We start from the raw sequence: 55,458 nt of genomic DNA on the forward strand, positions 1-55,458 counted from the left end.
AGATAACGCGGGTTGCTCATGGCACCTCCTAATGGGTCGTATTATGAGGCCTGGAGGTGTCTACGAAACCAGGGGCGATTCAGTTACCCTGCTCAGGGCGAGCCAATACGATGTGCCAGGTCGTCCAGAAGTGATGTACAGCCACTAGGCTTATCGGCGGCTGGCAATCAGATTTTTCCGACCTGAGAAATTATTGAGCCACCAGTCAGGAATATCAACGAAATGGCGGATATTTTATCCGCCAATAAACCGTTAACGACTATTTGACGCAATGAAACGGAATCATTAAAAAACTTTATGCAGCGCTCTAGAACGCACATCAGGAGTTTCAAGGAAAAAGTGCCATGCCCTAGCGGGACTGCTTAATAGTTGCTTTTTGACATCCTAGGCTTATAAGAAGCCCTAGACTTGAAGATTAAAAATGCTTATAACCCTATAAATATCGAGAATAACTCTCAACAAACACCTAAACTCTCCGCCCAGCGCGTTACGGCTGGCAGAGCGCCAATTGATCTTTTTAAACGCGCTAGCAGATAGCTTTGCAGCAGTCAGCCTGGACAGCAAAAGCCCTGCAACTTCTGCTAACTGGCGGGCAATATGCCAACCGCGAATGGAGTCGACTTAATAGGCCAAGCAGCCGCGCGCCGCCTGTGATGGGCTCCGGCCTTGCTCTTTAAACAATAGTTGCCGTGACCACGAACGGGGACTGAAAGGCAAAAAAACCCTGCGCCTGCGCTTCACCACGGAGCTCATTTGAGCGTCGACGGCGGCCTAAACCAAAGCGTACAGTCTCAAAGCAGCTAGACTTACTTTAGTACTAACTACAATGAAGCCTTAGGCATCAGGGTTCACAAGGGGTACTGCTCGCGAGGTTGATTGACAAGGCTGCGCATGGGACGTGGGCTTCAGAAATTGCCGACGACCTGCTAAAAGGCCCAGAGCAGTAGGCGTAGCACTGAGTTAGGGCTAATAAATTCAGCCTGCGCGGAATTGAGCTAGTAGGACAATAAAACTAAAATGGTGAGCAAGGCAGCAGTAGTATTTGGCTAAATAATCTCTAATTGATCCTGCCAATACGCTGTAGGCACTGCCGATGCGCTTGCCTCTCTCATTCAACAACTATATTTAGGGCACGCATATTCGATGGAGCTACTCAGCCGCTTCTTCATCGACACCTCCTCTACCAGCACTTATATCCAGGGCGAACACGAGTTCGGCTTGGTCTTGCTGTCACTGCTCGTGTCGACATTTTCCACCACCATGGCCCTGCTCACGGCGCAAATCGCCCGGCGCACCGAAAGCATCAGTTATCGTCATTTGGCCATTATTGCCGGGGCAGTAGCCCTGGGGGGTGGGGTATGGAGCATGCATTTCATCGGCATGCTCGCCTATAAAATTCCGGCCCATGTGCACTACGACACGCAACTGACGCTGCTATCGATTCTGCCGGCCTGCATCACCTCATGGCTGGCTCTGCGGATCTTGGCTAAACCTCAGGTCAGTAAGTTGCAACTGATCTCCAGCGGCACCTTAGTCGGGCTGGGCATCGGCACCATGCACTACACCGGCATGGCGGCCATGCAAACCTCGCTGGAGATGCACTACGAGCCCAGCATCTTTGTCTTATCCGTGTTGCTCGCCGTGGTCTTGGCGATTATTTCCCTGTCGATCCGTTATGGCCTGCGCCAGCGCTTGCGTAACCCCACCGTGCGCTTTATCACCAGCGGTTTGGTCATGGGCCTGGCCATTGCCGGCATGCACTACATGGGCATGGCCGCGGTACGCTTTAACGGCACCTTGGGCGAAGCCGACGATGACATGCTGGTGCTCAACACCACCTATGCATCACTCGCGCTGTCGTCCTTTGCCTTCACTATCACCTTGATGGTCGCCGCGCTGAATAGCCTGATTCACTCCCGCGAACTGCGACGCAAAATCGAGGGCAGTAAATCGCGCCTGCGCGCCACGCTGGATACGGCGGTCGACGGCATTATCACCATCGACAGCAAAGGCCTGATTCAGGGCGTCAACAAATCGGCTGAACGCCTGTTTGGCTGGAGCGCCGAAGAGCTGGTGGGGCGCAACATTAAGATGCTGATGCCCGAGCCTGACCAAACGCGTCACGACGGTTATCTGCACAACTACCACAGCTCCGGCACGCCGAAAATTATCGGCATCGGCCGAGAAGTAATGGGCCTGCGCAAAGACGGCAGCCTGATGCCGATGCGCCTCGCGGTGGGCCGCATGGACTTGCCCGGCGAGTTGCTGTTTGTGGGCTTCGTTACCGACATCAGCGAGCGCCACGCCCTCGAAGCCTCGTTGCGCGAAACCGCCGACCGCGCTGAGCAAGCGGCCGCAGCCAAGAGCACTTTCTTGGCCAACATGAGCCACGAGATTCGCACGCCGATGAACAGCATCATCGGCTTTACCGAACTGCTCCTGCAGGGTGAAGCCAGCTCTGAGCAGCGCAAATACCTGAACAATATCCGCCAGTCTTCGCGCACCTTGCTCGGCCTGATCAACGATATTTTGGACACCACCAAAATGGAGAAAGGCCGCCTAGAGCTGGAGCACACCGACTTCTCCCTCAAAGGCCTGGCCATGCAGGTGGAGTCGTCGCTGTGGCCGACGGCACAACCACGCAAGCTGTCCCTGACCACCCATTATCCCGACGACATGCCGCACTACTTTAAGGGCGATGCCCTGCGCATCCTGCAAGTGCTGTCCAATATCGTCGGTAACGCGATCAAGTTCACCGAGCATGGCGGCGTCGATGTGCGCTTCAGCTATGAAACGGGCCGCGTACATATTCAAGTCAGCGACACCGGCATCGGCATGAGTGCGGCGCAGATCGAGTCGATCTTCGCCCCGTTTACCCAAGCAGACGCCTCCATCAGCCGCCGTTTTGGCGGCACCGGCTTAGGCACCACCATTGCCCGTCAACTGACCGAGCTCATGGACGGGCGCATCGAAGTGCAAAGCCAACTCGGCCAGGGCAGCACCTTCCATATCTGGCTGCCTCTGGCCCTGGGTGAAGCACCCGCGGACGCCAGCCAGACCCAGCAACGCATCAGCCTGCCGCCACTGCGTTTCTTGATCGCCGACGACGTACCGCAAAACCTTGAGCTGCTGGCCTTAACCCTCGAGGGCAATGGCCATCAAGTGAGCATGGCCCATGATGGTGAAGAAGCCTTCAAACGCTTTATCAGCCACAAGTTCGACGTGATCCTGATGGACATGCACATGCCCGGCACCGACGGCTTGCAGGCAACCCGTCTGATCCGTGCGCACGAGCGGGAAAATGGGCTCAGCCCCATCCCGGTCATCGCCCTCACCGCCAGCGTCATGCGTGAAGACCAACGCGCCGCGCAGCAAGCCGGCATGGATGGCTTTGCCGTCAAACCGCTGGATGTGCCACGGCTGTTTAGTGAGATCGCCCGCGTCTTGCAACTCGCTTACGAACAGCCGTCAGCCCCGCCCCAGACCGAGCCTGAGTACGAGCCTAGCCAGCATGCAATTGATTGGGCCGGCGGTGTTTCACGCTGGGGCAACGAGACGCGTCTGGAATCGGCCATCAGCCAATTCCTCACAAGCGTCAACGCTAAGTATCCGCTTAACCCGCATGCGCAAAGCGAAACCGACTGGAAGGACCTGCTGTTTAGTCTGCATGGCATTCACGGTGCTGCAGGCACCTTATCGATGCCGGCCATAGCCAGCCTATCGGGCAAACTGGAGCGCTTGCTGCATCAGCAGCGACGCGACGAAGTGCTGCCGCGCGTACCGTTACTGATTGCCCAACTCGACCACGCCCGTGAAGAAATCCGCCGGCGCGAGCACTGCAGCCCGTCAACTCCAATCTGTGAATACGACAGCAACGCCTGTTTGGCTGATTTAGTGCCGGACATCCAGGCGCTGATGGCGTTTCTCACCCACAACGAATTGGATGACGAGGCCTTGGAGCGCGTGTGTAACGGCCTCGAACAACTGCAACAAAGCAACCTATCTCAAAGCCTGCGCAACGCCATTGACAGCTTTGAGTTCCAGCAGGCTCACGCACTGTTGCAAGAGTTAGTTAAAGAGTGCTCCAACCCGGCGACGCCACCTGCATGAATACCTTAAAAAAGACCCAACGCACCCTCCTGCTCGTCGATGACGAACCAACTAACCTGCAGGTTTTGCGCCATACCTTGCAGCAGGACTACCGCCTGCTGTTCGCCAAAGATGGCGCCGGTGCGTTGGAGGTACTGCAGAAGGAACGTCCCGATCTAATCCTGCTCGACATCATGATGCCCGGTCTGTCGGGCTATGAAGTGTGCAAAACCCTCAAGAGTGATCCGGCCACCGCGAGCATTCCGGTGATCTTTGTCACCGCCTTGAACGAAGCCGCTAACGAGCAGCTAGGCCTTGAACTCGGCGCCGTGGACTACATCAGCAAGCCGTTCAACCCGCATATCGTCCGCGCCCGCGTACGCACCCATCTGTCACTGGTGCAGGCCGACGAGGTGCGCAACACCCGTCTGCAAATCATTCGCTGCCTCGGCGCCGCCGCCGAATACAAAGATAACGAAACCGGCTTGCATGTAATCCGCATGAGCCACTTCAGCAAAATCCTCGCCCTAGCCGCCGGCTACAGTCCTGAGGCGGCCGAGGAGCTGCTACACGCCGCGCCCATGCACGACGTCGGTAAAATCGGCATTCCCGACGCCATTTTGCAAAAGCCCGGCAAACTCAATGATGAGGAATGGGCAGTGATGTCGCAGCACCCCGTGATCGGGGCTCGCATCATCGGCCAACACCCCTCCGGCCTACTTAAGCTGGCCGCCAGCATTGCGCTGAATCATCACGAAAAGTGGGACGGCAGTGGCTATCCCAACGGCCTCAGCGGCGAGCAGATCCCCCATGCGGCGCGGATTGTCGCCATCGCCGACGTCTACGACGCCCTCACCAGCACCCGCCCCTATAAGCGCGCCTGGTCGGTGGATGAAGCCTTAGCGCTGATCCGCCGAGAAAGCGGCAAACACTTCGACCCGCAGCTGGTAGAGCTGTTTATCACCTGCATGCCGACCATTATCGAAGTGCAAAACCAATGGGCCGATGTCGACCAAACAGAACTGGGGAGCAGCTCAGCGCTACTGGACACAAGCAGCAACCAAGCGATATTAGCCACCCCGTCTTAACCCTTCGCCCGGCAGAGCACGCCATCCTGCCCCAAGCCTCAGCCCCAAAGCACTCGCCAAACACGAGCTACGCCAGCCACAGGCAGAGCTGCTCCCAAGAGCGAAAGCGCTGCGAACCTGCGATCTACCCCATGCCAAACGCAGTTTTGCGCCCTGCGCCACACTAAATGCCCTACGCGGCCCTAAGCAATTGATTAAGTAGAAAAAAATTAAAAAGATTGTTGACAGCCACATCGATACAAGTAGAATGCGCACCACTTGGCTACGTAGCTCAGTTGGTTAGAGCATAGCATTCATAATGCTGGGGTCCGGGGTTCAAGTCCCTGCGTAGCCACCATATAAAACAAGGGCTTACCGAAAGGTAGGCCCTTTTTTATTGCCCTAGTGTCCGCAAAGTGTCCGCATCTTGACCAGTCAACAGAGCAAACGGCGACAAGCTAAGAGCTGTTGAAAAGTGGTCAGGCGCCAAATGCGAATAGCGCATTGTCATCTTGATATCGCCATGCCCAAGGATTTTCTGCAAAGCCAGAATGCTACCGCCTTGCATCATGTAATGGCTGGCGAACGTATGCCGCAAAATATGAGTTAGCTGCCCAGGCGTGTGCAGCCCCGTACGCTCATAAGCTTTTCGAAAAGCCGAACGACAAGAACTAAACAGCCGACCGTTACCCGGATAACCACGCTCAGTTATCAGTTGCTGAATAACAGGCGGTATCGGAACAGAACGCCCCTTACCGTTTTTAGTCCTGACAAATCGAACCATGCCATTAGCTATCTGCGAACGCGTAATGCTTTCAGCCTCATCCCAACGCGCCCCCGTGGCCAAACAAATCTGCGCCACTGGCAACGCATGGCTATTTGAAGATGCCGCGCACTCATCCATGACAAGCCGGCACTCAGGGATAGTCAAAAAACTCAGTTCGACCTCATCGACCTTAAGCTGACGCAGGTTCGCCACTGGGTTGGCTTCATGCCATACGCCCAAGCGAATCAGCTCATTGAAGACAGACTTAATGTAACGATGTTCATGATTGACCGTCGAAGCCGAGCAAGTTTTTAGCCGATCCATTCGAAACCGGCTGAAATCCAAGGCAGTGAGTTCTGACGCAATGGGATTGCCCAAAAGATCGACAACAGCCTTAGTTCTGGAAAGGCGGTATTTATCTTTCAGAGTGCAGCCGTGCAGCTCATACCAAACGTCCACCAAATCAGACAAGCGCTCACCCGGATCACGCCCGCGATGTGAGTATTCGCGCTTAAGATCATTGACCCAGCGTTCAGCCTCAGACTTGGTACGAAACCCTCTTTTGCGCTTGCGAATGCCTTTTGAGTAATCGAGCCAGAAATCAGCATCCCAACCATTGGCGCTTTTTGAAATCATACGGCACGCCCCCAACGGACATGCCTTTCCTCAAGCAGATCCTTGATATGTCGATAGAGGTCACGCTCAGACATACCCTTGCTTGAGTAATGCTCACGAATCACGTTCCAGCAATGCCACTTTTGCAGGAACTTAAACGCCTTTTTTGCCCCCACCCTCTCCCGCGCCAACAGGCTCACCCAGTTACCAAGAAACAACTCCACGTTTTTCCCGGAGAAACCCCGCGAAGTCTTGTAATAGCGCTTGTATTCCGTGTCATCTAGAAGCGAATCAACAGGCAGATCGACCCGCACATCATCACGAAGAAGCGTCCAAATAGGTTCATAGATGCCAGGGCGTAAAAGTAGCTTGAACTGGCGCAAACCATAACGCCAAAGCCCATCTAAATGACCGGCAAAGGAGCCAAAAGAGCGAGTATCAAGCGCAGCACCGCTACGAACATCGACGGAGCCACTAGCGAACTGCTGAATAATCGAATGGTGATAACGCAGCTCAATACGCCACACAGGCTGAGCTGGGTCATAGTTCTGTGGGTCGTCATCATCGAAGCTATCGCGACGACGCCAAACGCTTTCCCAAAAATCGAGCTTGTCCGTGGCTTTGGCCTGCTCGGTTTTGTTGTAGATACACAGCTGGACCCCACCGGCAGAACCAAACATTGAGGTTTCACCACGGCCATACACGCTGGACTTAGTCGCCCAGCTAATTTCATTAATCCCGCTAATGTCGCGATGAGACCTAGCCCGGCAATGCATGCGGGCGACCAAATCGGCAGGCGGCGCCCAACCCTGTAAATCCAAAGCCAGATGCACGGCGCACTGGTTTATTTCCAGATGGCTGAGTACTTCACTGGCGTAGTAATCCATGCGGGCTTGCAGGCGCTCAGGTGACAGGTTGTCGATGGTATGAGGTGACACTTCGATTTTCAGATGGGGGCCGATGGTCTCCAGCTTGGCGTTGAAGTTTTTGATTAGCAGGATGATGCCCAGATCAGCGTTTTGCAGTTTGTATTGATAACCGGAGTCGCGCCCCACCCGCCCCGAGTGCCAGCGCTGACCAGCGAAATCGACCAAGGTGCCGGGCTTTTCAAACAGGGCCATGACCTCAGGACGAATCAACCCCTTGTAAAGCTGACGCACAGTATCCACGCCACAGCGAAGCAAACGAACACCCGATAAATCTACAAACCCAGAATGGCCAAGGTCTAAAAAAAGCAACCCGCTTGCAGACTCAAGACCGGTCTGCTGATCGACCCTAATGCAATCTTTAACAAGCATTCTTTATTTTCCTTTTATTGAACGTTTGCCACACTTTCTAAAGCCATTTATCTGACGTGTTACAGGGACGTCACGGGGCGCTCTGCGCGTGCCCGGCGAGGCCTCCCGCTGCGCGTAAAGCCTCACCGGGCCGCCAGAGCGACAAATCCACCCAAGGCTTAGTCGAGTCAGGCACAACAACGGAATCGCTCAGGCGATGAATACGGGCCGTTAGCAGCACCACAAGATTCGTGGTACGGATACGCTCTGACTCAGAACGAAAAATCCGGCCCAAGTACGGAATATCCGAGAGGAACGGGACAGCCGACACCGACTTGTCGATTTGCTGGGAACGCAAGCCGCCCAACAGCACACCCTGCCCATCCTTGAGCTGCACCCGAGTCAACACCCGGCGCGTGTTTGTGATGATGTCGGCGGCGGTTTTGTCATCCGATACGCTGGAGGCGGACTGACTCACCTGCAGCTCGATAGCGTTGGCCGGCGTAATAAAGGGCGTGACTTCAAGGCTGACGCCCACATCCTGGCGCACGATGGTCTGGAACGGATCGGAGGCAGGTGTAGAGCCGCTGGTGGTTTGCCCGGTGATAAACGGGACGTTCTGGCCGACGACGATAGAGGCCGACTCACGATTAAGGGTTAGCAGTTGTGGCGTAGATAACAGCCGACTATTGCCGCTGGTTTTGATCGCCTGCAGGAAGGCGGAAATGGTCGGGCCGGTAAAGGTCAGGCTAAAGCCCAAATCCGAGCGATCGCTGCTACGCAATGAAGCCCCGGCAATATCCAAATGATCAGTCTGAGCACCCACGTTTAGCCCAAGTGCCGAGAAGTCATCATCAGACAGCTCAGCAATAACAGCAGTAATTTCCACTTGGCGGCGTGGCTGATCTATTTCTGCCAAGACTTTTGCGATGGCATCCAACTGCTGACGAGTACCGGTAACGATAACGGCGTTGCTGGTCGGTGACGGTGTGACCATCAGCTGGCTAGGCGTGGCATCTTGGCCTTGAGTACGTGAGTTGAGAACGTCGCGCACAGACTGCTCAGCGAAATCCGATTGCAAATGCTGGAGCTGAAACACCTGAGTAATCAGCTCAGGGGATACCGGGATAGCTTGAGCGCTGATCCTGATACCACTGGGCGTAGAAGAGAAGTGAAAACCTGAGGACTGCACAGCGTTCTCTAGGAGTTGTTCCAGCTCGTTAGGGCCGTTGTAACTGGCGAAGATTGACACCGGCGCCGAGCGTATATCGGAACCGACTACAACCGATTTGTTGAGCTGCACAGCGGCCCACTCAACAAAGTCTTGCAGGGTGGCATCATAGAGTTCCACTCGCTCGGTAGCCTGCACCGAAGCGACCAGCAGGCTAAGCAGCAAAGAAGCAGCCCGAAGGCCGGTAGGGACGCGAACAGACATAGGGTCACCTGTAGATCGAGTGATAGTCAGAACCCCGCACAAGCAGGGCTTCACGGGGACCGCGATCTTTCACTTCAATATCGCGTACAAGCAGGTCATCAGCACTCAAGCGCGAGCCGTCGGACTTCTGGAAGACATACAGCGTTTTGCCGCTCAACTTGCCGTAGCTGGCAATGCGCACGCCCTCAAATTCAGTGGCCAAGGTTGAATCTTTGACGGTTTCGGTTTCAGGCGCGGCGATGGCCTCGTTAGGAGCTGGCTGATTTACCCACGCAATCCCGGCAAAGATCGGCGCGCTGATAAACAGTGCCAGCACCACACCAACGAAGAAGGCGTTAATCACGCCAAAGCGTTTAAAGAAGATTTTGGTAGTACGCATATAAAACCCCGCATTGCGCTGGGCAGCCGGAATTACCCGCCGCCAGTAACCCGGTGGCAGCATCGAGTAAGAGCCTTTGTCATAGCCCTTGTCGTATTCCTGAGTGGTGTCGTAGTAGCCGTAGAACTCTTCGCCGCGGTAGAACCAATCATCCACCTTGGGCGAATTGAATTTGGCCCCGTACTTAACGATGGCCTGATGCATCTTGGGCAAGCGACCTTTGAAAAAACCGAGGCTCAGCACACGCAGCAACGGCCCAACCGGAAACGGCAGTTTCACCCGGTCCCAACGGTTGATGTAAACGACGTGCTCAGCAATAGACTCACGAATCTGTTTATCAATAACGTTGACGTTCTGGACGCATAGCCACAAATCCCAACGACGCTTACGCAGAAACAAGAAGAACTTGAGCAGGTCGGTACGGCCACCGCTGTTCCAGTCGCGGGAGTTAAGCCATACACCGGCTTCGTCGAGGAAGATGCCACCGAACATCTCTTCGTCGTATTTATCGCAGCCCATACCGAGACCAATCAGGTCATCAGCAGAGGGCAAGTCAGGAAGACGGACAAGGCGTGAGTAGCGGTTATTGGACTTGCAGAGTTTGTCCATTTTGACATCGATATTAACCGCAACCCGACGGCGCTTTTTCAGGTAGTCGAGAATGCGCATAACGACTAGCAAAGTCTTACCGGCACCTAGCTTGCCGGTGACTATATAAACAGCCATGGCAGTTACTCAGGTGTGAAGAAACTTTTCAGAAAGCCGCGTCACCCACATAAAAACCAGTGACTTGAGACGAGCCACAATCAGCAAGCCTAGGCAGTAACTAAGGTTGGAAGGCAGCAGCATACGGCCTACATCCAGCCAGCGTGGTGCTGTCAGGTTCACCAGATTCACCACAAGCCCTTCAATCACAGTGGCAAAGGCAACCACTGCCAACGTGATAGCAGCGAAGATCAGAAAGAACAGACCGACCTTACGAAGGAAAGAGGTCAACATCAGGATAAAGGGGCCAATCAATGGTGCTAAAAAGCCCACGATAAATTTGGAAAGCCCCTTAAACAGGTTAGGGAAAAACTTCTCAAGAAAGCCAAGAATCCATTTCATCAGAAGCCACCCTTAGCCGCTTTTGCGTTTTCCATGCGCAGAGTCGAGTAGGCAATATTCCAAAGCCCAATCGCCGTGATGATGTAGATGATGTACTCAAGAAGTGGGCGAAGAGTCGCAATACGGCAGACCGGCAAAGTGATGGTGCTTTTGTAGCGGCCTAACTCCAGAGGAACACTGTAATCAACACAGCCGGTATGACTAGGCAGCAAGTCATCCGCAAATTCGAGTAGCTGAGCAAAACGAGAATCTTCGCCAAGAAAACTAGGGTGATCTACATCACTAGCAATCTGATCCAAATAAGACTCATCCTGAGCCAACTCCTGTTCTTCAGCATCGGTTAACTGCTGACTAAACATTTGCGCAAGCTCACTACCTGCCCCTTCACCAATACCAGCCAGTTCGCCTGAGTCACCGTCACCAGAACCATCGTAATCATCACCCAACAACCCCTCGGTAAGCTCAGTAAGGCCCTCCGCAATGCCATCAAGAATGTCGGTAATGCCACCCAAAAGACTGTTTGTCTTATCGATCTTTGCGCCTAAGTCATCGCCTAACTGGTCGATAGCCTCATTAGTCGCGCCTTCGTCACCCCCTTGTGGGCTGCTGCCACTACCCCCGGGGGCTTTAGGGTCGTTCTTATCATTACCGTCGGCATTACCGCCATTCTTAGGATGATCAGGAGAACTAGTAGGAATCTGAACAGTAGGGTTTTTAGGATCGAAACAAACTTGCTCACCAGCCGCATAACCACAGTTACGCTGTTCTTTATCTATTGGATAGCAACCCCAAACACCATTAAAAGTACCGCAACCACTTTCAGTCTCAAAACAGCCCTCTTTGCCATTAAAAGTTCCACAACCAGAATCTTTATCCTGATAACAATAAGTAGAATTTCCATTTGTCACACAACCATCAGGCGCAGGGCCGGGATCAGAAGGAAGGGGAACTGGCGAACAGCTCCCAGGCGAGCAATCACTAGAGCCTGCGCTCGCCTCAGATCCAGTAGGACTAAACCTATTTACACAAATAGAAGTAGAAATATCGCAATTGCTACTCCCACTCGGAGAGCTTACATACTCACAACCATTAAAATTAACCGAGTCGGGACACACAAAATTTTTTATAGCAGGAACATACACACAAACTTGGGCGCTATAAATTTGAGATTTACTAGAGCAATCCTTAGGCTCAGGCGGAATAACGCACTGACCATCAACCATTTGATTAGGCGCGTTACATGAGTTATTACACGCAAGGTCCGTATGACCGTAAGGGCAAGTCTCAATAACTTGCCTTACGAAAGTAATGAAGGGCCCCGCATCACCAAGCTGATTAGCACCGTGACAACTAACAATAGGGATAGAACCTTGAAGATAAGAAGCGGCAAAGCCATGGCTAGCCTTACAAGCTTCTAAGGCAGCAGAGTATCTACTACCGGGCTTAACATCTGACGTCCAGTAAGCCAACGTCGAAGCAACCCCAAACTGCCCCCACCCCAGAAGGGTGAGGACAAGAATTAAGCGAAGGCCAATAGCCGCGCGCATCTATCAGCCCTCCCGCCGTTACGCGCCAGCAGCGCTGAACAGACGGCCTGCCAACTTGAACAGGGCCACACCGCCACGGATAGTGGCGAACAACGCAACCGCAGCAACCATCAGCACACCGAAGGCAGTCGCCAAATCGGTGAATACTTCAGTGACTTCAGGCGGCACAGTGATAGCCGCGTTAGCAGCACCGGCAGTCATACCGGCAGCACCCACAGTCATCACAGCAGCGGTTTTGCCGCCCAGTGCTTTACCGACACTGGCAACGTTCTGAACAGCACGTGCGCCACGAATGGCGACTTCTTTTGCAGATTGGTACATGAGCAATTACCTCAGCTAGTTGAAGCGTCTATCAATTCTTTCCAGCCAAGCCGGAAACCACCCCAGGCGACGCCTATACCCAGAGCACCGAGCAACAGCCCAGCCATAACGAGGTATTGCCCCCAAGTGAAAGCCATATCCGTTACCTCTGATGCCCGTGAATCAAACCAAGGGCCATGACCGTCACGACGCCTTGAATGAATTGCAGCGCCCAAAGGTCGCCAAGGGTGACGTTTGCTAAATAGGCCTCGATCCCCATGACTACCCCTCGGTTGAATCCCTGCCCTGCTGTTCAACGGCATCAACAGACACCGGCGAACAATCAGGGCAAAGGCAATAATCGGGAGCCGTGCGGAAATCGCTGATACGTTCCTGCTCTTCTGGAGAGAGGCTATGAAGCTGCCCCATCAGGCAAAGGCAGCTATCACAGAACACACGATCAACGATCAGCATGGCGCTACCCTCAGGGCTTAACCGGATCAGGCGAGGACTTGGCAGCCGGGGCCACGGAGGTCACAGGCTTGGAGTTCGCAGCTTCGATGTGCAGAGCGAGGTTTTTGCCCTTGTTCTGACCACCACGGGCAACTTCGAAAGTAATGCGCACAGTCTGCAATGGCTCAAACTGCGAACCAGCAAAGAAGACTTCATCAGCTACTTCATCAGCGATGGGCATACCGATAACGGACAGACCATGTTCAGTTTTACCGTCGGCCTCATCACCGTAAAAAATCTTGGCGTACTTAGTGCCATCGACTTGGGTCATCTGAGTGCCGATAAAAGCAACTTCCATAGTGGAACGAGCCATTTTTGTTACCTCACTTAATTGCGCTTTATTGCGCGGTTTTTAATAACTGCAAGCCGAGCGATCCCAAAGAGCCAAACTGTTAAGTTCAGCAATTGCTATTTCGACTTGAGCGGTTAAATCCGGTTAATGCGTTGAGTTTGAGTTATAAAACCAAGGGCCCTGCCCTTGTTATCCCGTTTCGCCACCGATGCCCGCGACTGGCACCGACTTACCACATTCACACTTACAAACGTGTTGGCCAGTCACGGACACCGGAGGCGATGCACCAGACTTTCTCTTAGCGTAGGCATCACTGATGATTGCTAGCACCAAGACAACTGGCGAGAATAAAAGCGCAATCGCCAGACAATAAAGAACAATCTTAATAAAGTTCAAAACATAAGGAGCAACTAACATAAAAAAAGACGGAATACCCCATTCAATAAAATCAATCATATATTGCATGGCAGACCACCTATAAACTCGAAATAAAATTCAACACAGATGCAGGAATCCCCATCAGATCACCCCACCAGATCGAACGGTTCGTAAATCGGCACAAAAGGCACCGGCTTGCCAATGTTCTGAATGCAATACCAGTAGCGAGGGGGCCGAGAGCTGGGCAGATGCTTGGAGCATTTGAAGGCGGGAGCTACCTGCCAAAGGCCATTGACCTTGAGCGCCGATGAAGGCCGGCATTGATCGCACGGGATTGGAGGCACAGGAGTAGCCTTTGCCGCTTCGATCTTCACCCAGCACACCGAACAGGTGCAGCCCGGCAAATGGGGTTGGCGCAGGTAATGATCTAGGCTTTTCATTGCTGTGCACCCGCGCCAGAGTCTTTATCGAGGCAACGTCCTCAAGCTCAGCCAAAAGACGGCAACGCTCTATAAAAGAGATAACTCCCGCTTCAAAGGCATCCTCAATAAGCAATTCGATACCAGAGAAAATCTCAGAGAAAAGCGGACTATCCGGCCACCGTTTTGCGACATGGCGAAAGTTCAGATACTCAAAGTTGTAGGCACGATAGAAATGACGCTCAGCCCTAGTCATCACCGTAATCCCCTTGAGCAAAGATGGTTTTGCCTTTAGCAAGGTCAGCACGAAGCTGGGCGAGATTAACAAGGCGAGGCCGACCCATTTTCACGCTGGGGACGGTGCCGCTTTGCATCCATGAAATGACCGTATCAACGGTGACACCGTTCATAGCGGCAAAGGTCTCTTTACTGCACAGCAAGGCATTACGGCAGTCAAGGTACACGACACGCTTACCGTCCAGATCAAAGCTGACGTCAAACGGCGGTTGTTCTACGTGCTGTGTACTCATTCCCTATCCCTGCCCCTGAAATACTCATAAACTGTCAATTAAGGGTGTTTCAAAATTAGTGGAACTATTCCACCAATAGAGAAACTATAGCACCACATACAGGATAGTGGAATTATTCCACAGGCGGTTTTTTAGACCTTATGGAACTAACTCAAGACCGGGTTAGAGCTTTAGTGCATATGCTTGGCCATAAGGCCGTGTCCCAAGCTACGGGCATAAAAGAAGAGCGCTTAAAGACAATCCGGTACAAAGCGGATGCAAACGTAAGAACCAACGAACTGGATGCAATTGCCTTTGCATATCAGCAATACAGCCTATGGCTTAGGACAGGTGAAATTGACATCCCCAAAGGGCAAATCAGCCCCGCGTACGCTGAAGCGGATCAAAAATTAGCAGAACCAAAAGTGGGCAGCAGATAACAGCAGTCGTCGCTCAAAAATGGTTTTCTAGGGGATAGGAGGCCCAATATGCACGTCGACAGAAACGACGCCCTGATTCAGCCTAGAAAAAGAACTAACCAGACAAACCGCTGGATAACATCCGTCGTTATGGGCGCGTGCATATCATCCGCACTGATCTACCTTGCCTTGCATAGCACAGGCAAAAACAACCCCAACGCCATAGAGCAGCAGCTTAATTACCAGAGAGCAGAACAAGACAGGCGATTCGCGGAGGCGGTAAAGAGCGAACCCCAGCAGCCACCTATTGCGGTCATAGACCAAACCCGCCGCCCAAATGCGCCAGAACCGACAATAGCCAGGGACATCCAACCCTTCCCCACCACTAACGACGTATCAGACAAAAAGCCTCGCCAAACTGAATTCAATGACCATAACTACGTACCGCGTGGCGCTGCAAACGTAGTTGCCAGCACACCAGCTTACAGCCAAAAAATGCAACAACCCGAAAAGAAACAGGGCATGACGGTTGTAATTATTGAACAAGAGAAACGTTTAAAAGACTTTTGTCCATTTAAAGAGGGCAGCCTGGAACAACGAAACTGCAGAATGAGGAGCGACCTTATATCAAGAAACAAGAACTAAATTAAAATAATAATACTAACTCTAGCCCCGCACCGACACACAGAACCTGTTATTTAAACAAACCAAAATAAACAAAACTTATTTCTTTCGACCCAACCATTCCGGCCAAATAGACGCATGCTCTTCAACAAGCTGGTTTGTCTCTATATGCTTTAGAAGAGAATATTTAATCACCAAAGGCGCAAGCTTATCCCCATAAGAGCTTAGACAATTATAAAGAAGCAGTAGAAGCTCATATCGAGAAAGCTGAGCTCTTAGCAAATTTGAGTACACACGCCCCTGCTCAATCGGAAAGTTTGCATCAATAAGTTTAATTATATTATAGAGCGTTCTAAAATACTGGCCCAACTCAACCCCAAAAGTAACATAAAATCTAACATACGCTTTATCTACCCCATCTAAACTTAGACAACTCTCTTTAAAAACCCTTGAACTACCAATCCCTGACTTATTGTAAAAAAATCCATTCAAGCAATAATATATACTCTTCACTGCATCCTTCCCTGAAGCTGAAAATGAATCAACCACACTTAAACCAGGAATGCTTTGTCGTGAATATTGAATGTCAGCCCTACATGACTCGAGAATAGTTAGCATATTAAAAAAAGTATTCTCAAACCTTTGAATTCTGAAAGTTTCATTCTGTGCAGCCAACTCTTTCTTCTGACCTGATATTTCATTCCTTGTAAGTTCCAATTCCTCTCTTTGCAGTGCTAATTCGTCCTTCTGCATCAATATGGTAATTATCAATCCAGCAAAGGCCAAACCAGAAAAAAGAGAGGTCATAACTCCAAAACTATCACCAAAGACCCCACTCTTATCAATGGAAAACTCGGACACAGGCCAAGTTAAATAAATGAGGGCGCCTGCATAAGCAACTACAGATATTAATACGCCGCAAATAAGAAAAATGCTCAGAGTCTTTGTTTTCATATTACGCCCCAAGTCAGCCTTGAATTTATTTCTCAAGAAAAAGCAATAATCCAGTGAACTGGCGAAGATTACTGTACAAAAAAAGGTGTCCGCTAATGGCATCCAGACACTATCCAACCGATAGTAGCCATCATATGGCACAGATGAAAGCCCCGATTTTAAAGGCCTCCAAACTCCATCACTAGAAGTGCAGATTTTTCATAATGCTGGGGTCCGGGGTTCAAGTCCCTGCGTAGCCACCATATAAAACAAGGGCTTACCGAAAGGTAGGCCCTTTTTTATTGCCCCTAGTGGCTACAAAGTGACTACCGCATGCCTACCACTCTTTAAGCGTCCCAGGGATTTATGACCTGTACGCCCAGGGAGTCGAAGTGGCGTACATTACGCGTTGCCACTTGAGCATCATATACAGCAGCAATCGCTGCTATCTGGCCATCGGCCAAACCAACTACCCGACCTTTTGCTTCACTGCCTGCTGCGAGACTGGCGAAATACACTGCCGCATCTGCGTCGAAAGCGACTATCCGACCGGCAAAGTCCTGATCGAACATCACTTGGGCTAGGTTGAAGAAGCTCTGCTTGCGTTTACCCTCAGGCATGCGGGCAATCCCATACAGCACTTCAGCCACACTGATTGAGCTGGTGAACAATTCACTAACCGGCTGAGCATCGACCCAGGCAATCACTGCCGGCTCCGGGTTAGCTTTCATTAGCTCAGACAGCACGTTGGTATCGAGCAGAATCACTCGTCAAAACTCGCCGGCCTGGCCTTATCTGTACGAGCGGGAATGTCTAAGTCAGCACCACCCATAGCCGCAAAGCGCGCATGAATACGGCTACCTAATCCGCCTGACGGCTCCTGCTTAGTCAACGCACTGCGGAGGATGACCCGCACTTCTTCTTCCATGGATCGGCCATGGCTCGCTGCAGCAACACGCAGTTGTGCCTTCAGGTCGTCATCTAAATTTCTAATGGTGATGCTTGCCATAAACCCTCCAGTTGCCATCAATGCAATCATTGATGGCAAAAGTATACATCACCACCCTTTGAACTCAGCGGTACCCGACGAACTACAAATGCCCACTTTGGGCTAAAGGCGATAGCCGCAGTGCTGACTCCGGATGATCAGGCGACCAATGCGCATAACGCATGGTCATGCGTGATGGATGAATGGCCAAGGATAGGTTGCAGGCTGAGGATATCCCCTCCCCCCATCATGTAATGGCTGGCAAAGGTGTGCCGCAGGATGTGGTGAGTTGACCTGGGGTGTTGAAGCCGCAACGCTCATAAGCCCCACGCAAAGCCGCCCGACAAAACATAAATAAACGGCCTGTACCAGGCATGGCAACTTTCAAGGCTTCGGTTTGGACTTCCTTAGGAATGGGCGCAGAACGCGATTGGCGGTTCTTGCTGCGGTGACAGTGCGCCTTGCCAGCAAGGATGGATCAGCGCGTCAGGCTTCAGCTTCGTCCCTGCGGGCCCCGGTTGCTAGGCAGATTAGTGCCACAGGGGAAGCGTGGTGGTTGCTGGAGTGCCGAGACTCTTCAAGCACTTGATTGATTTGTTCAAGAGTGAGGAATGACAGCTCGGTTTGCTCCGTTTTTGATTTGACGGTTTTTTCAATAAACCCCTGCAGCGTCTAGTCAGTCACAGCAGACGCACTGCCCTTCGGCGAGTTGGCACTGAACAACAGCACTTTGACCACGATCACCAACAAGGCAAACGCGGCGAATAGCAAGCCACTGTAAAGCGTCCCCTGCAAACCCAGGTGCGCTAAAAACCAGCCGCCAGTGATGGAACCGATCGTGACGCCCAAGTTGATAAACGAGATATAGATACCGGTGGCAAACTCAGGCGCCTCCGGCGCTTCGGATGTCAGCCAGATCTGGGTGACAATCAGGCCGCTGGTATGCGTCGCGCCCCAGATAACCACGAGCACCACCATCGTCATGAATGACGGGCCAGACAGCAGGAACAGTAATCCATAGGCGCTAGCCAACAGGATCGGATGCAGGATCGTGGTCCTGACCATGTTCTGCCCAATCAGCTTACCCGCGTACAGGTTGCCAGCGACGCCGCCTATACCGAAGATCACCAGCAGAATACTAATCAGTTGCGCACTCATGCCCGCTTCCTTGGCCAAGTATTCGGCTGAATAGCTGTACACAGAAAACATCGCGGCAAAGATCAGCGTTGAAGCGGTGATATTTAGCCAGAGCGGAAATTTGCGCAAAATAGCCAACTGCTCGCCATAGGACACCCGGGCTTTGTCTGCCGAGTCTGGCAACTTGGCGATGATCCCAAGCCCTGCAATGCAGTTAACCAACGCGCAAAATAGAAACGACGCTTCGTAGGAAAACTGCGCAGCAATCAGTGTGGTTAACGGCACTCCCAACACCATCCCCATGCTGGTCCCGACAAACGCCTTAGCCGCCGCCTGAGTTGCCTTGTGCGGCGGGTACAGAGACACCGCCGCAACAAACGCCAAAGAGAAATACACCGGATGAAACAGTGCGGGAATCACCCGCAGCACCATCAATGACTCAAAGTTCGGCGCATAGGCCGACAACACGCTGGTGATGGCAAAAATAAACAATGCCAAGGTCAGCATTTTTTTGCGCTTGAAGCGCGACAGCAGCAAAACCATGACCGGTCCGCACACCGCGATAACCAGTGCAAACAGTCCAACCAACATGCCTGCCTGGGGAGCACTGATGGCAAAGCGTTCGATGATCACCGGCAGAATGCCGACCACACCAAACTCGATGGTGTAAACCCCGAACAAGCCCAACGTAAGGAAGTAGATGGGGTGGAGTAGCTTCATGACCCAGACTCCAGGCTGACGACCACTTTGCCAAACTGTTCGCCCGCCTCCAGGTAGCGATGTGCTTCAACAATTTGCTCGAAGGCGAAGGTCTTCGCGATGATCGGACGCAATGTCCCCGCGTCGAGTCCCGCCACCACATAGGCCTTGGCGGCTTCCAGCAACGCGGGCTGTGAGCTGATCTCATGCAGCAGATAACCACGCAGTGCCAGGCTTTTACCGAGGACCTTGAACAGCGGAAAGAGTACGGGCTCAGGGCTAAGCGCGCCATAAACCAAGACGATGCCGCCGACCGTGGCGACATCCACCAGGCGCTCTAAAAATGGGCCGCCTACCGGGTCGAAAATCACCCGCGCCCCTGCACCAGCGGTGATCTGTTCGACCTGCTGGACGAAATCCTCATCTGTGCTGGCCACTGCATACGCCGCACCGGCCGCCAACAGTTGTTCGCGTTTGCTCCGAGTACGGCTGACGGCAATCGGGATAGCGCCTACCTGGTTGGCAATCTGAATCGCCGCCAGGCCCACACTGCTGGACGCCGCAGTAATCAACACGAATTCACCCGGCTGCAGCCGGGCAACATGGACCAAAGCGCCCCAGGCTGTGACGTACTGCATCCACACGGCCGAGGCTTCAGCAAACGACAACGTGGGCGGATGCTTAACCAGCATCGCGGCGGGCACCACCGCCAGCTCGGCATAAGTGCCCCACTGCGCAATCGAACTGGGAGGGATCAGGCTGACGATATCGCCAATGGCGAACTGGCTTACCTGATCGCCCACTGACTCGACGACACCCGCCGCCTCGTAACCCAGACGTGAGGGGAACTGCGCCGCCTCCAGATATTGACCGCGGCGAAACATCGACTCGGCGCGATTAAGCCCGATGGCCTTGACGACAATCCGCACCTCTGCGGCCCCCGGACGGGGGACAACAATGTCATCGATTCTGAGTACTTCAGGGCCACCATAGTGGTCAAAGCGTACGACACGCGTCATGTTCTTCATCCTTGAGTTGATCGATTGCCAGTCACTGTAGAGGCTGTTCCCCCCCTGGAAAAACCCTCTTCCGTTCCTGTCTTAGCGGACATTTTTATCCGCAACAGCCACTGAGGATTCGCTCACACGCGCCTGCTCACCGCGACTGACGAGCAGCCGCAAAGCCGCGTAGAACACTGGGCTAAACACCAAGCCGAACAGGGTCCCCCTGCATGCCGAAGAACACGGCCACCCATGGCATGGCGCATTTCCGCGCCAGCTCCGGTGGACAGCACAAGCAGCCTGCACAATATTGCGGCCCTGCTGCTCCAGCTCACGGGCGAACTCAATGATCAAGATTGGGTTCTTGCTCGCCAGCGCCCATATGAAGTTACGGGTACCGGCAAAAGCCAACTTCATTAACCAACGCCCAATACTCATGCATGCCCGCCGATGCCGCTGGTCTGGCCTGTATCTGGTCAAAAACCACGACAATCGTTAACGATGCCAAAGCCAGCACAGGCAATGTTGTGAGGAACAAGGCCTGGGGCGGTCAGTGAGTTGATAGTTGTTAGCGACGCGCTTAGCACGCCGTATTGATGGCAGGGCGAGTGGCTCACGCACCGTAAACGGCATTGCACAAATCAACGGTGAATTGACCGGCCATGCCTTCAAAGGCCGTATTGGTAAAGGCCACCACGCTCAACTGCGCTACGCGGTCGACAAACCAGGAATGCCCGTAAGCACCGCCTAAACGCCAAGTGCCGACCGCTTCGGCAGTCTGGGCGGCGGCAGGATCTTTAAGCACCGTGAAGCCCAAACCAAAACCACGTCCCGGCCAGTTAGCCAGCTCCAGGCTGCCGGTCTGGTTTTTACCCATTTCCTCCACCTGCTCTTTGGGCAACAACGGCGCGCCGCCTTGGCGCAGGGCTTCGAGAAACTGCAGAAACTCGCCCGCCGTCCCCACCAGCCCCGAACCGCCAGAGGGATAGGCGTGGCTGTCCAAAGCCCGTGCAGGTGCCAGGCGAATGCCGGCGGTACCGGCAAATACTGGCGTGACTTCCAGCTCGCCCATGCGACGCGGCTCGGGCTGATCATTCAGGTAGGCCGGCACCAACCGCTCGGCGTCGCGGGTGCCGAAGCTCAGTTCACGCAGGCCCAAGGGTTTGACGATCAGCTCATCTATCGCCGCCTCTAGGGTAGTACCCGTCACGGCCGCGATGACCCCACCCAAGACATCCGTGGCAATCGAATAGCCCCAGTCGCTGCCGGGCTGGTACAGCAACGGCACGCGACTCAGACGGCGCAGGTTTTCGTCCAAGCTATGCTCGCAGTGATCGAGCCCGTCGGAAACGCCAGCGGCGAGATAAGGGCCGCCCTGCTCGCTTTCAAGAAAGCCATAGCCCAACCCGGCGGTGTGACTGAGCAACTGGCGCAGGGTGATCAGCGCAGGCTGGCCATCGCCGAGGGTGGGTTTAAAGTACGGCAACCAGCGGCTGATATCGTCATCCAGACCGATCTTGCCTTGGCCAACCAAGGCCAGTGCGGCTACCGAAGTAATGGGTTTGGATACCGAGGACAGCCGAAACAACGCATCCTCGCGCATCGGCACATTGGCCTCACGATCAGCCAGGCCAGCGGCCCGCTGATAAATCAACTCTCCTCCCTGCGCCACCAGCACGACCGCGCCCACTAGCCGGTGGTCATCCAACGTCTGCTTGAGCACGGCGTCGACCCGCGCAGCTAGCTGTGCGGGCTCGAACGAGCGAACAGACGGTAAATCTCGAAGTGCTTCGTTGACGGACATAGCTAACCCCCAAACGTGTGATGGCTTTAATGGCTGTCAGCGATGTTAGGGCGGCACGTTTGCGGGAAACAGACGTTACAATTCCGAGGTATCTGGAATATTTTGTCCGCAATCGAGGGAGTGACCGGTGGATAAACTCAATGGCATCACCGTGTTCGTGCAGGTCGCCGAGACTCGCAGCTTTGTTGCCGCTGGACGGTTACTCGGCGTATCCGCTTCTGCCGTTGGCAAGAGCATTGCGCGCCTAGAAGAAAAGCTCGGCGTACGCTTGTTTCATCGCAATACCCGTAGCATCAACCTGACCAGCGAAGGCTCGCTGTTCCTTGAACGCTGCCGCCGAGTGCTCAACGAACTGGAAGCGGCCACACAAGAACTCTCCAACTCCAGCCAAACGCCTCGGGGCAAACTACGCATCAGCTTGCCGTTGCTCGGCGACGTACTGTTTATGCAACTTTCCAGGTTTATGCAGCGCTATCCAGAAATTCAGTTGGAACTGGACTTTACCGACCGTCTGGTGGACGTCGTCGAGGAAGGCTTCGACGCAGTGATACGCACGGGCCAGTTAAACGACTCGCGGTTGATGGCCAGAACGCTGGACAGCTTTGCTTTCCATCTGGTCGGCGCGCCCGACTATTTCGCACGCCATGGCTACCCGGAGCATGTTGCCCAACTGCAGGAGCATCACTGCCTGCACTACAAACTGCCATCTACCGGCAAATTGGAAAAGTGGCCCCTGCCAACCCCCACTGAAGGCAGCGAGCTGAAATTACCGGCAACCATGGTCTGCAACAATCTGGAGATGCTCATCCACGCGGCAAAACAAGGCCTGGGCATTGCTTGCGTACCTGAGTTCGCCGTTCGCGACGCGTTGCGCGCAGGTGGACTTGTATCGATCCTGCCCGACCAAGTGCAGCGCACCCTGAATATCCAAGTGCTGTGGCCATCGAGTCGCCATCTGACGCCGAAGCTGCGCGCCTTTATCGACTTTGTCTGCGCGAAGTGGGAAACCTCCTAAGCCGCTAATGACGGGCAAAACTGCCCCGCAGAACCGGGAGGAGCGTTAGTGCCTTAATGCCCATAGCCGATGCGCAGCAGACTGCATCGCCACCCAACAAACGGCCCCTCTAAGCATGAAAACTCTCACGCTTGCGATCTGGCAATCCTTCGCGCGAGGCTGTTCTCACTGCGTCAAAATCCGGATCAGGGCCTGGGATGGGCTGCTCAGTTCCACGCCTCGGCGGGTGACGATTTCATAGGGCTCGCTGCGCGAATGAAAGTACAGCGGCAGCTCGACGAGTGAGCCCTGGCTGACGTTCAACTTGGCCACATCCCACGGCATCAGCGCCACCGCCCCGGGGTCTTGGAGCAGCAGGCTCAGGGTTGTGAAGGTGGATGAGGTTTCGATTGGATAGTGCGGGAAGCTCAACCCCGCTTCACGAAACTCACGCTCCAAGGTCAGGCGCAACGGCATGTTGACCGGGAAGACAATCCAGCGGGAATCCACCAGCTGGGCCAGCTCAAGACGGCTATGGCTTGCCAGGGGATGGCCCGGATTGGCCACCAGCACCAGTTGCTCCTCGCGATTGCCGCGGCTGTCGTAGGCATCCGGCCTTCGGCTGACACTGGTGCGGCAGATCACCAGATCCAGCCGCCCTTGATCCAGCAGGCTGAGCAACTGGTCGCTGGTCTCTTCGATCACCGTAATCGAGAGGTCTGGCTGTTCATGGCGCAAGCTGGACAAACCCGCCACCAACATTGGCACTGCGCCCATGATCGTGCCCACCGACAAGCGCCCGCCGTGGCCTTGCAGAATGCCGATCATCTCTTCGCGCAGATGGGCCATATCGGTATTGATCAGGCGCGCATAGCGCACCACACAGCGGCCTAAAGCATTGGCCTCAAGCCCTTTGCTGGTGCGGGTAAACAGCACCGCGCCCAGGGTCGATTCAATCTCGCTCAGGGCTTTAGTCGCGCCAGGTTGAGTGATCGACATGACCTCGGCGGCTTTATGGATCGAGCCCAGCTCATCGAGGCTGATCAGCAATTGCAACTGGCGTAGGCGCAGGCGCGAAACCATGGAACTCAAGGACGGCAGCAAGGGGATCACCAAAAGTTATCGCAAGGACATTAGGTCTCATTAGGCAGCACTTACGGGGAATTTTAAAGTGACCTGAGTTGATCATAAAAATAACCCCACGGAGCCACCATGCGCCTGATCCAGTTCGAAACCCAAACCTCTCAACGCCGTGTCGCAGTGGTTGATGGCGACCTGATTCAAGCGGTGCGCAATACCGTGCACATGCGCGATCTGGCCTTGGCCGCCATCAGTAACCGGCGCAGCCTCAAAGCAGAGATTCAGGGCCGTGGTCTGGACCAAAGTACTGAAAGTTATCAATTGGCCCTCGATCAGGGTCGTGTCCTGCCGCCTTTAGATCACGTGGATCCAGCCCACTGTCTGATCAGCGGTACCGGTCTGACTCACCTAGGTAGCGCATCGACCCGGGACAAGATGCATCAGTACAAAGCCGACAATGCCGCAGCACTGACCGACACCGCCCAGATGTTCCAATGGGGGATCGAAGGTGGCCGCCCCCATCGCGGCACGGTGGGGGCGCAGCCGGAATGGTTTTACAAGGGCGATGGGTTTAGCGTGGTACGTCCCGGCCAGGCTTTTCAGAGCCCGAGCTTTGCCGAAGATGCCGGCGAAGAGCCGGAACTGGTCGGCCTGTATGTGATCGGTAACGATGGCCTGCCCTACCGTCTGGGTTTTGCCATCGGTAACGAGTTTTCCGATCACGTCATGGAGCGCCGCAACTACCTGTACCTGGCCCACTCCAAACTACGTAATTGCTCGTACGGCCCGGAGCTGCGCATGGGCGACCTGCCTAGCCATCTCGAAGGGGTCAGTCGGATTCGCCGTGGCGACAGCGTGCTGTGGGAAAAGCCGTTCCTCAGTGGTGAGAACAATATGTGTCACTCCCTAGAAAACCTGGAGTACCACCACTTCAAGTACCGCCAGTTCCTCCGCCCTGGTGATGTGCATATCCACTTCTTTGGCACTGCCACCCTGTCCTTTGCCGATCAGATCAAAACCGTTGAGGGCGATGTGTTCGAAATCAGCCTCGAGGCGTTTGGCGCACCGCTGCGCAATAGCGTGGGCCAAGCCCCTGCGCCCCTCAAACCAGGCGCCGTGAAACCGCTCTGAACTGCGCGGATCGCAAGGCCAAGCTGCGACATTTCATAACAAACATAAAAGTGAGATGAGCATGAACAACAGTTCTTCTTCAAAAGCTCTATCGCCTGCTATCGCTGCTAATGACAGCGCGCGCCCGAGCAATGTGCGCTGGCGGATTTTCCTGATTTTGCTGTTGCTGGCAGCCGTCAACTATATCGACCGAGCCTCGCTGTCAGTGGCTCTGCCGCTGATCTCGGCCGAGTTCAAACTGACCCCGGCCCTAGAGGGCCTGATGCTCAGTGCCTTTTTTTGGTCCTACGCGTTGATGCAGATACCCAGCGGCATGCTGCTGGATCGCCTGCAGGTGCGCCACATAATCGGGGTCGCGACAGTCAGCTGGGGGGCGTTTCAAGCCTTAGGCGGGCTTGCCCATAACTGGATCACGTTGCTGATTACGCGCGTGGGCCTGGGTGTTGCGGAATCCCCGATCATGCCTGCCGGAGCCAAGCTCAACGGCGCCTGGCTAACACCCAATGAACGTGGCCGTGGGGCCACGCTGGTGGATGGCGGAGCACCGCTGGGCAGTGCTCTGGGGGCGATCATTGTGACGGCCCTGATTGCTTGGTTCGGCTCCTGGCGCCTGGCTTTCGTCATCTCCGGCACAGGCACCGTTTTGGTCGGCATCTGGGCTTGGTGGTACATCCGTAATCATCCCAGTGAGCATCCCCTGGTGAACCAGGCGGAACTGGACTACATCACCCAGGCTAACGATGCCGCCAAGCAATCTAACGGCAACCGCACGGGCGAGCTCAGGGTGCTGCTCAAAAGCCGTTCGGTGCTGTGCATGTTCGCCGGCTACGCCTGTTACAACAGTGTGTTCTACGGCTTGCTGACCTGGATGCCGAGCTACCTGCACCAAGCCCACGGCCTCGATATCAAAGCCATGGGCGGAGCAACCTTCCTGATTTTCATGTGCGGCTTCGTCGGTGAACTGTTTGGTGGCTGGGCGGCGGATAAATGTCGTAGCCACGGTGGCCAACCCAACAGGGTCATGCGCAGCATGTTCGCCGGGGCGTCTGCCGTGTCCGCCGTATGCATCCTGTTGGTCGCCTACACCCCAGAGGCCAGCAAGGCCATCTGCCTGCTGTGCGTCGCGCTGTTCTTCATCCGTTGGTGCGGCATGTACTGGTTTCTGCCGGCCATTCTCGGCGGCAAATCCAAGGCCGGCGTTTTGGGTGGCGGCATGAACTTCTGCGGCAACATGGTGGGCGTTATTGTGCCCATTCTGATCGGCCTGATCGTGCAGTTCTCGGCGTCCTATTTCCTGGCCCTGATGTTCTTCGTAGCCATGGCCCTCGGCCTGCTGCTGTTCTCCAGCCTGATCGACTATCGCGAGCGTGGGCTGGCCTAAGCCCCTGCTGTCTTGGGAGGTAACCCCTGTGCAAATCATTACGAAAACCGGCAGTGACAACGCGGCCCTGGCCGTGATCCGCCTTAACCCAGCGGACGATGTATTGATCGCCCGCCAGAACTTAACTGTTGGCCTGCAGCTGATTGAAGGCATCCAGGTGCGCGAGGCCATTCCCGCGGGGCATAAAGTGGCAGCGCGGGACATTGCCCCAGGGCAGGCGCTGCGGCGCTATGGCCAGATCATCGGCTTCGCCAGCCAGGCTATCGCCGCCGGCCAGCACGTACATGTGCATAACCTGAGCATGGGCGATTTCAGTCGCGATTACGCCTTCGGCGTCGATGCCCAAGGCACTCAAGTCACCCAGCAGGACAGCTTTATGGGCATTGTCCGCACCGATGGCCGGGTGGCCACGCGCAACTACATTGGCATCCTCACTTCAGTGAATTGCTCAGCCACGGTGGCGCGAGCCATCGCCGACTACTTTCGCCGCGATATTCACCCTGAAGCCCTGGCGGTCTACCCCAATGTCGATGGGGTGGTCGCCCTTACCCACGGCACCGGCTGTGCGGTGGACCCCAATGGCGAAGCCCTGGCCATGCTGCGCCGCACCCTTGGTGGCTACGCGATACACGCCAACTTTCATTCGGTACTGATGATCGGGCTGGGTTGCGAGACCAATCAGATTCCGGAGCTGCTGGCCACGCAAGGTCTGCAACATAGCAACACCCTGCGCACCTTTACCATCCAAGGCACCGGCGGCACCTCGAAAACCATCGCCCGCGGTATCGAACAGATCAAAACCTTGCTGGCCGAAGCCAACCAGATCAAGCGTGAGCCGGTCAGCGTGAAGCATCTCACCGTCGGCCTGCAGTGCGGTGGCTCGGACGGTTTCTCAGGCATCACAGCCAACCCGGCGCTGGGCAATGCGGTGGACCGTCTGGTCGCCGCCGGCGGCACCGCAATCCTGTCCGAGACCCCTGAAATCTACGGCGCCGAGCACCTGTTGACGCGCCGGGCGGTCAGCCAACAGGTCGGTGAGAAACTCATCGAGCGCATCCGCTGGTGGGAAGCTTACTGTCAGCGGATGGGCGCCGAGCTCAACAACAACCCTTCCGCCGGCAACAAGGCCGGCGGCCTGAGCACCATCCTAGAGAAGTCCCTCGGCGCCGTGGCCAAGGCCGGTTCCAGCGATCTGGTCGATGTTTACCAATATGCCGAAGCCGTGCGCGCCCACGGCCTGGTGTTTATGGACACCCCAGGCTACGACCCGATCTCCGCCACCGGCCAGGTGGCGGGCGGCGCCAATCTGATCGCCTTTACCACCGGACGCGGTTCCGCCTACGGCTGCGCGCCCTCGCCCGCCATCAAGCTGGCGACCAACACACGCCTGTGGCAGACCCAGGAAGAAGACATGGACGTCAACTGCGGCGGTATTGCCGACGGCAGCGCGACCATCGAAGAACGCGGCGCACACATCTACCAGCTGATGCTGGCCATTGCCTCCGGCCAGCGCAGTAAGAGCGAACAACATGGTTACGGCCAGAACGAGTTCGTGCCGTGGCAGATCGGCGCCATTACCTGATTTTCAACCCCATGACGGAGCCAGCTATGAGCCAACTTCTCGGTCACAACTACATTGGCGGTCAGCGCTCGGCACAGGGCGACATCCGCCTGCACAGCCTTGATGCCAGCACCGGCGAAGCGCTGCCAGCGGTGTTTATTCAGGCCACCGAAGCCGAGGTGGCTGCGGCGGCTAATGCGGCCGCAGCCGCGTGGCCAAGCTACCGCAATCTGCCAGCGCTGCGCCGCGCCGAATTTCTTGAGGCTATCGCCGAGGAGCTGGATGCCTTGGGCGAGGATTTTATCGCCACGGTCAGCCGCGAAACGGCCCTGCCCACGGGACGTATTCAGGGCGAACGCAGCCGCACCAGCAATCAACTGCGCCTGTTTGGCCAAGTGCTGCGGCGCGGGGATTTCTACGCCGCGCGCATCGACCGCGCGCAGCCCGAACGGCAGCCCCTGCCCCGGGTAGATCTGCGCCAATACCGTATTGGTGTGGGCCCGGTGGCCGTGTTTGGCGCCAGCAACTTCCCCCTGGCCTTTTCCACCGCTGGTGGTGATACGGCCTCGGCGCTGGCGGCTGGTTGCCCAGTAGTATTCAAGGCCCACAGCGGCCACATGGCCACGGCAGAATGGGTGGCCGATGCCATCCTGCGCGCCGCCGAGCGCAGCGGCATGCCCGCCGGCGTGTTCAATATGCTGTATGGCAGCGGCGTGGGCGAATGGTTGGTGCAACACCCCGCCATTCAGGCCGTCGGTTTTACTGGCTCACTTAAAGGCGGTAACGCCCTGGGCCGCCTGGCCGCCGCAAGGGCGCAGCCGATTCCGGTGTTCGCCGAGATGTCCAGCATCAACCCGGTGCTGCTTTTGCCCGAAGCCCTGCAAACCCGTGGCGCAGCAATTGCCCGCGAGTTGAGCGGCTCGGTCACCCTCGGCTGCGGCCAGTTCTGCACCAACCCAGGCTTGATCCTCGGCTTACGTTCGCCGGCCTTCAGCGCCTTTATCGAGCAATTCAAGCAACAGATGGCAGCTCAGCCCGAACAAACCATGCTCAATCGCGGCACCCTTGCCAACTACCGCAAGGGCTTACAGCATCTGCATGACCATCCTGGCATCCAGCATCTGGCCGGCACCAGCCAAGGGCAGGACAAAGCACAGCCGCAGCTGTTTCAAGCGGATGTCAGCCTGCTGCTCAAAGGCGATGAACTGTTGCAGGAAGAAATCTTCGGCCCGGCGACCATCTTGATCGAGGTGGAAGATCAAGCGCAGTTGTTTGCAGGCATTGCCGCACTGCGCGGGCAGCTTACCGCCACCTTGATTGGTGAAGCGCAGGAGCTGACTAACTGGCGCGGGCTGATTGAACTGCTGCAAGAAAAGGTCGGCCGCCTGTTGATCAACGGTTATCCAACCGGGGTCGAGGTGAGCGATACCATGGTGCATGGCGGCCCCTACCCGGCCACCTCCGATGCCCGCGGCACATCGGTGGGCACTCTGGCCATCGATCGCTTCCTGCGCCCGGTCTGCTTCCAGAACTTCGCCGACGAACTGCTGCCAGCGCCTCTGCAAAACGCCAATCCACTCGGTCTATTGCGTTTGCTTGACGGCGAATTTAGCCGCGCGGCTATCAGCTAAATGGCCCCGTAGCGGGCTGCCACTGACCAGAGGCGGCCCGCTCACTGGCAGCGCGTTTAGCGAACCGATGCCCGGTTGTTTAGCCAGCGCTTCATCAGCGGTCTGCTTTAAACGCCCGGACATCCAGCAAAAATGGAATGACTTAACAGCCAATTGCAAGGAGCAGGCTTATGCAGCACGTAACGCCAACCCACCAACGTCCGACTTCAGCCAGAACACTGCTTAGCGCAGCCTTATTGCTGGGCCTGGGGATTTCGCTCAGCGCGCAAGCAGAAGTGCATGCAGAGAAAAAACCGGATCAGCCCGTGATTGAGTACGCCAATGTGTGGGCTGACGATCAGGGCGCCAGCCATGTCAGCCACTGCACGATCGAAGGCTTGGACTTCAAAAGCTACGCCCCGCCCGCCGCGCCGCAGTGGATTGGCGTATCGCCCGATGAAGTGGAAAGCATTGCCTATGCCGTATTGCCGCCAGGCTATGTCGGCACTTGGCACCATGCGCCAGGGCCGCAATGGGTGATCACCCTCAAAGGCCAATGGTCAGTGGAAACCACAGACGGCAGCGTGCTCACCCAAGGCCCAGGGCAGATGCAATTCAATGCCGACGCCAACGCGAAACCGCGCCCGGGTGACGAGCGCATCGGCCATATCAGCCGCACCGTCGGCGATGAGCCAAACGTGCAGCTGATCATCAAACTTAAAGCCAATGCCAAACGCACCACTGGGGCCTGTGCGTATTAACGGCTGAATATAAAGCCCGGGGCGCAAGGCCTTGGGCGATGCCTAAGACCGCACGGCACGGTCCTGCTGCGGCCATCCAGTGCAGCAAAGCGACTTGGCTCAGGTCTGCCACAGGATCTCCGGGCCAGACGCTGACCGATGCGCAGTCTGCAGCACAGCACAACGCCGCTACTTGATAACGCCCACTCCCGCGTGCCGAATCGAAGCTCAGACCACGACAGGGCTGGAGCTTTCACTGAAAACGATTTTTAACGTAGCAGGATCGCGCGCGGGCATTTTTCATAGTGGGCGCAGTGACACTTGGCCTACATCTGCACTGTGCGCCGCAAGCAACGCCCACCATTGAGTGCAATGCATAACTCAGCGTTAAACAGCCGTCGTGTAAACCGCTGCGCCCTGAGTTAGGGGTAGAACCTCAGGCCCGCTCACTTTCAGATTGCAAGCCGGCGTTAACTTCTGAAAGCCCGCAGCTTTCCTTTCATTTTTAAAACTTAAGTATTTTCAGCCAGTTAACCCATTTCCTAAGGCTGGCCTAGGTCTTGCTCTAGCGATTCTGCGCTTGGCTCATCGTCCTTGAGCTAAACAGCCATACCCGGAACATGTTTCCCATTCCCCTGCATTCGCAATTCAATAAGGAATAAAACGAATGTTCAGTGAAAAAATGTTGCTGCTCACTTACACGCCCCGTGCAGATGCCGAGAGCCGGGGTTACAACCCTTGGCTGAGGGAAATTGACACGCCATTTTTCAATTCAGTGAAGAAAATTGCCCACTACGGCAACTGGAAGGTCACCCCGCCATCGGCCAACAGGGTTGACTGGACGCACTTTGATTTCATGCACTTGGCCAGTGGCGTAGAAGCTGAAGATATTCTGCTGCAACCCGACGTAGCGGAGTTTGCGGCAGGCTGGACACGCCAGTGGGGCGTTGACCCGCATGCGGCTGACCTCTCGGTGAACTATCGCGTGCACAAGGCTGAACGCGTGCGTCAGGGGCAGATCAAGCGTGGCGGACTGGTAGCGCTGATCCTGAGCCCTAATCCCAATCACCTGCCGGTCCAGGCTGAAATCTGGAAAATAACCGGCATGGTGCTGGGTACACAGGAGATGAGCGACACCTTTGCCGTTATGCCCCTCACCTACGCCGATACTGAGATCGACCCGAAATGGGGGGCTCTGGTGCTGGTCGGTGAGTGCATTGCCCAACCGGGCTTCTAAAACATCCGGGCCTCTAAAAATAGTCGAGCCCTGGGCAAAAGTGTCTTTAGCCGATAAAGGCGCGTTGGTTGTATCCACCTGACTTGGTGCCAGCGCTACCGCTGCCAGCCTGCTCAAGGCAACTGAGCAGGCTGGCAGCGGTTTACAGTGGTGATGGCAGCGCCAGCAAGATGATGGGTTTGGGCTTGCCCCTGGCCTGATAAAAGAAACGGAGCCAGTGCGCCACTGGCTCCGTCAGTTCCCGACTGATCAGCTGGTTTGCCAACAAGCTTCGTCAGAAGTTATAGGACACCCGGCTATACAGAATGCGGCCAAAGGGGTCGGAGTAGCGTGGGTCGTAGCCGCTTTGGAAAGTGGAGGTCTGGTTGCTGAATGGCGGCTCGCGGTCGAACAGGTTTTGCACTCCGATTGTCACTTGGGCAACCTCTCGCCAGCTGTAGGTACCAGCCAAATCCCAGATATTCCAAGAGCCCACTTGGTCGTGGCCGGCGCGATCAGAATCGTTGTAACCGCTGGTGTAGCGGTTGGTCAGCGTGGCGGCTAACGGACCTTTGCTCCAAGTGCCGTTAAGGGTGTGCCGCCAGCGGGCGACGGCCCCTGCGGTGGTGAAGCTGCCGCCGCGATAATCGCCGAGCTTGTCGATATAGGCGCCGTCGATTTGTTCTTGATAGTCATAGCGGGTGACGTAGGTGCCTTGCAGATTGGCGCCGAACTGGCCAAGGGTGGACTCAGGAAAGCGGTAGTCGAAGCTCACGTCGATACCACTGGTCTTCACCTTACCCAGGTTAGCCAGGCCGGTAATGATGTGGTCGATGGTGCCATCAGGCTTGCGCACCAAGCGCTCTGGATACAGATCCGGCTGCTGGAACACCGCCGACTCCGGGAACGGCGCAATCTGGTTGGCAATCTTGATCCACCAGAAATCCAGCCCCAACGACAGGCTGTTAATCGGCTGATAGACCAAGCCCAGGGTGACGTTGCGCGCGGTCTCCGGGTCTAGATCAGGGTTACCGCCGTTGCTGCTAAAGAACTGCTGCGCGCAGTCGCGGTTGGCCAGGCCGCCATTGCTCGGCACGCCGCCTGGGCACAGGCGCGGGTCGTTGTAGTTGGACACCGTGATGCCGAGCGCCGTGGGGTTATACAGCTCATACAGCGATGGCGCGCGGAAGCCTTCGCTGTAGGCGCCACGCAGAACTAACTCGCGAAACGGCTGAAAGCGGAAGGAGTATTTGGGGTTGGTGGTGCTGCCAAAGTCGCTGTATTTGTCGTGGCGCACGGCGGCGGTCAATTCCAGGCTCTCCAACACCGGCACATTCAGCTCGGCGTATTGCGCCGAGACGGAGCGATCACCTGAGGCCGCCCCTGCGGGGTCAACCCCGAGGCTCTGCAAGTTGGCGGTAAACGCCTCGTAGTCCTGATGGAAATCCTCTTTGCGATACTCACCGCCCAGGGCTAATGCCGCCGGCCCTACGCCAAACCAATCGCCGATATCGCGGCTGATACGCCCATCAATGCTTTTGACCCGGCCCACCGCGTTGGCGTAATCGCCATCAACGCTATTTTCTGCCAGCAAGGCAGTGCCTTGCGCCGACTGCGGGCCGAAGGGGTTAAGCACGCCATTGTTGATGCCAGCCGCGATGGCGCGGTCATCCGCCAAACCACTGCGAATGCCGTTACTGACCTTGTTTTGGTTGTAGGCGGCGCCGATGTTGTAGTCCCACCCGGCAAAGACCCCCTCGAAATTCAGCAGCAAGCGCTGCGCCACGTTGTCATCTTCAAAGCGGCGCGGCCCCAGGTCAGTCTCGCGCCAGTTGACATCCACCGGCTGCGAGGGATCGAGGCTGAAACCACTGGGACCGGGAGTAATGCCGTTGCCTGGGTAATAGGGCGAATTAGGCGACACCTGTAAGCCGATCAGCGGACCTGGGCCGATCTGATAACGATTGAGATTGCGCGCCCAGAAATACTCCAGGCTGACGCTGTGATCATCGGCCAGTTGCCCGGTGGCCTTGCCGAAAAACGAGGTCTTCTCGGTTTCCGGCACCAGGTCCAGATAGCGCCACACCGACTCGCGGCAAACATCACCGCGCCCGACCATCCCCGGTGCGTTGCACCCGGAGCCAGCCAAGGGGTTGGCGGCATTGTTGCCCTGGCTCCAGTTAGCCGGGGCGGTGATGCCTGAGGAGTAATCCAAACCCCGGCCTGGCTGGTAGTTGTAGGTGTAGTCACGATCCTTGGCTTTGAGGCTTTGCTGTTTGTCGTAACTGATCACGCCAAACACATTGAAGCGATCTTCCTCCAAATCGCCGAAACCCCAGCTGCCGCTGAAGTTGCTTGAATCGCCGCCACCGGCATGGGTCGGCGTGCTGCCGCCGACGGTGAGCTGGCCATCGGTCAGGCTTTTTTTGGTGATGAAGTTGATCACCCCGCCGATGGCATCTGTGCCATATAAGGCCGAGGCGCCGTCGCGTAACACTTCCACGCGGTCGATGGCCGCAAAGGGAATGGTGTTGATATCCACCCCGGAACCCTGCACCCCGTCACTGGCGCCGTTGGCATTATTGCTTAGGCGCCGGCCATTGAGCAGCACCAGGGTTTTATTCGGGCCAATGCCGCGTAAGTCGGCAAATGATGCCCCGCCAGTGGTAGACCCCACCGAGCGGCCAGAGCCCACCGAGGCTTGGTTAGCCGCGATGCGCCCGATCAGTTGTTCAGTGCTGGTCACGCCCTGCTTCTTCAACTCTTCAGCGCGCAGGATGGTCACCGGCACTGCGGTTTCGGCATCCACGCGGCGGATCGCGCTGCCGGTCACTTCAATCCGCTGCAACTGTGGAATCACCGCGGGCACCGCCGCAGCCACCGGCGCGCTGCTTTCAGCCGCAACCGGCGCCGCGCTGATCACGATACCGTCAGGCTCCGTGACATTTTGTAAGCCGCTGTCCTGCAGGGCGATTTGCAACGCCTGGCCGGCACTCAGGTTGCCTTTGATCGCCGGCGCGTTAAGACCCGCCACCAGGGCTTGCTCAAAGGCAATGGGCTGGCCACTTTGCTGGGAAATACTGAGCAAGGTGTGGTCGAGCCCACCGGCGGGAATATCAAATTCACTGGCCAGCACTCGGGTGGTCAACGCACTGGCGGCCACGGCACTGGCGAGCAAGGTAAAGAAGAACCGGCTAGGTATTGAATAAGACATGAGCGCTCCCTGCATATGAGTTTGTTATGCAGGGTTGAAGCGCAGGGCCGGACTTTTTATAGAGCGCGCTTAGACTGTTAGTAACTGTGCTTATGCGCTTACGTAGAGGATCTAAGTTCAACCACCAAAGTGATAACTCACATCCAGCCACACTTGGCGACCATAAGGGTCGTAGTTACCGGTGGGGTAATAGGGCCAGCCGGCCGAGTCATCCTTTTTGATTTGGTTCAGCAGGTTATTCACCGTAAGGCCGATACTGGCCTGGTCGTTGACCTGCAAGCGTGCACTGGCGTTAAAGGTGGTCCAGGGCGTCAGCCGACCATCTGCGGCGCCGTTGGTAACGCTGCCGTAGCGAATACCCGTGAGGGTGGCGGTAAAATCCTGGTAGTCCCAAGTCAGGCTGGCGTTGACCTTGCTGCGCCAGTCATTGCTGGCCGCACTGTCACGCAAGTTTTGGCTGGAGGAGTCGTCGGCCTCTTTGTAGTAATGGGACAACACTAGGCTGTAGCCAATGCTCGAACTAAAAGCCCCGTACGAGCCTGCCCCCCAGCGAATATTGCTCTTCAGATCGAGGCCGCTGACCCGCTCACTGGCCGCGTTGATGGCATTGATCTGCACTTCACGCAGCTTATTCGGATCGACGGCGGCATCTGCCGCGTTACGCTGAATCCGCGCCAGCACGGCAGCACAACCGCCGGCAGCGCCCCCGCCATTGCGGCACTGCTCTTCCTCCTGCAGCAGACGGTTGATATCGACCGTAGTGAGCAAATCGCTGATCTGCACCCGCCAGAAGTCCACGGATAAATCGAATTGCCGCGACGGCGACCAAACCAGGCCATAGGTCCAAGATTTGCCGCGTTCAGAGGCCAAATCAGGGGTGCCGCTTTGCACATAATCGACCCGGTCTCGCTCACAGCTGCCCTCCACGCCCTGGCTGCAGCCGTAATAATCAATCTGCCCCGGGGTGTAGCCAGCGGTGTCGGCCTGGTAGATGTAGTTCAGGTCCGGCGCGCGGAAGCTGGTGCTGTAGCTGCCGCGCAGCAACAAGGTCGTAAATGGCCGCCACTCAAGCCCGAGGTTGTAAGTCTTCTGTTGTTCAGTACGACCACTGAACTTGTACTGATCCCAACGCCCCGCAGCCGATGCCAGCAGGCTGTCGGTCAGCGGAATGCTCAACTCACCGCCCACCGCATAACGATCACGGCTGCCGCCGGAATTCTCGGCAGGGTTACGGTTGTAGAAACGCCCGGCATTGATGCCGTCATCCACATCGATGTGATACGACTGCCGCCCCACTTCCGCTACCCCGGCAAAGGCCACCGGCCCGGCTGGTAAATCAAACAGTTCACCATTGAGGTTGGCGCTAAAGGTCTGCGACACCGACTTACTTTTTTCTTCGAGATTGCCGCGAAACCGCCGCCACTCATCTTCACTGAGCGGCCGATCCAGGCGCGACTCATTGGGGGCAAAGAGCGGATAGCCGTCTTGAGTGCCCAATTGCGGGCCTAGGAAGTAATCACGGATGCTGCTTAGCGGCGTGTAACGAGTGGTGCGGGTGCTGTGATATTCGGAGCGGTTGGCATTGAGTTGATAGCCCCAGCTGCTGTCCGCGATTTTATCCTCCAGACCTAAGCTGGCGGTCCAGGACACCTCGCGCCACTTACTGTTATTGCTGCTCTTGCCGCCGATTTCTTCACTGGCAAAATTGCGCGACCAGCGCTCCAGATCACCGCTGTTGCTGTTGATAAAGTCCGGCGAGGTAAAGCTGGGACCACGGGTGTTGTTTTGGATGTGGTCGAAGCCAAACATCAAATCGGCAAACACCTTGCCGCTGTCGCTAAAGTGCCAAGTACCGCGGCTATACCCGTCGTAGTTTTCCTTTTGCGTTTGCAGCGTCCAGTAATCGTTGTAATAACCGCTGGTGGTGCAGCGTTTACCATTTTCATTTAAACGGCCTTGGAAAATGCCGCCATAGGGGGCGCAACCTGGGCTGAGATATTCACCCGTTTCAAGGTTGCGCCGGGAGCCGACACTGACCTCTGGGCCGTCCTGCATAAAGCCGCGCTGATCGGCCCAAATCGGCTCGCGGTTGTTCAACTCCAGGCCAAATACCCCATCAAAATCCCCCCAGGTGTGCCCGCCGCTGATCTGCAAGCGCTGGTTATCACCGCCACCGCGCTGGTTGTAGCCACCACGCAGGTTAACGTCGACGCCGTCGATGTGATCCTTGAGGATGATATTGACCACCCCTGCGATGGCATCTGAGCCATACACCGCCGAAGCGCCGCTGCTGAGAATCTCGATCCGCTCGATCATTACCGAGGGAATGTTGGCCAAATTGGTGAAGTTAACGCTGCCGCCATAGGCAGTCGGGTAATCGGCAATGCGCTGACCGTTGACCAGCACCAGTGTGTGATTGGGCCCCAAGCCGCGCAGGTTAAGGGCGCTGGCCGCAGGCTGAAAGGTATTGCCGTAGTCCTCGCCCTGGGTCATACCGGTATTCTGGGTTTGTGCGGCAAGGGCGTCGTAGACGTTTTTGTAACCGCGACTGCTGATCTCTTCTGCACTGATCACCGTCACCGGTGACGCCCCCTCAACTTGGGCGCGGGCAATCCGTGAACCGGTCACCACCACTTTGGCCAACGCTACGTCACCGGGTTGGGCTGCCGCCGTGGGCACTACGGTTTTGCCCTGGGCGGCTTGGTTGGCGCCACGCTGTAGCAGCCAGCCGCCGTCGCCACTGGGCACGGCCACTAATCCAGAGCCGCTGAGGGCCTGCTGCAAAGCTTGCTCAACGCTCAAGCTGCCGTGTATGGCGCCACTGCTCAGGCCTTGCACGAGGTTCTGGGCGAAGGAAATGCTCACCGCGCTTTGCCGCGAGATGCTCAGCAGCGTCTGATCCAGCGGGCCTGGGGCCAAATCAAAGGCCTGTAGCTGAAGCTGACTGGCGGCCGCGGCTTGGCCTAGCGCCCGCGCGGGTAGAGGGTAAGTGGCCACGCCCAGCGTTAGCGCTAAAGCGCTGAGCAATGCGCAGCGCGGCAAGGTGATATTCATGGTTACAGCCTCCATCAATCTCGTATGGTTGATGGATTGAAGAACCAAGGATGTTTTTTTATAGAGCCGAATTAGCTCAATAAAGCATTGCTTTATAACCACAAGCTAGGCGGCGATTGTCATCGCCAGAATGACCATCATTTAACTGTGCAACAGGCTGGCAATATTTATAGAGGACAAGCCCCCTTCATCTCAGGCCAGCTCGATGCTGACCCAATATGCACTGTGGTAACGGATCCGCACCGGCAGGGATTTACTCAGCAGATGCAGGGTGCGGCTGGTGTCATCCAATGGAAAGATGCCACTTAGCCTAAGCCGTGCCGCCTCAGGGCTGATGCGGATAATGCCGGGGCGATAATCCCGCAATGTCTCCACCACCTCCCCCAGCGAGCGATCACGCACCTCCAGCAGCCCCTGGGTCCACGCCGTAGCCGTGGCATCGACGGCCTGCAGGTCATCAATGCGATTAGCGCTGAATGAGGCCTGCTGGCCCGCCCGCAGCACTTGCCGTGAGCCATTGGCGGTGATGATTTGCGCTTCGGCCGTCAGCGCCGTGATCTGAGTTTGCCCTGCCCGCTCACGCATCAACAGGCGGTGCCCCCAAGCCTGGACTTGCCCCTCGGCCGTGACCAATACAAAAGGCCGCGCGCGGTCCGTGGCCACCTCCAGCAACAGCTGTCCGGCGCGTAATTGCAACAGCCGCTGGTGGCCATCAATCTGCGCCAACACTTGGCTGCGTGGCGCCAAAGTCAGAGCGCTGCCGTCTGCCAGCGTCGTCGTTAAACGCTCGCCCGTAGCGGTGCGCAGGGTGCCTGAGGACGGCCACATAGCGCTGTTGCGCAGCAGCCAACCGCTGCCCGCCACCAGTCCCAGCACGCCCAAGGAATTACGCAAAAAACGTCGCCGCCCGGAGGGCGCGTTCAGGCTCTGCAGCAGGTTGTCTCTGGGTAGACGGCGCAAATCGTCATGGCTAAAGGTGCTTAAGCTCGCGTTCATCCGCTGAAAAACCTCGGCACGACGTGGATCGCCATCGCGCCAGCGAGTGAACGCTAACTGCTCCTGCGCGGAAGCGGCGCCCGACTGCAACAGCGCCAGCCACTGCGCCGCCTCATCAATGATCTGCGCTTCCGCGGCGCACCGGCTCACGCGGCCTCCAAGGCGAGGTAGCAGCGTTTAAAGGCGTTGGCCATATATTGCTGCACCCGGCTCACCGACACCTGCAAACGCTCGGCAATCTGCGCGTAGGTCAAACCATCCAGCTGGTGATACAAAAAGGCTGCCTTGGCTTTGGCCGACAGGCCATTAAGCAAGCGATCAACCTCAAGCAACGTCTCGATGAGCAGCAAGCGTTCTTCCGGTGATGGCTGGGCCCACTGCGGCGCCTGCGCCAGCGCCTCACAGTAGGCACGCTCTAAATCCTGACGACGCCACTGTTCATACATCAGGCGCTTGGTGATGGTGGTAAGCAGCGCCCGTGGCTCACGAATCTCACTCGGCTCGCTGAGCGCCAATACCCGTAAGAAGGCTTCTGCGGCAATATCCTGGGCGCCATGGGGACAGCCCCAAGAGCGCTTCACCCGGGCGCACAGCCAGATGTAGTCGTTTTTAAACATCTCCCCCAACTGCGTGCAGCGCAGGCTCTGCTCCAAACCCATTGCATGCTCCGTGCAAAAAATATCCATTGCCTCCAAGGCTATGGCCCATCAGTGGCCAACCGCCGAAAGCCGGACTGTGCATTAAGCAAGCATAGGCACGGAAAGAATAAAAAATTTCAAAGACCTTTCTAATAGAAATATTGGCCGTATGTGCATGCCCTAGCGCAAGGATGGCGATAGCAGTTCAGCTCAACCAGAAGTACGAGCTAGACACCGCACCGTTAGACGCCACGGGCCTTGCCCCGCGTCAGCCAGACCATCATTGAGAGCAGGCAAGTCGCCCATGCGCGCCTAACGGCTGCACCACTGTTTTGCACAGGCCACGCCGTTGTTGTCAGCGTCCATTTTGGCCCCCGGACAACTGCGCAGAAAGTAAGTGGCTTCAGCGCAGGAGGTCATCTGCGAGCAGTCAGTGCGACCGTCGCAGCGAAACACCTTGCTGCTGAAGGATTGCTCCAACGCTTGCTCAATGCCCGTGGTGGCTTCACTCACACGGCCCGGCAACAGGCTGAGCAGTGTGTCCAGCCAGTTACTGGGCGGCTCGATCACTGGCTGACTCATGATTGAGCCGTCACGGTTGATATTGGTCAGCAACGGGCTGGCCGGCGGCTTGAGATATAACTGCCAGGCCAAGGCGGCCAACACGATAAGCACCAGGAGTTTCTTCATCTATGCAGCATCCAAGTGAATGTGCTGCGCATGCTAAGCAAGGGCGCCGGCTTTATCCCTGAGCCGCTGCACAAAACACTTACACCATGCGCCCTCGCCTGTTGCTTGAACCCGCGCCTAAGCTTTGCCGCTACTGCGCGTGGCCAACAGCAAGCCGGCGAAGATCAGGCCACCGCCTATCCAGTGGAAACTTTGCAGCTGCTCGCCCAACAGCAGCCAACCGAGAATGGCGGTAAACACTGGCATCAGGTAGCTGGTCAACGCTGCCTTGCCAGCGCCTAGCACCTTCACCCCGTGGTTCCAGCCCAGATAGGCCACCAGCGAGGCGAAGATCGCGGTATAGGCCACCACGCCCAGATGCGGCAAGGTCGCCTCAAACCGGGCGCCCTGGCTGTGCTCATACAGATACAGCGGCAGCAGCATGACCAGCCCCAGCAGGATCATCACGCCCAACAGCGCCAGCGGCGGGATGGCGTGCAGATAACTGGCCCAACGGCGCAGCAGTACCGAGTACAGCGCCCAGTCCGCCACGGCCACCAGCATCAGCACATCACCCGGGCTAAAGGCTAAGCCCAATAAGCGGCTGAGCTGGGCCTGACTGATCAAAATCAGCAAGCCCAGCACCGCCACCAACATGCCCAGCCAGGCGCGCCGGCTCGGCCACTCTTTAAGCAGCAGGCCAGCAGCAATCACGGTCATCAGCGGGATACAGGTGTTGACCAAGGTGATATTGATCGCCGCTGTGCTATGTGCCGCGGTGTACAAAAACGAGTTGTAGCCGGTGATGCCCAGCGCCGCGACGACCAACAAACGCCAGCCCGCCGCGCGCACCTGCTGGCGATGACGCCATAAGGGCAGCGCGACAATGGGCAGCAAGATCACCAGGGCTAAATTCCAGCGCCAGAAGGCCAGCGCCAGCGGCGGGATTTCCCCGGCAAAAGCCCGCGCCAACAGGGCATTACCAGCCCAGCAGAGAATGGCCAGCATCAAGCCCGCTAAAGCCAGCGGGCGCGAATGAGTCATGACCACCTCGGGTTATTGCGGCAGCAGACGGTACTGCGCCGGTAGTTGCTCAAGACCGGCGACGGTGACGTTAAGGTTTTTCCAGCGCCCGTCCTTGATCCCGTAAATGCAGCCGTGTACGGACAGGTCCTGGCCGCGATGCCACGCGTTTTGCACGATGCTGGTGTGGCTGACGTTGGCCACCTGCTGAATCACGTTGAGTTCGCAAAGGCGGTCGACCCGCTCCTCCTCCAGCGCAAACTGATGCAGATGCTCGCGATGCTCGTAGGCCAGATCGCGGATGCTGCGCAGCCAGCCATCGATCAAGCCGAGCTGGTTGTTCTGCATCGACGCGCGCACCCCGCCGCAGCCGTAGTGGCCGGTGACCAGGATGTGTTTAACCTTGAGCACATCGACGGCGTACTGAATCACCGACAGGCAGTTCAGATCGGTGTGCAGCACGACGTTGGCGACGTTGCGATGGACGAACAGATCGCCCGGCAGCAAGCCGACGATTTCGTTGGCCGGCACCCGCGCATCGGAGCAGCCGATCCACAGATATTCCGGCACTTGTTGCTGGGCCAACTTGGCGAAGAAATCAGGATCTTCATCTTTAATCGATTCGGCCCAACGGGCGTTGTTGTCGAACAGGTGTTGGAGATCACTCATGGCTGGGTCCCGTATTTTTATCGTGGCGCACGATAGGAGCGCCGCTGCATTGTGCCAAGCACTTGCTTGGTTGCAACGGTTTTAAGCGTTTTATTGGCGATTGCCCCGGGCCCAAGGCCCGGCATGGCTAATCAAATAACGGGCAGACCATGACCAAAGCGTCTTCACGCCCACCCACGGCCGGGTAGTAATCGCGGCGCCGCCCCACTTCGTTAAAGCCGTAGCGCTCATACAAACGGTAGGCGCTGCGGTTGCTGTCGCGCACCTCCAGGAAGCAGTCATTGGCGCCTTGGGCTTTGGCTTGCTGCATCAGGTGCTCAAGCAACTTCAGGCCCAGCCCCCGGCCTTGGCTCTCGACCTTAACCGTGATGTTGAGCAGATGGGCTTCGTCCATGATCACTTGGATCACCCCATGGCCGACTTGCTGCTCGCCCTCAAACATCACCCAGCAGCTGTAGGCGCTCAGGCTGTCGGTGAAGATACCGCGGGTCCAGGGGTGACTAAAGGCGGCGTATTCAATCTTTAAAACGGTATCGATATCCGCCGCCGTCATTGGCCGGAAACTGATCGCATCACTCATTCGCTAGGCTCATCCAACGCTGACGTATGCGCCGCATGGCCTGCCACAGCTCGCGTTTACGCTCAGGTTCTTCCATCAACAGTTCCAGTCCCGGCAGCGCCCAGGCAGCGCCCAGGCCTTCGATCTGCAACTCACGGTTGTAATAGTCGCTGTCCACATCACCGGCAAAACGCATGGCAGGCAGGCCGACTAGCCACAAGCAGCTGCATGGCGCTTGTTGCTCTAAGCGCGTGGCGACAAAGGCCTGGACAAAGTCCAGCGCCGCTTGCGGGCCTTGATCCATTTGCCCGCGCACCAACAGCGGCCAACGCACCGGTTCACCGATAGCTTGTGGGGTGTCCGGCAGGCCGGCGGCGCGCAGTAAATCCTTCAGCAGCAAATAGGCCGGATCGCGGCCTTGCAGCGGCTCACCATTAGGCAGTTCGACTAGCACCGAGCAAGCACCGGCGCGGAGCAACTGCAAGGTAAAACGCGGCGGCGCGGCGGCACTGACTTGCGCCGGCGACTCTTGCCCGGCTTCAGCTGTGTCGGCCGGTACGGCCTGGCGCTGCGCCGGGGTGTTTTTCGGCGTTTCAATCTGTGCCCGCACCTGGGCCATGGCCGAGCTATGCCCTTGAGGCGCACTCGGCGTCTCGACTTTAGCGCTGGGCTGCGGCGGCGCTTGCTCGGTCACCTTGACGGCGGCACCAGGCGCTTCAGCTACTGTCGGCGCCGGCGCGCTCACCGGCTCAGGCGGCGCCATCAACTCGGGGCGCGACGGCGCGGCGAACGGCAACTCAACTCGGGGCAGCCAACTGGCCACCTGCATAGCGCTCAAGTAAGCGCGCCTGCGTAATTCGCTGATCAAACCTGACGCCCCTGATCGAGGCAGTGGTTTCGATTCATAAGACACTCAGGGCCGATACGGTAAATAAGGCGGCGATTGTCGCGTGAAACACGCCGGGCGGGAAGCATTGTGAACAGGTAACCGTCGTAAACGCCGGTAAACCCTGGTCTGTAGCCTGGATTAGACGCAGACGTGATCCAGGGATGACCTTCAGCGCAGCCGCGCCTGTACAGCGGCATAAGCGTCAATCGCCGCAGCGCCATGGCGCAAACGCTGCGCGGTTACGCCCTACAGTGAAAACGACAACGCCCGCCAAAATGGCGGGCGTTGTTGGAGCCGCGGCGTCACACCGGTGTATGACGCGAACTCAGAGCAATCAGGCGGGCTGATCCCAGGCGCGGTCGCCGTGGACGTCCTTGATCCGGGTGGGCAGACCCATGACGTCCAGCAGCTTGAGGAATGGCTGCGCCGGCAGTTGCTCGACGTTGACCATGCGCGACACGTCCCACTCGCCACGCGCCACCAGCAGCGCAGCGGCCACTGGCGGTACGCCTGCGGTATAGGAGATACCTTGGCTGTCAGTCTCCACGTAAGCGTCTTTATGATCGGCCACGTTGTAGATAAACAGCTCAGCCGGCTTGCCGTCTTTAGTGCCTTTGACCAGATCACCGATGCAGGTCTTGCCGCTATAACCCGGGGCCAGCGAGGCTGGGTCAGGCAGCACGGCCTTGACCACTTTCAGCGGCACCACTTCAAGGCCCTCAGCGGTTTTCACGGGTTGCTCAGACAACAGGCCGAGGTTTTTCAGCACAGTGAAGACATTGATGTAGTGCTCGCCGAAGCTCATCCAGAAACGCACATTCGGCACGTTGAGGTGCTTGGACAGCGAATGCACTTCGTCATGGCCGGTCAGGTACAGATTCTGCTCGCCTACAACGGGCAGGTCGTCAGTGCGTTTAACTTCAAACATTTGGTTGCTGGTCCACTGGCTGTTCTGCCAGCTCCAGACTTGCCCGGTAAATTCACGGAAGTTAATTTCCGGATCGAAATTGGTGGCGAAGTACTTGCCGTGGCTGCCGGCGTTCACATCGAGGATGTCGATCGACTCAATGCTGTCGAAGTACTCTTGTTGCGCCAAAGCGGCATAGGCATTCACCACACCTGGGTCGAAACCGACGCCGAGGATGGCGGTTACGCCTTTGTCCTGACATTCAGTCAGGTGCTTCCACTCGTAGTTGCCATACCAAGGCGGGGTCTCACAGACTTTGCCCGGCTCTTCATGGATGGCGGTGTCCAGATACGCGGCTCCAGTTTCCAGGCAAGCACGCAGTACCGACATATTCAAAAAGGCAGAACCGACGTTGATGACGATTTGCGATTCAGTTTCACGGATCAAAGCCTGAGTAGCTTCGATATCCAGCGCATTGAGGGCATAAGCCTTGATCTCCGCTGGCTGCTTCAAGCTGCCTTTGGCAATAACGCTGTCGATGATGGCCTGGCATTTGGAGATGTTGCGCGACGCAATACTAATACGACCGAGTTCGTCGTTATGTTGCGCACACTTGTGGGCCACCACCTTGGCGACACCTCCTGCACCAATGATAAGAACGTTCTTCTTCAATTTCTTTATCTCTCCTTATCTGCCAGCTCAGGACAAGCTGGACAGGTAATCGTCAAAACCAAACTCGCGCACCAGCTCGACAGTCCCGTCGAGTTGACGCACAGCAATGGCTGGCATTTTTAGTCCGTTGAACCAGTTTTTCTTGACCATGGTGTAGCCTGCTGCGTCGATAAACGACAGCCGATCGCCGATGGCCAGCGGACGATCAAATTGGTACTCGCCGAAGATATCCCCGGCCAGGCACGACTTACCGCACACCATATAAGTGTGTTCGCCGTCACACGGCTCCATCTTGGCGTTGAGGCGGTAGATCAGCAGATCGAGCATGTGCGCCTCGATGGAGCTGTCGACCACCGCGAGGTTCTTGCCGTTGAACAGGGTGTCGAGCACCGTCACTTCCAGCGACGAGCTGAGGGTGATCGCCGCTTCGCCCGGCTCCAGATACACCTGCACACCAAAGCGCTCGGAGAAGGCTTTTAAGCGTGCGCAGAACTGATCGATCGGGTAGCCCTCACCGGTAAAGTGAATGCCGCCGCCGAGGCTGACCCACTGCACCTGCTCCAGCAGATGACCAAAACGCTCTTCGATGGTGCTGAGCATCTGATCGAACAGCTCGAAGCTGCCGTTCTCACAGTTGTTGTGGAACATGAAGCCGGAAATCTTATCCATCACCGCTTCAATCTTCGCCGGGTCCCATTCGCCCAAGCGGCTGAACGGCCGCGCCGGGTCGGCCAGCAGATAATCCGAGCTGCTCACCTGTGGGTTAACCCGCAGGCCACGGATGGTGCCCTCGGTCTTATCGGCAAAACGCTGCAACTGGCCGATGGAGTTGAAGATGATTTTGTCGCAGTTGGCGACCATCTCTTCGATTTCATCATCGGCCCAAGCCACGCTGTAGGCGTGGGTTTCACCGGCGAACTTCTGCCGACCGAGCTTCAGCTCATACAGCGACGACGAGGTGGTGCCGTCCATGTACTGCTGCATCAGGTCAAACACCGACCAGGTGGCAAAGCACTTCAGCGCCAACAACGCCTTGGCGCCGGAGTGTTCTCGCACATAGGCGATCTTCTCCAGGTTGCCGAGCAACTTTTGTTTGTCGACCAGGTAATACGGGGTCTTGATCATCTGTCTGCCTATCTCCAAGAGTCCGGGCCCAAGCGTGCAGCCCCTATCCATAGGGGCTTGACGCTGAAAGATCAGCCACGAGAACCAGGCAAAGCTGGCCACCGTGAAAAAAAAGACGCGAATTGTGCCGATAACTGCCGCGATCTGAAAGGGCAACGGGCACATTTCCTGTTTCAAGACGTCATAGCGACCTAGCCTAAGCCTTGTGTATGACAAAAGCCTGGCGATCAGATCAGCTGTAACCGAGGGAATCCAGTCCAACAATCATGCGTAATAATCAGACGATAACTGACACTCAAGCCAAACCGTCGCCATGCAGTACAATCGACGTTTTTGCCAGAATCCTTGGACAGCGGATGCCCCGATGATTGATCCAAAGCGCGTACTGCGCGCCCTTGCTGAACACTGGACGTTGCTTGAGCCGCTCTGTGAGCGTTTTGATAACGGCACCTTGAGCTTGGTCGAGCTGCGCCTGCAACTCAGCGCCCAGTTGCCTGAGGGCACGCCGACCGATGTCACCGCCCTGCTCGATCAGTGGATTCGCCTCGACATCCTGGTGCCGGTGGCCAAGAGCCCCAACCGCTTCGAGCTGAATGCGCAAATCCACGACTTCCTCGCCTACCTGCGCCGTGAGCACCGCTTGGGCCTGTGCCTGGAGATCGAAGCCTACCTGCGCCATCTGGAGCGTTTAGCCGGGTATATCCGCGATGCCTTCGAGGTGCGCGATGCCGCCGACCTGGCCCGGCAACTGCGCCTGCTGGATATGCGCGTACGCGACGTACTGAAGAAACTCGGCAATGACGAGCAAGCCCTGATCGCCGTGGCCGAACGGGCCAAGACCTCGGATCGGCAGATTCCCCTGCGTCAGCGCTACGCCGAAGTGTTGGCGACGTGGGATGAATACGTCGAGCCGATGATTCAACTGGTAGCCGCCGACGGCGCCTTCGAGCAAGGCGTGTACCGCGTCGAACACGTGCTGCTGCGTTTATTAGCCGAGCAGCAACGCCTCGGCCAGTTGGTCGACGACGACATGCTGCTGCGCACCCACGCGCGCATCTTGGAGATGCAAACCACCGCTCAGCTCACCCTGCGCCGCGCCCGCGAACTGCTGCTGCCGCTGCGTGAAGAAGCACGCCGGCACAACGCCGTGACCCGTGGTGCGGCCCTGGCCCTGGCCACCATCCGCAAAAAAGGTCTGGACGCCGTGCCGCAAGCAGCCATGCCGCTGTTTAGCCGGCCGCAAAGCACCTTCTTGGGGACCGCCTCGCAAGTTGAGGCTTATGTTTACGCCCTGGCCCGCTTCGAGCCCAAGCCGGCGCAGTTCCCCAAAGCCCACAGCAGTCGCAAAGGCGGAGCGCCACGGGCACCGCGTACCGCGCGGGAGATGATCGAGCGCTGCGAGCAGGCCCTGCCGCTGCCAGATCTGATGATTTGGCTATTGGAACAAGAGCCCGAAGGCGCCACCGACGAATTGCTCTACTGGTTTTCCAGGCTGTCGCGCGATGGCCGTTTCCAACGTGAGCGCTTGGAGCGCCGCGACTACCTCACCCGCGAGCATCAGGTCAGCCTGAGCTCCTACGCCCTGATCAAGCCGGCCGGGACCCACGCCCAATGAATATCGACCTCAAAGAACTGACCCTGCTCGCCCCGATTTTTCGTGAACTGTTCAAGGGCTACCACATCAGCCGCAGCAACCCTGAGCTGTACACCCAACTGGCCGCCCAGCAAGACCAGTACCGCAGCCTGTTCAAAGCCTTGGGCTATGAGCTGACCTGTGACAGCCGCGGCTTCTACTACTTCGTCCCCGAGCAGATGGGCGCCCAGGTCAACAAGACGGCCCAGCGTCTGGCCCTGTTCACCTTTATTTTGGTGGAACACTTAGCCGACCAAGGCCGCGACCCGCTGGCCGTGCTCGATGGCGGCAGCCTGGGGCGCGATGAGTTGCCGGCGCTGCTGGAAAAGTACCGCGACCTGTTCCTCCAGGCCGAAGTGACCACCCAGGATGAGCTGGAAGAAAAAATCATGCGGCGTATGACCCAGCTGGGTTTTGCCAGTGAAGACAACGGCATCTACCGCTTCCTCGCGCCCATGCACCGCTTCCTTGATGTGTGCCTAAGCGTGCAGCAAGACCGCAACCTCGCCGCCACCTTGCACAGCAGCCTGCCGCTGCCCACGCCGACGCTGGTGGCCGACGACGAAGACGAAATCATCACCCTCGAACCCGCCGCGCCCAGCCCCAGCAGCGCCGCCGAAGAGTCCGAAGAAGCCGCTCTGGCCCGCGCCATGGCCGAAGAACGCGATGCCCAGGAGATTGAATAATGAGCCAGGAACGCTATGGCATCCGCCGCTTTGCCCTTCTCAACACCGCAGGCTACAGCCTCGGTCTGTTCCCCTTAGAAACCCCGCTGTCGGTCTACGGCGCCAACAACCTGGGTAAATCGGCATCGATCAACGCCCTGCAATTCCCTATTCTGGCGCGCATGTCCGATATGAGTTTCGGCAAGTACAGCCTGGAGCAGTCGCGTAAGTTCTACTTCGCCAGTGACACCAGCTACATCCTCGTTGAAGTCGCCCTGCCCCACGGCCCCCATGTGATTGGCGTGGCCGGGCGCGGTCCCGGTGGCGGTTTCGGCCACCAGTTCTTTGCCTACCAAGGCACCCTCAATCTGGAGCACTACCAAACCAACGGCACCTGCCTGCGCCAACGCGAGCTGTTCAATAACCTTGAGCGCGACGGCATCAAAGCCTACGAGCTGAAGCCCGAAGAGCTGCGCCGCTTGCTGGTCGGCGGACACACCAGCATCCCGCTGGACCTGACGTTGATTCCGCTGCGTTCCACCAGCGAGCAGAGCCTGAAAACCTTCCGCGCGCTGTTTATCAACCTGCTGCACATGCGCGAAATTACCGCGGCCAAACTCAAGCAACTGTTCCTCGATGCCTTCGAGCACAGCCTGCGCTCCGGCAGCGTTGACTACATCGCTGCCACCGAAGAAGCCTTCCGCGACGTGCGCCGCATGGAGCAGGACTATCAAGCCCTGGTCACCGCCGGCCCGCTGATCGAGGCGCTGTCGTCCGGCGTGGCGCAACGGGAGATTCTGCGCGGCAAATTGCATCGCCTGTCGCCGCTGCTCGACTCCTTGCTCGGCACTTGGCAGGACTACGCCGGCGCCCGCCGCGAAGAGCTGGTGATCCAGGCCGAGCACTACCGCAGCGAGCAAGACGGTCTGCAACAAGAGCAGCGCGGCGGCACCCAAGAGCTGATGCGCATGGAGCGGCAAATTAGTGACATTCAGCGCTGGCTGGGTGAGCTGGCGGTGCTGAAAAACCGCTTTGCCTTGGTCGATGACGCCAAGGTGCTGGAAGAACAACTGCTCGCCGCCAAAGACGCCCACGACGAACTGGCCGGCGCCCTGGCCCAGTCCCGGCAGTTCTCCGCCGAGGACTTAGGCGAGCGTCTGCGTGATCTGGAAAAACGCCTCAAGTCGGTCAAGCAGCAGCTCGAACACGCCGACAACAACAGCTACTCACGCCTGCGCGAAGAGTTCAGCCAGCAGGACGTTGATCGCCTGATGCGCTTGTTTAACGGCCAGCTGTTCAGCCTGCCGCTGGGCGAGAAAGGCATTCAACTCGATGAAGACGGCGCCTGGGTTAAATCCCTCGAAGCGCTGCTCGATGGCTTTAACGGCGAACAATTTGCCGTTCCGGGCCTTTCCATCAACCTCGCCACCATCGAGCCGCCGGCCCTGCAAGCGCTGGCCGACCGCGCGGCGCTGCGTGATCAAAAAGATCGTCTAGATCGCGAATACAAACAGCTCAAAGTACAGCAGGACGTCGCCTCCGACCGCGCCGCGAGCAAGGCCCAGGCCGATCAGTACTACCAGGCCGTACTGGATGCACAGAAGGCCCTGGAAGACTTCCGCTGCAGCCAGACCCTAACCGCCGAAGAGCCGGCCAAGCTCGAACAACTGGCGCAACTGGAAGCCAGCCAGGACGAACTCAAACGCAGCGCCGACGCCTTTACCGAGCGCGTCCAGCAGCTCTCGGCCAAACTGCAATTGGTCGGCCGCCAACTGGCGGATTTGGAAGCCAAAGAGCGCACCCTGGAAGACGCCCTGCGCCGCCGCCAATTGCTGCCGCAGAACCTGCCCTTCGGCACACCATATATGGAGCCGGTGGACGACAGCCTGGACAACCTGCTGCCGCTGCTCAACGACTACCAAGATGCCTGGCAAGGCCTGCAACGCATCGACGGGCAGATCGAAGCGCTGTATGCCCAAGTGCGTCTCAAAGGTGTAGCCAAGTTCGACAGCGAAGACGACGTCGAGCGCCGCCTGCACCTGCTGGTCAACGCCTACGCCCACCGCCAGGACGAAGCCCTGACCCTGGCCAAGGCGCGCCGCGCGGCGGTCACCGATATCGCCCGGACCCTGCGCAATATCCGCAGCGACTACGACAACCTGGAACATCAACTGGCCCTGTTCAACCGTGAGATCAACAAGCGCCAAGTCTCCAACCTGGAGAGCTTCCGCATCGTGTTGGCACCGAACAAGGACGCGCTCAAACATATCGACCAGATCATCCACAGCGCCGGTCAGTACGAAGAAGGCGAAACCCTCTCGGTGTTCGACCTGCAGCAAAGCAGCGAACAGGACAGCAAGAACGAAGAGGCCAAGGAATACCTGGCCCGCTTGGTGGCGGCTAACCACAACCAACTGGGTTTGAAGGATCTGTTCGAGCTGGCCTTTGAAATCACCAAGGTTCATGGCCAACCGGTGATCCACACCGACATCGACGGCGCCGCCTCCAACGGCACCACCATGACCATCAAAGCGCTGACCAACATGTACCTGTTGCTGCACCTGATGGATCGCGACCAGGCCGGTAAAGTGCGTCTGCCTTACTACCTCGACGAAGCCGCCGACATCGACGAGAAGAACCAGCAAGCGCTGATCGAGACCAGCCTGCAACTGGGCTTCGTGCCGATCCTCGCCTCGGTTAAACCACAGGTCTCAGCCCACGTGGCAATCGACCTGGAAGGCGGCAACGGACCTAGCGGCATCTACATCGACGAGAACGACTGGAAGTACATCCGCCGCCGTGACGATGCTGCAGTTAAAGCCCAGAGCAACGAGCTCGACGCCGAACCGGCCTGACGCTCAGGTACACGCCATCAACGACTAAGGGCCGCAATTGCGGCCCTTAGTCGTTTCTACCTTTAGCGGGTACTGAGCCCGGGGCTTAGTGGCCAGACTTTATTTAGCCAGGGGAATTTTCGGCGCCCACTTCAGCCAAGGCTCTTGTGGCTCATCGTGCAGGGCAAAGGTCTGCCCCGGCAGCGCCTGCGCACCTTGCTCCGAGCTATCCGGCGTGGCAAAGGCGATACCGCCCTCAAGCAACGCCTCCAGCGACTCCGTACGCACCTTCACGCCGCTAAACAAGCCCGCATCCACACCAATGCCACTGGCATTCCAGAAACGCGTGCCTGAGCGCACCAGTGGGGCATAACGCGGCTCGATCAGTACATGGATCAACACCCGATCAGCCGTATTGCCCAACTCGTAATCCGTCACCTTACCGACCGGCACCTCACGGTAGCTGACAATCACCCCGGGCTTAATCGATCCACGGCGCGCTGTGCTCAATACCAAGCGCAAGCCTTCTTCACGCACATCCGCGCTCGGCGCGGAGCTCGCCGCGACAAAGTACTGCTTCATCGGCGCCGCTTTAGCCGCCGGCAGCACTTCCAGATATTGGCCACTAACCAAAGTGCCTAGGTTGGCCGCACGGGTCAGACTCACCTCAGGTTTAACCACCCAAAAGCGCGTGCCTTCGCGGGCAATCTGCTGAGTCACTTGAGTCACCCGAGCATGCAGCAACACCGACTGCAAGTCCTCGGTCAGCTCGATACGCTCGACCTTACCGACTTCCAAGCCCTTGTAGCGAATCGCCGTGCCCGGGCTCAGGCCATCCGCACTGGGCACCTTGATGGTCAGCGTCACGCCCTGCTCCAGCGCCGTGTCTTGGTTGGCATAGAGGTTAAAGCGCTGCACCCGGCGTTTGAGTTTGCTGGCCTGCGGGTTAGGCGTATCAAAGGCGATACCACCCGCAAGCAAGGTTTGCAGCGACTCGCTCTTAATCTCTACGCCACCCAGGCCGCCCTTGAGCGTGATACCACTGGCATTCCAGAAGCGCGTACTGTCGTTAACCAGATCCATGTACTCCGGTTCGATGTGCACGCCAAAGGCCACCTGCTGTTTGTTTTGCGACAGCTGTACGCTCTGGATCGAACCAACCTTCAGCTGTTTAAACAGCACCGGGCTGCCAACTTCCAACGAGCCACGGGCATCGCTGTACAGCACCAGATGCAGCCCCGGCGCCGATAGATCAAGCGGCGGCGCTTTGGCCCGGGCGACGAAATCGCGCTGCGGCTTACCGCCTTTTTTACCTGGCCGCACGGCGATGTAGTTACCTTTAACCAGCGCCTCCAAGCCCGTAATGCCGGCTAAGGAAATCGACGGCTTAACCATCCAGAAGTCGGTGCCTTCGACCAAGTTATCTTCGGTACGCGGATCAAGCATCAGCTCCACATGGGCGCCGCCCAAGTCATCGTCGACTTGGAAGGTCTTCAGGTAACCGACTTGAATGCCTTTCCAGATCACCGGCGTACGGCCCGGCTCAACCCCGTCGAACTCGTGCAGTTGCAGATTCACCTTGATCCCGGCCTGGGCCGCGTCAAAGTCCTCGTACAGGCGAAACGGAATGCTCGGGTCCGTGGCTGGGCTGTCCTTGCGATGCTCCGGCGTGGCGAAGGCAATACCACCGGCCACGATACTGGCCAGGGATTCGGTGCGGATCTTCAGCCCGGACAAACCGGCAGCAATCGACACGCCGCTGGCATTCCAAAAGCGCGTGTGTTTTCGCACCAGCGAGGCGTACTCCGGCTGGATAAAGATCTTCACCTCAACCTGATTGTGATCCTCCATCAGCGCGTAGCTCTTCACCCGACCGACCTGGATTTGCTTATAGAACACCGGGCTGTCGCGATTAAGCGAACCCAAGCGATCGGCCTTGAGCGTCAGGTGCAAGCCAGGCTCATCATCGGCTAAGGGCGGCGCTTCATTAAGCGCGACAAACTTGCGCTTCACCTTGCCATCGCCTGGCGCCACGCTGATGTAGTTACCCGAAACCAAGGTCTCCAAGCCAGTGATACCGGCCACCGACACGCTGGGTTTCACCAGCCAGAAACGTGAATGTTCGCGCAGGTGCTCCTCGGCCTCCTTGTCCACCTCGATAGTGGCCCGCACACCTTTGGTTTGGCCTTGGTCATCCAGCTCCAAGTTAGTGACCTTGCCGATGGTCATACCTTTGTAAATCAGCTCAGTCTTGCCTGCCTGCAGGCCCTCACCGGTGCTAAAGGTCACTTCAATATCGACGCCGGCCTCGTTATAGGCACGCCAGCCGAGCCAGCCACCAATCAGCAGGGCAATGAGGGGCAAGATCCAAATCGTCGACCAGCTCGATGCTGGGCGTGCTTTGGCCAAAGGTAAGTCATTCATCGTGGTCATCCGTTGCCGTGTTGTCCCAGATCAAACGGGGATCGAAAGTTAAAGCCGCCAACATGGTCAACACCACCACGCTGGCAAAAGCAGTCGCGCCGTAGCCCGGTAAAATGCTTGCTAGGCTGCCGAAATTCACCACCGCCACCAAGATGGCAATGACAAATATATCCAGCATCGACCAGCGCCCAATCCACTCAATAAAGCGGTACATCAAAATCCGTTGGCGCGCCGACATGTGTTGATGGCGCTGCACCGAGATCAGCAGTACAGCAATGCCGATTAGCTTAAAAGTCGGCACCAGGATGCTGGCGATAAACACCACCGCAGCAATGGGGATCATGCCGTGCTGCACCAGCTCAATGACCCCCGACATAATAGTGTCGGACTGACCGCTCCCCAGTGAATTGACCGTCATAATTGGCAGTAAGTTAGCCGGGATATACAGCACCGCTGCAGTCAACAATAACGCCCACGTCCTCGCCAGGCTGTTGGGCCGGCGCGCATGCAGCTTGCCGCCGCAGCGGCTGCAATGCTGATGCTCCTGCTCGGTATCCTGCAAGTTGAGCTGATGACAGTCGTGACAGATCAGCACCCCTGCATCAATCGCGCGCATGCTGATCCTCCCCGGACAAAGCCTGCCAGATCTGTTGCGGCGACATAGTCACCTCCAACCACACCTGCACCAACAACAGGCCGATAAAGCAGAACAGGCCCAAGCCCAGATGCAGCTCCGCCAGGTCCACCAGCTTAACGATGGCCACCAGGATGCCCATCAAGTAGACCTCCAGCATGCCCCACTCGCGCAGGTGGTGATAAATCCGGTAGAGCAGCAAGCCGTAGCTGCGGCCAATATCCCAGCGAATACTCAACAGCACCGCAAACTGGCACAGCAACTTGAGCAGCGGTATCACCATGCTGCACAGCAGCACCACCACGGCAATGCCTTGCATACCGCTGTTATACAGGCCCACCACCCCCGACCATATAGTGTCTTCAGTGGATCTACCGAGCAGGTTTAATTGCATGATCGGCAAGAAGTTCGCCGGCACGTACAGCAACAACGCAGCCAGCACTAAGGCCAAACTGCGGCGAATCACCTGCGGGCGTAAGGTATATAACTCGTAACCACAACGCGGGCATTCAACTTTCTGCCCACACTCGGGCTCTGGCCGACGCATCAATAGATCGCACTCATGGCAGGCGATCAGATGCTTTAGCTCAGTTGCGGATATGGATTTAGTCGGGGCCAATACGGCCATAGCATTAACCTGAATAAAGACTGGGAAAGCATCCGGTGATGCTCACAATTAGCCGCCATTACACAGCGCAGTATAGGCAACAGCTTCATCAATTAATTCTAACCCACAGGATAAAACTGCCTGCAGCCCTAATTCCCTGAATATCCAAAGCACTTCACTGGTTCATTCAGCCCTACTGAGGCAGGTAACTTAATTATCAGGCTGCGGGGAATAA

General features: G+C 57.0%; 45 protein-coding genes, 1 tRNA gene and 3 pseudogenes. 14 read left to right on the forward strand and 35 right to left on the reverse strand.

Going from position 1 to position 55,458, the window contains the following annotated elements:
• Positions 1-1,143: 1,143 nt before the first annotated feature.
• The 3 genes from NTD81_RS11200 (at position 1,144) to NTD81_RS11210 (ending at position 5,514) form a co-directional block, all read left to right on the forward strand.
• Positions 1,144-4,110, forward strand: a complete 2,967-nt coding sequence (locus tag NTD81_RS11200) for an MHYT domain-containing protein (protein WP_262182423.1) — start codon at positions 1,144-1,146, stop codon at positions 4,108-4,110.
• On the forward strand, positions 4,107-5,177 hold the full coding sequence (locus tag NTD81_RS11205; protein WP_262182424.1) for a two-component system response regulator: 1,071 nt from the start codon (positions 4,107-4,109) through the stop codon (positions 5,175-5,177). The genes NTD81_RS11200 and NTD81_RS11205 overlap by 4 nt, the downstream gene beginning before the upstream one ends.
• A gap of 260 nt (positions 5,178-5,437) precedes the next feature.
• Positions 5,438-5,514: transfer RNA gene (locus tag NTD81_RS11210), tRNA-Met, on the forward strand.
• Between the two features lie 36 nt (positions 5,515-5,550).
• Here NTD81_RS11210 and NTD81_RS11215 read toward each other — a convergent pair.
• From NTD81_RS11215 to NTD81_RS11270, 12 genes are all read right to left on the reverse strand, one after another.
• Positions 5,551-6,558 (reverse strand): tyrosine-type recombinase/integrase, encoded by a 1,008-nt coding sequence (locus tag NTD81_RS11215; RefSeq protein ID WP_262182425.1) that lies wholly within the window; start codon positions 6,556-6,558, stop codon positions 5,551-5,553.
• Complete coding sequence (locus NTD81_RS11220; protein WP_262182426.1) at positions 6,555-7,835, reverse strand: hypothetical protein; 1,281 nt, start codon at positions 7,833-7,835, stop codon at positions 6,555-6,557. Before NTD81_RS11220 ends, NTD81_RS11215 begins: the two co-directional genes overlap by 4 nt.
• A gap of 70 nt (positions 7,836-7,905) precedes the next feature.
• Complete coding sequence (locus NTD81_RS11225) at positions 7,906-9,249, reverse strand: secretin N-terminal domain-containing protein (RefSeq protein WP_262182427.1); 1,344 nt, start codon at positions 9,247-9,249, stop codon at positions 7,906-7,908.
• Between the two features lie 4 nt (positions 9,250-9,253).
• A complete protein-coding gene (locus NTD81_RS11230; protein ID WP_262182428.1) occupies positions 9,254-10,354 on the reverse strand; it encodes a zonular occludens toxin domain-containing protein in 1,101 nt (366 codons plus the stop codon).
• A gap of 9 nt (positions 10,355-10,363) precedes the next feature.
• Positions 10,364-10,735, reverse strand: a complete 372-nt coding sequence (locus NTD81_RS11235) for a hypothetical protein (RefSeq protein ID WP_262182429.1) — start codon at positions 10,733-10,735, stop codon at positions 10,364-10,366.
• Positions 10,735-11,643: a hypothetical protein gene (locus tag NTD81_RS11240; RefSeq protein ID WP_262182431.1), complete on the reverse strand. Its 909-nt coding sequence runs from the start codon at positions 11,641-11,643 to the stop codon at positions 10,735-10,737. Before NTD81_RS11240 ends, NTD81_RS11235 begins: the two co-directional genes overlap by 1 nt.
• A gap of 657 nt (positions 11,644-12,300) precedes the next feature.
• Positions 12,301-12,603, reverse strand: a complete 303-nt coding sequence (locus NTD81_RS11245) for a hypothetical protein (RefSeq protein ID WP_262182432.1) — start codon at positions 12,601-12,603, stop codon at positions 12,301-12,303.
• A 261-nt stretch (positions 12,604-12,864) separates the two neighbouring features.
• The gene (locus tag NTD81_RS11250; RefSeq protein ID WP_262182433.1) at positions 12,865-13,056 is read right to left on the reverse strand and encodes a hypothetical protein; all 192 of its coding nucleotides are present in this window, start codon (positions 13,054-13,056) and stop codon (positions 12,865-12,867) included.
• A gap of 10 nt (positions 13,057-13,066) precedes the next feature.
• Positions 13,067-13,408 (reverse strand): hypothetical protein, encoded by a 342-nt coding sequence (locus tag NTD81_RS11255; protein ID WP_262182435.1) that lies wholly within the window; start codon positions 13,406-13,408, stop codon positions 13,067-13,069.
• Positions 13,409-13,576: 168 nt separating this feature from the next.
• Positions 13,577-13,852, reverse strand: coding sequence for a hypothetical protein (locus NTD81_RS11260; RefSeq protein WP_262182437.1), 276 nt, complete (start codon positions 13,850-13,852; stop codon positions 13,577-13,579).
• A 59-nt stretch (positions 13,853-13,911) separates the two neighbouring features.
• Complete coding sequence (locus tag NTD81_RS11265; protein ID WP_262182438.1) at positions 13,912-14,205, reverse strand: DUF5447 family protein; 294 nt, start codon at positions 14,203-14,205, stop codon at positions 13,912-13,914.
• A 227-nt stretch (positions 14,206-14,432) separates the two neighbouring features.
• Positions 14,433-14,714: a DNA-binding protein gene (locus tag NTD81_RS11270; RefSeq protein WP_262182439.1), complete on the reverse strand. Its 282-nt coding sequence runs from the start codon at positions 14,712-14,714 to the stop codon at positions 14,433-14,435.
• Positions 14,715-15,181: 467 nt separating this feature from the next.
• On the opposite strand from NTD81_RS11270, the gene NTD81_RS11275 reads away from it, so the two are divergent.
• A complete protein-coding gene (locus tag NTD81_RS11275) occupies positions 15,182-15,757 on the forward strand; it encodes a hypothetical protein (RefSeq protein WP_262182440.1) in 576 nt (191 codons plus the stop codon).
• Positions 15,758-15,835: 78 nt separating this feature from the next.
• Here the strand turns inward: NTD81_RS11275 and NTD81_RS11280 are convergent, their stop codons facing one another.
• The 8 genes and pseudogenes from NTD81_RS11280 to NTD81_RS11315 all read right to left on the reverse strand — a co-directional run bounded on the left by NTD81_RS11280 (position 15,836) and on the right by NTD81_RS11315 (position 22,298).
• Complete coding sequence (locus NTD81_RS11280) at positions 15,836-16,690, reverse strand: putative phage abortive infection protein (RefSeq protein WP_262182442.1); 855 nt, start codon at positions 16,688-16,690, stop codon at positions 15,836-15,838.
• A 326-nt stretch (positions 16,691-17,016) separates the two neighbouring features.
• Positions 17,017-17,436 (reverse strand): type II toxin-antitoxin system VapC family toxin, encoded by a 420-nt coding sequence (locus NTD81_RS11285; RefSeq protein ID WP_262182444.1) that lies wholly within the window; start codon positions 17,434-17,436, stop codon positions 17,017-17,019.
• Positions 17,433-17,678 (reverse strand): FitA-like ribbon-helix-helix domain-containing protein, encoded by a 246-nt coding sequence (locus tag NTD81_RS11290; RefSeq protein WP_262182445.1) that lies wholly within the window; start codon positions 17,676-17,678, stop codon positions 17,433-17,435. Before NTD81_RS11290 ends, NTD81_RS11285 begins: the two co-directional genes overlap by 4 nt.
• An 82-nt stretch (positions 17,679-17,760) precedes the next feature.
• Positions 17,761-18,293, reverse strand: a pseudogene (locus tag NTD81_RS11295) (tyrosine-type recombinase/integrase); the annotation flags it as partial.
• Positions 18,294-18,329: 36 nt separating this feature from the next.
• Positions 18,330-19,514: an MFS transporter gene (locus NTD81_RS11300; RefSeq protein ID WP_262182447.1), complete on the reverse strand. Its 1,185-nt coding sequence runs from the start codon at positions 19,512-19,514 to the stop codon at positions 18,330-18,332.
• Complete coding sequence (locus NTD81_RS11305; protein ID WP_262182449.1) at positions 19,511-20,512, reverse strand: zinc-dependent alcohol dehydrogenase family protein; 1,002 nt, start codon at positions 20,510-20,512, stop codon at positions 19,511-19,513. The genes NTD81_RS11300 and NTD81_RS11305 overlap by 4 nt, the downstream gene beginning before the upstream one ends.
• A gap of 81 nt (positions 20,513-20,593) precedes the next feature.
• Positions 20,594-20,878: pseudogene (locus tag NTD81_RS11310) on the reverse strand (efflux RND transporter permease subunit); the annotation flags it as partial.
• 229 nt (positions 20,879-21,107) lie between these two features.
• Positions 21,108-22,298, reverse strand: a complete 1,191-nt coding sequence (locus NTD81_RS11315; protein WP_262182452.1) for a serine hydrolase domain-containing protein — start codon at positions 22,296-22,298, stop codon at positions 21,108-21,110.
• 127 nt (positions 22,299-22,425) lie between these two features.
• On the opposite strand from NTD81_RS11315, the gene NTD81_RS11320 reads away from it, so the two are divergent.
• Complete coding sequence (locus NTD81_RS11320) at positions 22,426-23,313, forward strand: LysR family transcriptional regulator (protein ID WP_262182453.1); 888 nt, start codon at positions 22,426-22,428, stop codon at positions 23,311-23,313.
• Positions 23,314-23,478: 165 nt separating this feature from the next.
• On the opposite strand, the gene NTD81_RS11325 is transcribed toward NTD81_RS11320, so the two are convergent.
• Positions 23,479-24,396: a LysR family transcriptional regulator gene (locus NTD81_RS11325; protein ID WP_262182454.1), complete on the reverse strand. Its 918-nt coding sequence runs from the start codon at positions 24,394-24,396 to the stop codon at positions 23,479-23,481.
• Between the two features lie 108 nt (positions 24,397-24,504).
• Here NTD81_RS11325 and araD1 point away from each other — a divergent pair, with 108 nt between their 5' ends.
• From araD1 to NTD81_RS11355, 6 genes and pseudogenes are all read left to right on the forward strand, one after another.
• Positions 24,505-25,503, forward strand: a complete 999-nt coding sequence (gene araD1, locus NTD81_RS11330; RefSeq protein ID WP_262182455.1) for an AraD1 family protein — start codon at positions 24,505-24,507, stop codon at positions 25,501-25,503.
• Between the two features lie 139 nt (positions 25,504-25,642).
• Positions 25,643-26,884, forward strand: a pseudogene (locus tag NTD81_RS11335) (MFS transporter); the annotation flags it as partial.
• Positions 26,885-26,912: 28 nt separating this feature from the next.
• Positions 26,913-28,466, forward strand: coding sequence for a UxaA family hydrolase (locus tag NTD81_RS11340; protein ID WP_262182458.1), 1,554 nt, complete (start codon positions 26,913-26,915; stop codon positions 28,464-28,466).
• 26 nt (positions 28,467-28,492) lie between these two features.
• A complete protein-coding gene (locus NTD81_RS11345) occupies positions 28,493-30,076 on the forward strand; it encodes an aldehyde dehydrogenase (NADP(+)) (RefSeq protein ID WP_262182459.1) in 1,584 nt (527 codons plus the stop codon).
• 170 nt (positions 30,077-30,246) lie between these two features.
• Positions 30,247-30,816, forward strand: a complete 570-nt coding sequence (locus NTD81_RS11350; protein WP_315974689.1) for a hypothetical protein — start codon at positions 30,247-30,249, stop codon at positions 30,814-30,816.
• A gap of 646 nt (positions 30,817-31,462) precedes the next feature.
• Positions 31,463-32,032 carry a hypothetical protein gene (locus NTD81_RS11355; RefSeq protein ID WP_262182461.1) on the forward strand — a complete coding sequence of 190 codons (570 nt, stop codon included), beginning with the start codon at positions 31,463-31,465 and terminating at the stop codon, positions 32,030-32,032.
• A 274-nt stretch (positions 32,033-32,306) separates the two neighbouring features.
• On the opposite strand, the gene NTD81_RS11360 is transcribed toward NTD81_RS11355, so the two are convergent.
• The 11 genes from NTD81_RS11360 to NTD81_RS11410 form a co-directional block, all read right to left on the reverse strand.
• On the reverse strand, positions 32,307-35,225 hold the full coding sequence (locus tag NTD81_RS11360) for a TonB-dependent receptor (protein WP_262182463.1): 2,919 nt from the start codon (positions 35,223-35,225) through the stop codon (positions 32,307-32,309).
• Positions 35,226-35,342: 117 nt separating this feature from the next.
• Entirely contained in the window at positions 35,343-38,279 is a 2,937-nt protein-coding gene (locus NTD81_RS11365) for a TonB-dependent receptor (protein WP_262182464.1), read from the reverse strand.
• A gap of 192 nt (positions 38,280-38,471) precedes the next feature.
• The gene (locus NTD81_RS11370; protein WP_262182465.1) at positions 38,472-39,425 is read right to left on the reverse strand and encodes a FecR domain-containing protein; all 954 of its coding nucleotides are present in this window, start codon (positions 39,423-39,425) and stop codon (positions 38,472-38,474) included.
• On the reverse strand, positions 39,422-39,934 hold the full coding sequence (locus NTD81_RS11375) for a sigma-70 family RNA polymerase sigma factor (RefSeq protein WP_262182466.1): 513 nt from the start codon (positions 39,932-39,934) through the stop codon (positions 39,422-39,424). The genes NTD81_RS11370 and NTD81_RS11375 overlap by 4 nt, the downstream gene beginning before the upstream one ends.
• A 291-nt stretch (positions 39,935-40,225) precedes the next feature.
• Positions 40,226-40,603: an excalibur calcium-binding domain-containing protein gene (locus tag NTD81_RS11380; protein ID WP_262182467.1), complete on the reverse strand. Its 378-nt coding sequence runs from the start codon at positions 40,601-40,603 to the stop codon at positions 40,226-40,228.
• 117 nt (positions 40,604-40,720) lie between these two features.
• Positions 40,721-41,626, reverse strand: a complete 906-nt coding sequence (locus tag NTD81_RS11385) for a DMT family transporter (RefSeq protein WP_262182469.1) — start codon at positions 41,624-41,626, stop codon at positions 40,721-40,723.
• 12 nt (positions 41,627-41,638) lie between these two features.
• Complete coding sequence (gene can / locus NTD81_RS11390; RefSeq protein ID WP_262182470.1) at positions 41,639-42,274, reverse strand: carbonate dehydratase; 636 nt, start codon at positions 42,272-42,274, stop codon at positions 41,639-41,641.
• A 127-nt stretch (positions 42,275-42,401) separates the two neighbouring features.
• Complete coding sequence (gene rimI, locus NTD81_RS11395) at positions 42,402-42,854, reverse strand: ribosomal protein S18-alanine N-acetyltransferase (RefSeq protein WP_262182471.1); 453 nt, start codon at positions 42,852-42,854, stop codon at positions 42,402-42,404.
• Complete coding sequence (locus NTD81_RS11400; protein ID WP_262182472.1) at positions 42,847-43,701, reverse strand: energy transducer TonB; 855 nt, start codon at positions 43,699-43,701, stop codon at positions 42,847-42,849. Before NTD81_RS11400 ends, rimI begins: the two co-directional genes overlap by 8 nt.
• Positions 43,702-44,056: 355 nt before the next feature.
• A complete protein-coding gene (locus NTD81_RS11405; protein WP_262182473.1) occupies positions 44,057-45,301 on the reverse strand; it encodes a saccharopine dehydrogenase family protein in 1,245 nt (414 codons plus the stop codon).
• Positions 45,302-45,328: 27 nt separating this feature from the next.
• Entirely contained in the window at positions 45,329-46,426 is a 1,098-nt protein-coding gene (locus NTD81_RS11410) for a carboxynorspermidine decarboxylase (protein ID WP_262182474.1), read from the reverse strand.
• A 364-nt stretch (positions 46,427-46,790) separates the two neighbouring features.
• On the opposite strand from NTD81_RS11410, the gene mksB reads away from it, so the two are divergent.
• Genes mksB through mksF form a run of 3 tightly spaced genes read left to right on the forward strand, consistent with a single transcriptional unit; the run spans position 46,791 to position 51,579 of the window.
• Positions 46,791-48,041 carry an Mks condensin complex protein MksB gene (gene mksB / locus NTD81_RS11415; RefSeq protein ID WP_262182475.1) on the forward strand — a complete coding sequence of 417 codons (1,251 nt, stop codon included), beginning with the start codon at positions 46,791-46,793 and terminating at the stop codon, positions 48,039-48,041.
• Positions 48,038-48,745 carry an Mks condensin complex protein MksE gene (gene mksE / locus NTD81_RS11420; protein ID WP_262182476.1) on the forward strand — a complete coding sequence of 236 codons (708 nt, stop codon included), beginning with the start codon at positions 48,038-48,040 and terminating at the stop codon, positions 48,743-48,745. The genes mksB and mksE overlap by 4 nt, the downstream gene beginning before the upstream one ends.
• On the forward strand, positions 48,745-51,579 hold the full coding sequence (mksF, locus tag NTD81_RS11425; RefSeq protein WP_262182477.1) for an Mks condensin complex protein MksF: 2,835 nt from the start codon (positions 48,745-48,747) through the stop codon (positions 51,577-51,579). Before mksE ends, mksF begins: the two co-directional genes overlap by 1 nt.
• A gap of 99 nt (positions 51,580-51,678) precedes the next feature.
• Here mksF and NTD81_RS11430 read toward each other — a convergent pair whose 3' ends face one another.
• The 3 genes from NTD81_RS11430 to NTD81_RS11440 are packed head-to-tail and all read right to left on the reverse strand — an operon-like array spanning position 51,679 to position 55,244.
• Complete coding sequence (locus NTD81_RS11430) at positions 51,679-53,982, reverse strand: PqiB family protein (RefSeq protein ID WP_262182479.1); 2,304 nt, start codon at positions 53,980-53,982, stop codon at positions 51,679-51,681.
• The gene (locus NTD81_RS11435) at positions 53,975-54,598 is read right to left on the reverse strand and encodes a paraquat-inducible protein A (protein ID WP_262182480.1); all 624 of its coding nucleotides are present in this window, start codon (positions 54,596-54,598) and stop codon (positions 53,975-53,977) included. Before NTD81_RS11435 ends, NTD81_RS11430 begins: the two co-directional genes overlap by 8 nt.
• Positions 54,585-55,244, reverse strand: a complete 660-nt coding sequence (locus NTD81_RS11440) for a paraquat-inducible protein A (protein WP_262182481.1) — start codon at positions 55,242-55,244, stop codon at positions 54,585-54,587. The genes NTD81_RS11435 and NTD81_RS11440 overlap by 14 nt, the downstream gene beginning before the upstream one ends.
• Positions 55,245-55,458: the final 214 nt, after the last annotated feature.

Origin of the sequence: Pseudomonas sp. 5P_3.1_Bac2, from assembly GCF_025465995.1 — a bacterium.
In the GTDB taxonomy this organism is placed as follows: Bacteria; Pseudomonadota; Gammaproteobacteria; order Pseudomonadales; family Pseudomonadaceae; genus Aquipseudomonas.

Excerpts from the sequence above, each read along its gene's own strand:
- NTD81_RS11265 (WP_262182438.1), bottom strand. The coding sequence starts at position 14,205 with ATGAAAAGCCTAGATCATTACCTGCGCCAACCCCATTTGCCGGGCTGC.
- NTD81_RS11280 (WP_262182442.1), bottom strand. The coding sequence starts at position 16,690 with ATGAAAACAAAGACTCTGAGCATTTTTCTTATTTGCGGCGTATTAATA.
- NTD81_RS11360 (WP_262182463.1), bottom strand. The coding sequence starts at position 35,225 with ATGTCTTATTCAATACCTAGCCGGTTCTTCTTTACCTTGCTCGCCAGT.
- NTD81_RS11255 (WP_262182435.1), bottom strand. The coding sequence starts at position 13,408 with ATGGCTCGTTCCACTATGGAAGTTGCTTTTATCGGCACTCAGATGACC.
- NTD81_RS11230 (WP_262182428.1), bottom strand. The coding sequence starts at position 10,354 with ATGGCTGTTTATATAGTCACCGGCAAGCTAGGTGCCGGTAAGACTTTG.
- NTD81_RS11205 (WP_262182424.1), top strand. The coding sequence starts at position 4,107 with ATGAATACCTTAAAAAAGACCCAACGCACCCTCCTGCTCGTCGATGAC.
- NTD81_RS11315 (WP_262182452.1), bottom strand. The coding sequence starts at position 22,298 with ATGTCCGTCAACGAAGCACTTCGAGATTTACCGTCTGTTCGCTCGTTC.
- NTD81_RS11375 (WP_262182466.1), bottom strand. The coding sequence starts at position 39,934 with ATGGGTTTGGAGCAGAGCCTGCGCTGCACGCAGTTGGGGGAGATGTTT.
- NTD81_RS11365 (WP_262182464.1), bottom strand. The coding sequence starts at position 38,279 with ATGAATATCACCTTGCCGCGCTGCGCATTGCTCAGCGCTTTAGCGCTA.
- NTD81_RS11345 (WP_262182459.1), top strand. The coding sequence starts at position 28,493 with ATGAGCCAACTTCTCGGTCACAACTACATTGGCGGTCAGCGCTCGGCA.
- araD1 (WP_262182455.1), top strand. The coding sequence starts at position 24,505 with ATGCGCCTGATCCAGTTCGAAACCCAAACCTCTCAACGCCGTGTCGCA.
- NTD81_RS11385 (WP_262182469.1), bottom strand. The coding sequence starts at position 41,626 with ATGACTCATTCGCGCCCGCTGGCTTTAGCGGGCTTGATGCTGGCCATT.
- mksF (WP_262182477.1), top strand. The coding sequence starts at position 48,745 with ATGAGCCAGGAACGCTATGGCATCCGCCGCTTTGCCCTTCTCAACACC.
- NTD81_RS11275 (WP_262182440.1), top strand. The coding sequence starts at position 15,182 with ATGCACGTCGACAGAAACGACGCCCTGATTCAGCCTAGAAAAAGAACT.
- NTD81_RS11290 (WP_262182445.1), bottom strand. The coding sequence starts at position 17,678 with ATGGCAAGCATCACCATTAGAAATTTAGATGACGACCTGAAGGCACAA.
- NTD81_RS11235 (WP_262182429.1), bottom strand. The coding sequence starts at position 10,735 with ATGAAATGGATTCTTGGCTTTCTTGAGAAGTTTTTCCCTAACCTGTTT.
- mksB (WP_262182475.1), top strand. The coding sequence starts at position 46,791 with ATGATTGATCCAAAGCGCGTACTGCGCGCCCTTGCTGAACACTGGACG.
- NTD81_RS11245 (WP_262182432.1), bottom strand. The coding sequence starts at position 12,603 with ATGTACCAATCTGCAAAAGAAGTCGCCATTCGTGGCGCACGTGCTGTT.
- NTD81_RS11410 (WP_262182474.1), bottom strand. The coding sequence starts at position 46,426 with ATGATCAAGACCCCGTATTACCTGGTCGACAAACAAAAGTTGCTCGGC.
- NTD81_RS11380 (WP_262182467.1), bottom strand. The coding sequence starts at position 40,603 with ATGAAGAAACTCCTGGTGCTTATCGTGTTGGCCGCCTTGGCCTGGCAG.
- NTD81_RS11215 (WP_262182425.1), bottom strand. The coding sequence starts at position 6,558 with ATGATTTCAAAAAGCGCCAATGGTTGGGATGCTGATTTCTGGCTCGAT.
- NTD81_RS11440 (WP_262182481.1), bottom strand. The coding sequence starts at position 55,244 with ATGGCCGTATTGGCCCCGACTAAATCCATATCCGCAACTGAGCTAAAG.
- rimI (WP_262182471.1), bottom strand. The coding sequence starts at position 42,854 with ATGAGTGATGCGATCAGTTTCCGGCCAATGACGGCGGCGGATATCGAT.
- NTD81_RS11305 (WP_262182449.1), bottom strand. The coding sequence starts at position 20,512 with ATGACGCGTGTCGTACGCTTTGACCACTATGGTGGCCCTGAAGTACTC.
- NTD81_RS11250 (WP_262182433.1), bottom strand. The coding sequence starts at position 13,056 with ATGCTGATCGTTGATCGTGTGTTCTGTGATAGCTGCCTTTGCCTGATG.
- NTD81_RS11270 (WP_262182439.1), bottom strand. The coding sequence starts at position 14,714 with ATGAGTACACAGCACGTAGAACAACCGCCGTTTGACGTCAGCTTTGAT.
- NTD81_RS11260 (WP_262182437.1), bottom strand. The coding sequence starts at position 13,852 with ATGCAATATATGATTGATTTTATTGAATGGGGTATTCCGTCTTTTTTT.
- NTD81_RS11355 (WP_262182461.1), top strand. The coding sequence starts at position 31,463 with ATGTTCAGTGAAAAAATGTTGCTGCTCACTTACACGCCCCGTGCAGAT.
- NTD81_RS11220 (WP_262182426.1), bottom strand. The coding sequence starts at position 7,835 with ATGCTTGTTAAAGATTGCATTAGGGTCGATCAGCAGACCGGTCTTGAG.
- NTD81_RS11200 (WP_262182423.1), top strand. The coding sequence starts at position 1,144 with ATGGAGCTACTCAGCCGCTTCTTCATCGACACCTCCTCTACCAGCACT.
- NTD81_RS11435 (WP_262182480.1), bottom strand. The coding sequence starts at position 54,598 with ATGCGCGCGATTGATGCAGGGGTGCTGATCTGTCACGACTGTCATCAG.
- NTD81_RS11225 (WP_262182427.1), bottom strand. The coding sequence starts at position 9,249 with ATGTCTGTTCGCGTCCCTACCGGCCTTCGGGCTGCTTCTTTGCTGCTT.
- NTD81_RS11430 (WP_262182479.1), bottom strand. The coding sequence starts at position 53,982 with ATGAATGACTTACCTTTGGCCAAAGCACGCCCAGCATCGAGCTGGTCG.
- NTD81_RS11350 (WP_315974689.1), top strand. The coding sequence starts at position 30,247 with ATGCAGCACGTAACGCCAACCCACCAACGTCCGACTTCAGCCAGAACA.
- NTD81_RS11300 (WP_262182447.1), bottom strand. The coding sequence starts at position 19,514 with ATGAAGCTACTCCACCCCATCTACTTCCTTACGTTGGGCTTGTTCGGG.
- mksE (WP_262182476.1), top strand. The coding sequence starts at position 48,038 with ATGAATATCGACCTCAAAGAACTGACCCTGCTCGCCCCGATTTTTCGT.
- can (WP_262182470.1), bottom strand. The coding sequence starts at position 42,274 with ATGAGTGATCTCCAACACCTGTTCGACAACAACGCCCGTTGGGCCGAA.